Genomic DNA, 55,988 nt, shown 5'->3' with positions numbered 1-55,988 from the left:
GGCCGAGCAGCATGCCCGGCCTTCTTGTATTGTCGGCGATAAGCCTCTTTATTTCGCAACGAGATGTTGTTGACCCGGCCTCCAGTTGATCGGGCACAGACCGCCGGATTGCAAAGCTTGCAATACGCGAAGCGTTTCGTCTACGCTGCGGCCCACATCGTTATGGTTAACAACCTGATACTTGACTTCGCCTTGCGGATCGATAATGAACAGACCGCGGAGAGCTACGCCTTCTTCTTCGATCAGTACGCCGTAGTCGCTGGCGACTTTCTTCGTAAGATCGGCGGCAAGCGGGAAATTCAATTGGCCAAGGCCATTGTCGTTAACCGGTGTGTTAATCCAAGCGCGGTGGCTGTGCTTGCTGTCCACACTAACGCCAAGAACTTCCGTATTCAACTCCTTGAACTGATCCGCCGCCAGACTGAGCGCCGTTATTTCCGTTGGGCACACAAACGTGAAGTCGAGCGGGTAAAAGAATAGAACGAGCCATTTTCCTTTATAGTCCGCCAAAGATGCTTTCCCAAAGTCTTTGCCGTCTCCCGTCGCCGTTTCCATCGTAAAATCGGGGGCCGGACGTCCTACCAAACGATCTGCCATAATCAGTATCCTCCTCGTCTATCCACTCATTTTCTCTGTCTGTCGCTATCTGTGACTTTCATTGATAAATGTTATCATTAGACGATAATGAAGTCAATATAAAAACTTCTACTTTATAATAATAATTACAATTAAGCGCGTTTCATAGCAGCAATGATCAGATCGCCCATTGCCGTCGTGCCAATCGCCTTGCTCTTGTCAACGGCGATGTCGCCTGTGCGATGACCGGCGTCAAGCACGTTCTTAACAGCGTCTTCGATCACTTGCGCCGCTTCGTGGTAGCCGAACGTCAAACGGAACATAAGCGCCACGGAAAGGATTGTAGCGATTGGATTCGCGATGCCTTGTCCAGCAATGTCAGGTGCAGAGCCGTGAACCGGCTCGTACAAGCCGAAGCTGCCTTCGCCCAGCGATGCGGAGGAAAGCATGCCGATCGAACCGGTCAGCATAGCTGCTTCGTCGCTCAGGATGTCGCCGAACATATTCTCGGTTACGATAACGTCGAAGCTGGAAGGACGGCGAAGCAATTGCATTGCGCAGTTGTCGACCAATACATGCTCCAATTCAACTTCTGGATACTCAGGAGCAATCCGGTTAACGACTTCACGCCACAGGCGGGATGTTTCCAACACGTTTGCTTTATCGACCGATGCCAGACGCTTGCTGCGCGTCATCGCGATATCGAACGCTTGGCGCACGATGCGCTCTACTTCTTGCTCGTTATACGCGCAAGTATCTACCGCTTCTTGACCGTTCGCGGTTTCGCGGCGGAACTTCTCGCCGAAGTAGATGCCGCCCGTCAATTCGCGCACGACGATCAGATCGGTGCCTTCCAGCACTTCAGGCTTCAACGTGGAAGCTTCTTTCAAGCAATCAAATACCGTCGCAGGACGAATGTTCGAGAACAGACCCAGCGCTTTGCGGATTCCGAGCAAGCCAGTCTCCGGACGAAGCTCCTTCGAATTGTTGTCCCATTTCGGACCGCCTACGGCGCCGAGCAGTACTGCGTCAGCCTTTTGACAAAGCTCAAGCGTTTCTTGCGGCAGCGGCGTGCCTTTCTCGTCAATGGCGATACCGCCAAACAGGCCGCTCTCCGTTTCGAATTGATAGCCGAACAGCTCTTCCGTTTTCTTCAATACTTTAAGCGCCTCGCCAACTACTTCCGGACCGATGCCGTCGCCAGCGACAACGGCAATTTTTTTCACTTCAGCCATAATCGTTCGTACACTCCCTATTCAATCGTAATTAGTCAATTCGCAATCTATTCTCATTTGTACCATATTTCATTCTAGAAGACAAAGATATAAAATCTATCATCTCTATAGGTAATGCTTATAACGTTTATTGCAGCTTACAACCGCAACCATACTAACCCGTCATCAGCTTCACATAAAACGTGCGGGTACGCGGTCCGTCGAATTCGCAGAAATAAATGCCTTGCCACGTGCCAAGCAGCAGCTTTCCTCCGCTAATGACAATTGTCTGGCTTGTGCCGGTCGTCATCGCTTTCAAGTGGGAAGCCGTATTGCCTTCCTCATGGCGATATTTCGGGTGCTCCCACGGGTAGACCTCGTCCAGCCTCATCAGCACGTCGCGAACGACGTCGGGATCGGCGTTCTCCTGAACGGTAATGCCGGCAGTCGTATGCGGACAATAGACGACAGCCAGTCCGTCTATTATGCCCGATTGGGCTGAGGCGGCAGCTACTCGCCTCGTGATGTCGATCATTTGATCCCGACCGGACGTTTGCAGCGTTTCCTTTATCAGCATCGTCAATCGTTTCCTTTCTTTAAGGCAGGATAGAAAAAAAGAAAGCCCCGGACAGCTTCCTCCGCGGCTGCGACGGGCGTTATTCGCTCCGGCGCGCGACGGACGGACAGGCCTTCCGGGCTTTCTATGAAAACTAATAAGTATTAAATTAAGCTCATTTTGTCGCGGCGGCCCGGCGTTTTCCGTTTCTCGATCAAACGGTTGACCGCATCAACGTAAGCGCGAGCGCTCGCTTCCAAAATATCGGTGCTAAGGCCGCGGCCTTGCACGGACACTTCGTCCTGCTTCAGCACGACATGAACCTCGCCAAGCGCATCCTTCCACTTGGACACCGATTTCACTGAGTAGTCTTCCAGTTCGACGGACTCGCCCGTCACTTTATCAATCGCATTGTAGATCGCGTCTACCGAACCGTTGCCGGACGCGGTCTCCAGTTGGACGCCGCCCTCCGCCTTGCGAATACGCACGGTTGCGCTAGGTGTCGATTCGTTGTCGTAGTTGACTTGAATCGTCTCGAGCGCGAACACTTCCGGCGAATCGACGAGCTTCTCTTCCAGCATCGCACGAATATCTTCGTCCGTTACGTTCTTCTTGCGATCGGCCAAATCCTTGAACTTGGCAAAAGCCGCATTAACCGCTTCATCATCGATCTCATAACCGAGATCGATCAGCTTCTCGCGGAACGCGTGGCGGCCCGAATGCTTGCCGAGGACTAGCTTCGACTCGCGAAGACCGATCGTATCTGGCGAAATAATCTCGTAGGTTGTCTTTTCTTTCAGCATGCCGTCCTGATGAATGCCGGACTCATGCGCGAAGGCGTTAGCGCCGACGATTGCTTTGTTGCCCGGTACCGGCATGCCGGTCAGCTTGCTGACCAGACGGCTCGTTTTCGCGATTTCTTTCAAATTGAGCGTCGTTTTCGCGCCGAAATAATCGGAACGCGTCTCCAGCGCGAGCGCCACCTCTTCGAGCGCCGTATTGCCGGCCCGCTCGCCGATGCCGTTAATCGTGCCTTCGATTTGATCCGCTCCGTTCAAAATGGCGGAAAGCGCATTCGCCGTCGCCATGCCGAGATCGTTATGGCAATGAGCGCTTAATTGAATTGTTTCGATATTCGGTACGTTTTCTTTCAGCGTCTTGAAGATGTTGCCGAATTCAAGCGGATTCAAATAACCAACCGTGTCTGGAATGTTGACGACCGTCGCGCCGGCGCGAATCGCCATATCTGTCACTTCGCACAGGAAGTCGAGTTCCGTACGGCCAGCGTCTTCCGGAGAAAACTCGACCTTGCTGAAATATTGCTTCGCGTAACGGATTGCACGCTCCGCCGTCTCCAGCACCTGCTCCTTCTCCATCCGCAGCTTATGCTTGCGGTGGATCGGACTAGTCGCCAGGAAAAGGTGAATGCAAGGGTCTTGCGCGCCTATCAGCGCTTCGCGAACGGCGTCGATATCTTGCTCGCGAGAGCGTGACAAACCGATAACAGTGGCGTTTTTGACGGCACGCGCTACCGCGTTGACTGCCGCAAGGTCGCCGGGAGATGCCGCAGGAAAGCCGGCCTCCATACGGTCCACTCCAAGCTTCTCGAGCTGAAGGGCGATTTCAACCTTTTCCTTCGTATTCAGGTTTACGCCTGGAGATTGCTCCCCATCGCGCAACGTTGTATCGAAAATATATATTTTCCGCATATATGCTCGCACCTCCGGGAACAGAATGATCCCGGACCGCGCGAAGCGGTTGGCCGGATACGGCTCTCGTATCCGGTCACGCTCCGGCGAACCGGGATAACATCGTTCATTTGCAGTCTATTTGGTTCAAGCCGGCATTATAACCGGCGCCGTCATTATTTCTTGATCCAGTGCATCAGTTCGCGAAGCTGTTTGCCTGTTTGCTCGATTGGATGAGCGGCTTCGTTGCGGCGAGTAGCCGTCAGCATTGCGCGGTTCGATTGGTTTTCCAAGATGAAGTCGCGAGCGAAGCGACCCGATTGGATGTCTTCCAGAACGCGTTTCATTTCTTTTTTCGTTTCTTCTGTAACGATGCGTGGGCCCGTTACATAGTCGCCGTACTCAGCTGTGTTGGAGATGGAATCGCGCATTGTAGCAAGTCCGCCTTCATACATCAGGTCGACGATCAGCTTGAGCTCGTGCAAGCACTCGAAGTAAGCCATTTCAGGAGCGTAGCCTGCTTCAACCAGCGTTTCGAAGCCAGCTTTAACCAGCGCGGAAGCGCCGCCGCAAAGTACAGCTTGCTCGCCGAACAAGTCGGTTTCTGTCTCTTCTTTGAAAGAAGTTTCGATAACGCCTGCACGCGTACAGCCGATACCTTTTGCATAAGCAAGACCGATTGCTTTCGCGTTGCCGGAAGCGTCTTGCTCGATTGCGATCAGACCAGGAACGCCGAAGCCTTCTTGGTAAGTACGACGCACCATGTGGCCTGGCGATTTAGGAGCTACCAGGAATACGTCAGTATCTGCGTTAGGCACGATTTGGCCGTAGTGAATGTTGAAGCCGTGCGAGAACATCAGGGACGCGCCTTTTTTCAGGTTTGGTTTGATTTCTTCGTTGTAAACGCGAGCTTGCGTTTCGTCAGGCAGCAAAATTTGAACCACGTCAGCAACTTTAGTCGCTTCCGCTACAGTCAGAACTTCGAAGCCGTCTTTTTTAGCAACGTCTGCGGATTTGCCTGGACGAAGGCCGATAACTACTTTCAGGCCGCTGTCGCGAAGGTTTTGCGCTTGCGCGTGTCCTTGGCTGCCGTAACCGATAACTGCGATTGTTTTACCTTGCAGTACGCTGAGGTCAGCGTCTTTTTCATAGTACAATGTAACTGCCATGTGAATAATTGCCTCCTTTAATTTAACCCTTTTGAACGGGTGTTTAAGCAGAGAATGCCTTGCATACGGCGTTTCTCCCCTTAAACTCCCGTTCAAACGGGATTTTATACGGTAAATTGTTCTAACACTTCATTAACGCATTAACGCGCATTGCCGCGGTTAAGCGCCGTTACGCCTGTACGGGAAATCTCTTTGATGCCGTACGGCTTCATCAGCTCAATCATCGCGTCGATTTTTTCCGTATCGCCGACAACTTGTACCATCAGCGAATGCGTGCCGATGTCGACAACAGCGGCGCGGAACGTCTCGACGACGCCGAGAATTTCCGGACGCGAGGAAGGCTCGGCGCTGACTTTAATCAGCGCAAGCTCCCTCGAGACCATCGGGTTGGAGCTCAAATCGATGACCTTGATTACATCGATAAGCTTGTACAGCTGTTTCGTAATTTGCTCGAGCGTATGGTCATCGCCAGTCGTGACGATAACCATACGGGACAAGCCCGACTCCTCGCTGGAGCCAACCGTAATGCTTTCAATATTGAAGCCGCGGCGTCCGAACAAGCCGGATACGCGCTGCAGAACGCCGGGCTGGTCGTTAACGATTACTGCGATCGTATGCTTTTTCATTCCGCATCCCCCATGATCATTTCGTCGATCGTGCTTCCTTGCGCTACCATTGGATAAACGTTCTCTTCCTTGGCAACGACGAATTCCACGACCGCAGGACCCGGATGACGAAGCGCTTCTTCCCATGCGGCGCGCGCTTCTTCTTTATTAGATGCACGGAAACCTCTTACGCCGTAAGCTTCGGCCAGCTTCACGAAGTCCGGGCTGCCAGCCAAATCGATATGGCTGTACCGGTTGTCGTAAATCAGCTCCTGCCATTGACGCACCATGCCGAGTACTTGGTTGTTAATAATCGCAACCTTGACCGGAATGTTGTTGATCGCGCAAATCGCAAGCTCCTGCGCACACATTTGCATGCCGCCGTCGCCGTTGATCGATACGACAACGCGGTCCGGATTGGCCATTTGCGCGCCGATAGCGGAAGGGAAGCCGAAGCCCATTGTGCCAAGGCCGCCGGACGTTACCCAAGAACGCGGTTTGTTGAAATTGTAATACTGAGCGGCCCACATTTGATGCTGGCCAACGTCGGTCGTCACAATCGCATCGCCGTTCGTCGTGTCGTGAATCATTTCCACAACCCACTGCGGCTTCAGCACTGTGTCCGAATCTTTGTAGCTGAACGGATATTGAAGCTTGGAAGCTTGCACCTTCGCACGCCAGTCGTCCGCTTTGTCAGCCCGTTTCGCAAGCTGGTTCGCTTGCTGAAGCACCGTCTTCACGTCGCCAACGATCGGAATGTCGGTCGGCACGTTTTTGCCGATTTCGGCCGGATCGATGTCGATATGAACGATCTTCGCATGCGGCGCAAAGCCGGAAAGCTTGCCCGTTACGCGGTCATCGAAGCGAGCGCCGATGTTGATCAGCAAGTCCGCGCTTTGAATCGATTTGTTCGCCGTATACGTACCGTGCATGCCCGGCATGCCGATCCACAGATCGTTGCCGCTTGGGAATCCGCCCAGACCGAGCAGAGTCGTCGTAATCGGAATTTCCGTCTTCGTCACGAACTCGAGCAATTCTTCATGGGCGCCGGAATAAACAACGCCGCCGCCTGCCAGAATGAGCGGACGCTCTGCTTGCTCGATCGCTTTGATCAGCTTGTCGACCTGCAGCTTGTTCGGCGAAACCGTCGGATTGTAGCCGCGGATGCTCACTTCCGTTACCGGCTTGAACAACGTCTTGTTCGCGGATACGTCTTTCGGGATGTCAATCAAAACCGGCCCTTTGCGGCCTGTATTGGCAATATGGAACGCTTCGTGAATGATGCGCGGCAAATCCTCTACGTCGCGTACCAGGTAGCTATGCTTCGTGATCGGCATCGTAATGCCGGTAATATCCGCTTCTTGGAACGCGTCGCTGCCGATCAGGCTCGATATAACGTTGCCTGTAATCACGACCATCGGCACCGAATCCATATAAGCAGTTGCAATGCCTGTTACAAGGTTAGTCGCGCCCGGACCCGATGTCGCGATACATACGCCAACCTTGCCGCTCGCCCTTGCATAGCCGTCGGCCGCATGAATGGCCCCCTGCTCGTGGCGGGTCAGGACGTGGTTGAAATCGGAAAAACCGTGCATAGCGTCATAAATGTAGAGCACCGCTCCGCCCGGATAACCGAATACGCATTCCACGCCTTCCAGCACCAAACTGCGAAGCAATATTTCTGAGCCCGTAATGACTTCAGGCTGACTCAACTTTTCGATTAATTCTTGCTTTGACTTCAATGTTGCACCTTGCGTGACCATTGGTCATCCCCCTCCAAAAGCGGAAACTGCTCGCAGTTTCGCAGATTGCTTTCCCAATGCGCCGCTCCATAAGCTATTCTTTCGCTTATCGGGCTTAGCTTGGTAAATAAAAAAACCTTCCGTCTCTCGGCTTCGCTTCAAACGAAGACTCGAGGGACGAAAGGTTGATCTTCCGTGGTACCACCCAAATTCGTTACACATCTCGCGATGCATAACCTCCAGAGGTATGAACGCGTGCGCACAAAACGTTCACTACCTTCGGCACAATAACGCGTGCCCTGCGATTTTCCCTAATAGGCGAAAGCTTTTCAGGAAAACAGCTCCGAGGTGAGCTCGTAGAAAAGGGATTCTGGCGACGGTTGCAGCAATTCCGTCCGCTCTCTGTACAAAAGGGCCCTTAGCACTTCGTCCTCATCATAGCCGATACGATATAAAATAAGATTGTTTTCATTATATTCCGTCAGTTAGCGTACGTCAAGAACAAACCGCGGAACGTTCGATATTTATTTGCAGACATGGGCGCACATCTGCACTTCTGTTCATATAGTAGCATAGCCCAGTTGCGGCAATCTCATGCAGCCTAGAAAGGAAACCGCCATGATTAGAGCCCGCCATCCCAGAACTGACGATGCGGAAATTTTCAATCTGATTCGCAAGGAATTAATTCCGCTCTCGCACACTGCTCATCCGCTCGACGCCAGGCTTGTCCGCGAGCTGCCGATTCGTTTTCGGACCGGACGAACCTACGTTGCCGCCCCCGGCAAAACAGAAAAACCCTACGGCTTCGTTCGCTTCGAAATTATGGAACCTGTGCTTTTTATCGATATGCTTGTCGTCCGTGCCGACCAGCGCAACCGGGATTGGGGCAAAAAGCTGATGGCCAGCAGCGAAGCTTGCGGCTTAGCCCATCGCTGTAAGGCAGCCAAGCTGTACGTAGACGACGTAAACGGCAAAGCCATGCGATTCTACTCCCGCTTGGGCTATAAGCCTGTTCGCTACTACTCCGACCTCCGCTGCTATGAAATGGTTAAACCGCTTGCCCCTCCACCTACGTCCGCTCAATAGCGATTAATAGTATTGATTATATCCTTGGCTCGGATAACCGCCCTGATAACCACCGTAGTTCGAATAGCCGCCCGGATAGCCGTTAGAGTAGCCGCCGTCATAGCTGTTCACATACCCGCCGCCATAACCGCCTCCATAGCCTCCACCATAACTTCCACCGTAGCCGCCTCCGTAACCGCAGCCTCCACCGCAATTTCCTCCGCAGCCGCAGCCGCCTCCGCCGCCTCCCCAGGCGCCAATCGTGCCGATGGCAAGCAAATCGAACAGAATTAACGGTAAAAGAAAAAAGCCTTTGGTTTTGGCTGTTTTGCCTCTTTTCTTTTTAGTCGGCGGAGCGATAACCAGTCGGTTGTTCTGTATCCGAACGAGCTTGCCCGTTACGACTGAGCCGTCTTTCCGAATCGCATAAATGTTGCGGCCGATCAGCTTGCGCGCTTTTTCTTTGGAAACATGACTCATGCCAGATCCCCTCCTTCCCCGTAGTACATTGTATTCACGGGACGAAGGTCCGCTTGTTCGTTTGTCCGTTAGGCTGGTAAAGCGGGATGAATGTTCCCTCTCAGCAGGAAGCAAACCCTCCACTTAACTAGTGAGGGGGAAGCGCTGCGGGTCAGAGGGTTCTTCCGATCGCCATTAAAGCCTGATTCCTTTATTAGATAGAGGTTTCCGGTAGGAATCATGCTTTAAAAGCGACCACTGCCGTTTCTCCAGAATCCCTCTGACCCTCCGCTGCTCTCTTCTTTCCGTCAAGAACTGCTTTTGATGTAGAACCGAAAAATCAAATACATTTCGCCAGGAACTCGCAAATTCGATAATTCGCCTACAATTAGCACGCCTAACCAAAAAAAGAGGCTGTCCGAATATCGGACAGCCTCTCCTATATCAAACGCTCAATCCTAAGCGTTGATTTTCGCTTTAGCTACGCCAGCCAGCGAGTTGAACGAGTTGATATCGTTAACAGCCAGGTCAGCCAGCATTTTGCGGTTTACTTCTACGCCAGCCAGTTTCAAGCCGTACATAAATTTGTTGTACGACAGGCCGTTTTGGCGAGCAGCCGCGTTGATACGAACGATCCACAGTCTGCGGAAATCGCGTTTTTTGTTGCGACGGTCGCGGTAAGCGTACATCAACGATTTGCCTACTTGCTCCTTCGCTGTTTTAAACAGACGATGTTTCGAACCGAAATAACCTTTAGCTAGCTTTAAAATTCTTTTACGACGACGAGTGCGGACAAAACCGCCTTTAACTCTTGCCATGAGTGGAAACCTCCCGTAGGTTGTATTTTTCTATAATGGTCGTGCGTTACTATTTCAGGTTTGCAAGGCCTTGCTGAATGCGGCGAACGTCGCCTGCAGCCATCAGCGGCTGGCCAGCCAGAACGCGTTTTTGACGTCCCGATTTGTGGGAAAGCAAGTGATTGCGGTACGCTTTGTAGCGTTTCACTTTACCCGTACCAGTAATTTTGAAGCGGTCTTTCAGACTGCTGTGCGTTTTCATCTTAGGCATGTCGTTTATCCTCCCTTTATTTAGCTGTTGCTTTTTGGTGCCAAAATCATAATCATGCTCCGGCCTTCCAGCTTCGGCGCACGCTCAACATTGCATATTTCGGCAACCTCTTGCGATAGACGGTCCAAAATCTTTTGGCCGATCGACGCATGGGCGATTTCACGGCCGCGGAAGCGGACGGAAGCCTTTACTTTATCGCCTTCGTTCAAGAACTTCACAACGTTGCGGAATTTCGTCTGGTAGTCATGCTCGTCGATGTTGGCCCGGAACCATACTTCTTTCAGGTCAACGATCTTTTGATTCTTGCGAGCTTCCTTCTCTTTCTTCTGCTGCTCGTAACGGAATTTGCCGTAGTCCATAATCCGGCATACCGGCGGTTTAGCCGTCGGAGCAACGTTGACGAGATCGAGATTCAAATCGATTGCCATTTGAAGCGCGTCACGAATCGGCTTAATGCCGATTTGCTCGCCTTCTGCGCCAACCAGTCGTACTTCTCTTGCCCGAATCTCATCGTTGATTTGATGTTCTCTGCTAATAACGTTCCACCTCCAAATTCGTATACTTGCACATTCGCCATTGCAATAAAAAAATGCGGGTTCGCGTGAACCCGCATTCCATAACCGTCAGTCATGCTAACCGTTGCCGGCGCAATGCCGACGCATAAGTAGCTCAATCGATTATCGCGAACCAGTCAGCATGGCCGAAAGGTGAGAAGCGGGTGCTTCTTCTTGTGCGTCATATGTTGTTTCATTACTGTTACCGACATACTATAGCATAGCCGATTGAGCACTGTCAAGCGTTTTACAGCGAATTTAAAGCTGTTTGCTCTGCACTTCCTCGAGACGGATAACTCTTGTATGCTTCGTGTGGCTCCACTTCTTGTTGTTCTGCGTGAAAAACGCGTGAACGGTAATCGGCCACCACGACAGCGTGAACAGCAGGAAGGTCGGAATACGCAAGTAGAGCTTCCAGTCCACCTTGGCAAGCGCCATGGACACCGGAATTTGCATAAACACGTACAGCATGTACGGGATGCTCAGCCACAGCGGCAGCATGTTGTAAACCGACGTTACGCGAACGCCGCCCGACAATACGATATCGCCCCAAATAATCGCCGTAATAAAGAAGCCAGCCAAATAATTGTAAGCGTTGAAGACATACAGTGCAGCATCGATTTTCGTCCAGCTGCGTTCCTTAATGCCCTGCCAAAGCAGCGGCAGCATATATTTGCGTGTGACGTCGAAATGACCCTGCATCCAGCGAAGACGCTGGCGTGCGGACGCCTGGAATGTGATCGGCTTCTCGTCGAACACTTTCGCTTCGAAGTTAAATTTCGGATAGATGCCGCGTTTGATACAACGAACGGTAAATTCCAAATCCTCAACAAGGCTTGTTGCGCCCCAGCCCATTTCCTTCAGCAGCTTCGCATCGAAGCACATGCCCGTGCCGCCCAAAAAGTTGGCGAGCTTCAAGTTCGTGCGAGGCAGCTGCCACAACCGGTTGCAGAACCAGTAGTTAATGGCGTTGGCCGAGCTGACCCAGGAATCGTTCGGATTTTTCGTATCCAGATAGCCTTGGATAACTTGATGTCCGTTGCACAAATCGTTGTTCATGTATTGCAGGAAGTCGGTAGCTACCAGGTTGTCGGCGTCGAAGATTGCGACTCCGTCGTAATGCTTCGGCATTTTCCACAGCTCTTTCAGCATCCACTCAACCGCGTAGCCTTTACCCCTTTGATTCGGGTTTACCCGTTCGCAGGCGTATACGCCGTCATAGCTGTTGACGATTTTGACCGTGCCGTCGGTGCAGTTGTCGCAAATGACGAAGATGTCATACAGCTCGCGAGGATATTTCATTTTCAGCAAATTCTCGATCAGCGCTCCGACGACCTGTTCTTCGTTGTGCGCGGCGATCAGCAAAGCGAATTTCTTTTGCGGCGGATGCGACAGATCCTCTTTTTTACGATGCCAGCCGAAAAACGTCAGAAACAACTGATACAAGCCCAGCATCGCAAAAGCGATTTGAAACACAAACATAATCGTATTAAACATTCGGTACTGCCCCCTTGAGACCCCGTTTTAATTACCCGTTCTAGCCAATGGTCCCGGCTTTGTTGCCGATGTCCCCTGCGACGGGTTTTTTATTATTTATCTCTCTTGTTTGGCTTGCAGTGCTTCTCTCTCTATGTAAGCATTCTGCGACCTTTACTGATTTTCCACACAAACCCCAACTTTGTCAAAACCGTAATTTACCGCAATTCGGCGCAATCCAGCCGGAAAAACGCTTGCACGGCATTCGAATGACTTCGTTCCCTCCTTTTGCGACGTATCGCCCTTATTTTCATCCATTTTCTAATTTTTTAGCACTTCAGACCTTCAATACGGATAAAGCCGCGAAAAGTTGCCTACCGAACGGCATTTTCAGAAAAGCCCCAATGTTCCATAACAGCTTTGCCATTCACGGCATATGTAAAACGGACGACGGTTATTTTTTGTTGCAACATTGGAATTTCTTAATGATTCCAGCCAAAGCTAAATCGAGTCGTTAACGGCAAAAAAACAGCGATTGGAAACCATTTATTCAATCTTCAAATAAGAGATTGTGATTTTTTAAACACAGGGGGGCGAATTTCGTTTATAATGTTTGCGAATCGGGCTCCGGCCCGAAGCAGGTTGAGGAGGAAATCGATGAGACGAATGTTTGGATGGCTGCGAACCCGGGAGCAACAACTCATCATGTGGGTCAATCGTCGCAGGGGGCACAGAAAATTCCATCGTTGGGTCGGCAAATGGCTGTCCGTAGTCACTCATATGGGCGGAGCTACCTTCACTGTACTAAGCTCGCTGCTCTTTGCGCTTCTCGCTCCGGCGCCTTGGAACATGACCGGCTGGCATTGCTTTACGGCCGTCGTGCTAAGTCATTTACCCGTATTTATCGTGAAAAAAAAATTCAAGCGGCTTCGTCCGTACCAGGCGCTGGAAGGCGTCCAGATTGGAAGAAAGCCGCTTGTCGATTCTTCGTTCCCATCCGGTCATACGACCGCGATATTCGCTTGGCTTATCCCGATTGTCATGGCCAGCGGCTCATGGTTCGTCGTCGTGCTGCCTATCGCGATTGTGATCGGAGTATCGGTCGGATGGTCCCGAATGTATCTCGGACTGCACTACCCGTCCGATGTTGCCGTCGGCGCCTTGATCGGGACGCTGACCGCCGTTCTGGTCGAACTCAATTGGGTTACGACCGCTTAACTTAACCGCTTATTCGTCTTCTGAAGAAGCCGCCGCCGCGATTTCCGCCTCGGCGGCTTCTTTCTTGGCGTTCTCCTTCTTGTTCTCGCGATATTCGCGAAGCGCTGCTTCCCCGATAACAGCCTCAAGCCGGTAAATCGGTTGGCCTTTCCCCATAAACTTCATTTCATATTCGGTGAACACCAGATCCTCGCGAGCCCCGTTCTTATGCAGATCCAGCGATATATTTCGAAGCTGCAACTCCGTCTCTGCGAAGCTGTTTAACGAAAATTCGAACAAGGAATTGGAATCGGTCTTAAAGTGAATCTCTCCGCGTTCGTTCAGCAGCTGGCGATATTTTTCCAAAAATCGCGGATGCGTCAGCCGGCGGCGGGCATGCTTGGACTTCGGCCACGGATCGCTGAAGTTGAGATGAATCCGCGTCAGCTCGCCCGGCTCGAACATCGTCTCGATCTGCTCGATGTTGGCGCGCAGCAGCGCTAGATTTGGCGGCGAGTCGACGCCTTTCTCCTGCCAAACGTCGCGTGCCTTGTCGCTCGCTCTCCGAATAAGCTCGTCGTACATATCGACGCCAATAAAATTAATATCGGGATAACGGGCGCTCATATGGCTGATGAATCTTCCTTTTCCCATCCCGAGCTCGACATAGATCGGGTTGTCGTTGCCGAAAAACTCCCGCCACTTTCCTTTAAGCGGAGCAGCATCAAGCACAACCAGTTCCGGCTGAGATTGAATACTCTCCAGAATGCCCTTTCTTCCTCTTAAACGCATGGATATAATCCTCCTACAATCGATAAACTGTTCTTATTGTGCCCAAGAACGGTCCGCTTGTAAAGGACAGGAGAAAAAAAAGCTGCCGTCCATTCGGTTCGAGAGAACCTGCGGACGACAGCTCTTGTCAATTTTTTCGGACAATTATCTGAGTGCACTATAGTCGAGCGGTGAGCTGGACTTATCGATTTCGTAAGTTCCTTCAAGAACTTCGTTCAGCTTTTTCCTTGCCGACACTTCGACATGATGGTTGTTATGGAACCGGATGCCGCTTAGCGCCATCGCTTCTTTTACCGTTAACTCAACCGTTACTTTCTCGTCGCCATGTGGAATCTTTGTCGTTTGACTCATTTTAATCACCTCATCGATTTATTAAACAGTATTTCCAGTTAATCGACGTTCTATGACAATCGGCACGAATAGGGAATGTAAGGTTTTTTCATTGATTTGTCGCACTTTTAATATAACAGATCATGTCAGGTATTTCAAGCCCAATTTTTATGAATCCGTTTTCTTTTTCCAATAGAAAATGACCTATTGACGGAAGCAATCCGGCATGGCATTTGCAGACGATTTTCGTTAAAATAGAAGGGATGCTTAAACCGCTAAGCGTAGCGGCTGCCGGTCTTGATCGGCGGCAGCGAAATCGCTAACGCTTCTATATCGAACAAAGAAGGAGAACAGCATGCAAGCTTTGCAATTGACGCCCGGACAGCCGCAGCTGTGGGGCGATAAACGATTTCATACATGGAACTATGAGATGCGCGAGCAATTCGGAGAAAAGGTGTTCAAGGTCATGCTCGACGCCGGATTCACCTGCCCGAACCGCGACGGCACGATCGCCAAGGGCGGCTGCACGTTCTGCAGCGCGCGCGGATCGGGCGATTTCGCGGGCCGGAGAAGAGATGATTTGGTCACGCAATTCAATACGATTCGGGACCGCCAGCATTTGAAGTGGCCGGAAGCGAAATATATCGGCTATTTTCAGGCGTACACCAATACGTACGCGCCTGTCGAGGAGCTGCGCGAATATTACGAAGTTATTTTGCAACAGCCCGGCGTGGTCGGCCTTTCCATCGCCACGAGGCCGGACTGCTTGCCGGACGATGTCGTGGATTATTTGGCGGAGTTGAATGAGCGCACCTACTTGTGGGTGGAGATGGGATTGCAGACGGTTCACGAATCAACCTCCGAGCTCATCAACCGGGCGCATGATACGGCTTGCTACCTGGACGCCGTTCGCCGCCTTCGCGAGCGCGGCATCCGGGTATGCGCGCATATTATTTACGGTCTGCCGCAGGAGACCCATGAAATGATGCTCGAAACCGGGCGCGCCGTCGCCGCGATGGACGTGCAAGGGATCAAAATCCACCTGCTTCATCTCATGCGCAAGACGCCTATGGTGAAGCAGTACGAGGCCGGTCTGCTTCAGTTTTTGGAAATGGACGAATATGTGAAGCTGATCGTCGATTCGCTCGAATTTCTGCCGCCGGACATGATTGTCCACCGTTTGACCGGCGACGCGCCCCGCGATTTGTTGATCGGGCCGACCTGGAGCTTGAAGAAATGGGAAGTGCTGAATGCGATCGACGACGAGCTGAAGCGCCGCAACACTTGGCAGGGCAAGCTGTGGGGTGCAAGCTAGCATGGGGTTTCTATCCGTTCTGAGCATGGCGCACAAGTGGATTGCCGAGCGAACGCTGCCCGGCGATACCGTGATCGACGCGACGGCCGGAACCGGCGTTGACACGCTAGCGCTGGCCCGGCTGGTCGGTGCGAAGGGCTGCGTCTATGCCTTTGACATTCAGCAGGACGCGCTTGACCGGACGCGAGATAGGCTAAGTACGGCGGAAGACGCAGAGCGGCTCGGAGAAGTCCGGCTGCTGCTGTCCAGCCACGACCGGATGGCCGAGGCGATCCCTCCTGGCGCGTTGGGCCGGGCGGCAGCCGTTATGTTCAATCTCGGCTATTTGCCGGGCGGCGATCCATCCGTCATAACAAAGCCGGCTACAACGATTGCCGCTTTGGAATCGGCGCTTGCCCTGCTTCGTCCGGGAGGCATCCTCACCTGCGTCCTGTATCCTGGGCATGCGGGCGGCGACGGGGAAGCGCTGGAGGTTGAACGCTGGGCGGCCGCGCTTCCCGGAAAGCTCGGCTCCGCCGTTCTTTACCGCCAGCCTCAGCGGCCAGCCGCCCCATACTTAATTGCGGTGGAAAGAAGCAAAAGAAGAGATGAACGCGCATCCACCTAGCGCCGAGCGCTCAGCAAGTACTACAAATAACATACGTATAGGAGAGAACACGATGACAGCCATTAAACCTTATCCGTTACAATTCAAACCAGAAATGAAAGAAAGAATTTGGGGAGGCCGCGCACTGGAGCAATTCGGACTGGAGCTGCCGGAGGGCTCGATCGGCGAAGGCTGGATGATCGGCGATCACCCGAACGGTACGACAAAAGTTGTGAACGGCGAGCTTGCCGGTCTTGGACTCGACGGCATTCGCGAGCAATTCGGCCGGGAATGGTTCGGCACGAAAGGCTTCTCCGAGAAGAACGGCCGCTTCCCGCTGCTGATCAAATTGCTCGATTGCAACGACGATCTGTCGGTGCAGGTGCATCCGACCGACGACTACGAAGGATTGCCTGCCGGCGAGCTCGGCAAAACGGAAATGTGGTACATCCTCGACGCGAAGCCTGGCGCAAAAATCATTTACGGCCTGAAGAACGACGTCGACCGCGCAGCGATGGAAGCTGCCATTGCAGAAGGACGCATTACGGATACACTGCAAGAAGTGTCGGTTCAAGCTGGCGACGCATTCTACATTCCTGCCGGTACGGTGCACGCCCTGTGCGCAGGCGTTCTCGTTGCCGAAATTCAACAAAACTCCGATACGACTTACCGTCTGTACGATTACGACCGTCCGGGCCTCGACGGCCAACTGCGCGAGCTGCACATCGAAGACTCGCTCAACGTTATTGCCTATGACGGCGCTGGCGCGACTAGAATGAAGACGGACGGCATCGAAGACGGCCAATGGCTGAATATCGCCTCCTCGCCATACTTCATCGTCGAGAAAGGCATCGTTCGTTCTGCTGCCGATTATACTACGTCGCCGGAAAGCTTCATTATTCTCGTTATCGCTGAAGGCAGCGGCACGCTCTCTTGGGCAGACGGCGAACTGAGCGTCAAAGCCGGCGAATGCTTCCTCCTGCCTGCAAGCCTCGGCGGTTATACGTTGAATGGCGACATGACCGTACTGCGCAGCGTCGTACCGGCCTAATTGCATAAACCCGCATCCTGCGGATCGATTGCCATAAGCTTAGGCTAGCAACCCTGGATGACGATAGCTTGAAAATGAAAGAGCCGAGAATGCCCTGAACTGCTGTTCCGCAACCTATTGTTAGAACTAAGCTAACAATATTAGGTTGCAGTTCAGCCCGTAGGGTTTCTCGGCTCTTTCTATCTTTTGTCACGTTCTTGTGCAACTCTGTCCACTCTTCGGCCTTCTTGCCGCTACCGCACTCAAGCTTGTCTTAACACTCATTCCCATTTGTTTTCGCTTATCCATCCTTTCCTGACGCTATTCAGCATATGTGGTCGTTCTTCCACATCTACCTTCTACGCAACAATTGCCAGCATACTTCTTAACCTTAACTTTCAACAAGCCAACGCCCGGTTCTTCAACTAACTAAACTAGCGTAATAGCAACGAGAACCGATTCGAATAAATACCTCCGTACTCCCACAAGATATCGCGCGAATCTTCACACCACCCATCCAACGTTACGGTCCAACTGCTCCATCAGCTTCTCACTCATCGCCAACTGTTACAGGTCTACCCGTGAGCTAACGAGAAATAACTGCATAAATGCAGCTATTTCTCGCCGTTCTACCCATTCAGAACCAAATAACTGCATTTATGCAGTTATTTGGTTCTGAATCAGCGAATAGTAGCTTTACAGGGCAAAATAACTGCTTTTTTGCAGTTATGGCCTCAAACAAAGAGGACAAGCCTAAAATAACTGCATTTTCGCAGTTATTTAGGCTTGTCCTCCATTACGCAAGGATCATATCAACCGAAAGGCATTCCGTATTACGCACGGATCATATCAATCAGAAGGCATTCCATATAGCGCTCAAGACGGTCGATCCGCGTACAGATTGGCGAGCGGCCCCCGCCATCGCAGCGCTTAAATGCCGGCAGCAAGTTCAGCTTCGCCGATGGACAAAACATATGGCACAGCCTGCGTTTTCACATTCGCACTCTCATGCCCGTGGCCTTTCGTACGGCTGCTATCTAAGGCGTAAGCGACGACAAGCAGCGACTGTCTGTCTCTGCGGATTTCGCCCGACTCCAAGTACGTATGCAAGTCGAATGGGATCGTCTCAATTACAGCGTGCTTGTGCAGCTCTTTCTCCGACAATCCCAGCGCAGCGAAATCGGCGGACACCTCCTCTGGACGTTCAGCGATACGGCGCATCCAGCCGCTCCAAACCGCTTTATCCATCGTGAAATCCCACCATGTCTTCCTTGGCTTATACTTATGGTTCAAGAAGTAGTCGTACTTCATCAGACCGAGTACGATGTCAAGCTCAAGCTTCTCGCGTCCCGGCGAGTTCTCATCCTCGCGATAGGCGTTAAGGAACGCCCACAGCCGCGAAAACAGATCCTCCAGCTGGTGACCGATCTTCTGCCAACCCCGCGATTCCCAATAGTCGCCAAACGATTGGAAGAAAGCAAATGGCGACGGGAAAACATGATCCACCAAGTGAAGCAAGGTACGATCCATACGATGATCATTCCAATACTTCTCTAGTACATCTTCCACCCGTTTAATCCTTACGATATCGGCGAAAGGCATCAGGTCGTTGCCGAGCATTTCGTAAGGGGAATGATCCATGTAAATGTAACCCCATTTTTCAGCATCGCGCCGCAAACCGGTTCCGCGCAGCATCTTCAGGAAGCCGAGCTGCAGTTCCTCCGGCCGAAGCGCGAAAACATCGTTGAACGTGCCGCTGAACGTCTCGTAATTTTCGAGCGGCAGTCCGGCGATCAAGTCCAAATGCTGATCGATTTTGCCCGACTCTTTCACCTTCGTTACGGTACGCACCAGCTTCGTCCAATTCTGACGGCGCTGAACCGCCAGATTGGTCTCGTCGTTGGTCGACTGCACGCCGATCTCGAACCGGAAAACGCCCGGAGGCGCATGCTCCGCCAAATAATCGAGTACCTCAGGACGCATAATGTCGGCCGTAATCTCGAATTGAAAGACGCAGCCCCTATGATTTTCAATCAAAAACTTAAACATTTCGAGCGCATAGTCGCGCTTGATATTAAACGTCCGATCGACGAATTTGATCAGCTTCGCTCCGTTATCGATCAAGTATAAAATATCGGACTTGGTCCGTTCGATATCGAAATAGCGAACGCCCACCTCGATGCTGGACAAGCAGAATTGGCAGCTGAACGGGCAGCCGCGGCTTGTTTCAAAATAAACGACTCGGCTCCCGAGCGTCGGCAAATCTTCTTCAAATCGGTACGGCGAAGGCAGCGTCGCCAGATCCAGCTTCGGACGGCCCGGGTTAACGAGCGTCTCGAGATGGTCAGTGCGATGTTTGCGATACGCAAGACCGAATACCATATGAAATTTGCCGGCGCCCGACAGCTCGGTCAGCAAATGATGGAACGTTTCTTCGCCTTCGCCGACGACGATAAAATCGACTTCCGGAATGCGCTCCATCCAATATTCGGTGTCGTAGCTCACTTCCGGTCCGCCAAGCACGATTTTCAGCTGCGGATTAATTTTGCGAAGCATACTGATGACCGTAATCGTCTCTTCGATATTCCAGATATAGCAAGAGAAACCGACGACGTCAGGCTGGCGGTTAAAAATATCGGATACGATGTTCATCGCCGGGTCTTTGATCGTATACTCAGCGATATCAATATCAAAGTCCGCTTCGCTGTACGCTTTCAAGCATCTCAGCGCAAGCGACGTGTGTATATATTTCGCGTTCAGCGTCGTTAACAAAACCTTCATGGTTCGCCTACCTCTTTCTATGGTCGAGCAAGATGAGTACTATTGTACCGAAAACAACGGCTGCCGTAAATATTTGCCTCGCTGCGCCTCTCAACGGACAACCGAAAACGATTGGCGCCGCAAATAAAAAAGCTCCGTCCCAGCCGAAACGGCCGAACGGAGCTTACTAATAACGATAATGAGTGCTGCTTCTTCAATTAATAAGGCAGAATAAATCCAAATCTATTCTCTAACTTTTATAAAAAGCTGGTCCTTTAACTGCATATCGATGATCGGGAATCTCACTTTCCAGCGTCCGTTTCCAAGGTCGGTTACTTCCCCATCCTCAAAGCCGCGAGGCTTGAACGTGTAATCGCGATCGAAATAAATCAGCATTTGAATATTCTCGCCCGGCAGCATGCGGCGCAATTCATTGCCGATATTGAGCGCCCAGCTTCTAAGATCACCGGAAATCGAGTTGCCATAGGAAAGATATACTTTAGGGTCGATATTGGCGCTAAAGACATACCAGCCCTCTCCGTCGCGCTTGACGTTCCACGAATCGAACGTGACGCGCCCTTGGTCGGTTGAGAGCGACGAGAACTGCTTTGTCATCAAGGCTGTGATGTTCTCCGTCGTTTCACCGACCAGCGTAGCAGGCAAGGACGGCTCAAGGAACTTCACTTTTTCCGGCTTATCCGGAAGCATGCCGTACATAAGAGCCGCATGGCTGACCGAGACGGCAAAGTTCAGGTCGGCCTGCGAATTGTAGCCCGACGTCGTGATGCCGATAAGTTCGCCGTATTCGTTGAAAAGCGCTCCTCCGGAGCTGCCGTGATCGATCGGCGCGCTTGTCTGGTAGAAGGAAACCCCGTCCTCGTATGTAATATTGCTGATCAAGCCCTCGGACACCGTGTTTTGAATGGCAAGCGGACTTCCTATAGCTACCACCTTGTCGCCCTTGCGGGTTCCGTAACCGTATCCGAGGCTAACCTTGTCGAGATCCATCGGCTCTTTTGTCTGGATGATCGCAAGATCCGCTTTCTTATTGATGCCCGCGATACCTTCGATCTCATATTCGTCGCCATAAATCGAACTTGCGGAAGCTTCGATTGCGTCTTCAATGACGTGATAGTTCGTCAAGATCCAACGATCGCCGATTACAATGCCGCTGCCAAATGCTTTATTGGTGGCCAGCAGCACGATGCTTTCATCGTATTTAGCAACAATTTGCTGAGGAGTCATCAGCTTGCGCTTGGCCGCTTCTTCCTTCTCGATTTTCTCATACAGCTTCTCTAAGCGATAACCGGGGGATACGATTCGCACCGCGTTGGCCGCGTTGTCCCATTTCACTTCAGCGCCGAGCGATTCCGCAATAAATCGGGCCGGTACAAAGGTCGTGCCTCCGCGTACGACAGCCGCTTCTTCCATCTTCACCGCTTTGCCGTCCACGATCGCTTGTTTTTTACCGACGGTCAACGTAACGACAGTGCCGTTCGAGCGCCCGATAATCGTCTCTGTCTTCGCTTCCCAAGTAACGGAAGCCTTAAGCGCGTCGAATATCGGTCTCATCGGCACGAAGGTAACTCCGTTTTCCGAGAATGGCGCCGTCGAAAGCGATAACTTTTTATCGTCAACGTACACGGCAATTTGCTTGCTCTTTGCTGCCGTAGACGAGGTCTGCGAAACCGAGCTAGTTGGCGCGGCAAATGCCGTATCCGCTTGGGCGAGCGGCGATAAAAGCAGGCCTGCGGCCAAAATCGGACAAAGCAGCAATTTTACTCCTATTTTTTTCACTGTAGTAGTTCCTCCACTTTTTCACTTAATTACCAGTAAAGAATTGCATGTTATTTTAATGTAACACTCCTTCGGGCTGTTTGTCTATGAAAAGCCGTTTTCATAGATTCGCTGCAAACTCCCCAGCATGCAGCCCGTTTGGATAGAAGGAAAGAGGAAATCATGGTATAGTGAAAAGCAGTGATTCCGCCGTGTCCAAAGCCCGGCGATAATAAGGAGGAGCAAGCGAATTTATGTTAACGATAACCGGCTTCAGCGTAGAATATATTAAAGATCCTTTCGGCATCCTGCCCGGCAAACGGTACGAGTTCCTAGTCGACATCGAAATCGACGAAGAGGACGAGCTTTATTCCGAGAAAGGGATTTACATCAGAGCGTTATACAGCGTGGAAGAAAGCGGCGGACGAGTCGTCAAGCACGAGCTGATCGAGAAGGAAACCGAACGCCGGCTCGACTTCGAGCTGGAGGACGAGGAAGAAAGCGAGCTTGCTGCTTTTTGCGAGGAGCATTACGGCGAAGCAGAGAAATAAGCATTTTCCAGAAAATTTAAAAAGACATGCACGGCATTGTACATTGCCTGCATGTCTTTTTTACATAGGACGTTCTACAAAGGAATCCGGTAAGCGGAGTGCTCTTCGATAATATGCTCCCCTTGATTGAACACCCACCTGAACAAGAAACGATCCCCTTTGTAGCCGGTTCGGCTGCGAATATCGGGCATGATGAACGTTTCGAAATGTTCGCGGATCGCTCTCTCGATGTCAGACAGCCGCTCCAGATTGGCAACTTGCTTTTCCTTCGCCTCTTCCTCGGTTTCCGACGTCTGCCTATAGTAGGCGATGCCGATTTCCTCGTCCGTCATCAACTGCGGAAGCGGGGTTCCCGAACCGCGAAAAACCTCAATTACTGTATCGTTCCAATCCTTCATCAAATTCATTGTAATTTCCGTCATTAAAGCTTCATTCCTTTCTACCAATTGGAACCGCCGGAGGAGTTGCCGCCTTTGTTCGAGTCCCCACCATTGCTCGAGCCCCAAGAGCTTCCCCCAGAGGAGTTACTGCCTCCTGAGCCCCAGTTGGAGCCACCGGAGGATTGCTGCTGCCTCGCCATAGCCTCCCGGCGCTCTTCCTCCTCGGCCGCCCGGTAATCCCTGTTCATTTGCTCTACAATTTTATGAAGACCGGCCATTTCGCTGATCGCTTGCGCGTACATGCCGGCGGCGATCATCTGCTGCGTATGCTGGCTGAGCGAGCCGAAGTTATTGTCGTAATGGTGGCGGTTAATTCTCGAACCGGCACGGCGATACACCTTGTCGTACATTGCCTGCGCTTCCCGCATTCGCCGCTCGGCGTCTCTTTTCTCCTCCAGCTTGCGGTTCACTTGGCTTTGCAGCGACAGCACATCGCCCTCGAAATGCCGCAACTCCGCTTCCAGTTCGTCTAGCCAAAAAGGAGGCGTCCGCAACCAAGCGGTAAGCTTATTATACGATTCTTCGATCACCGTGGAAGATTGCCGCCAGCCGTCGTTCCAAGGCAGTGATTCCCGCTTCGCTAGCAATATCGTTCGTTCAAACTGCTTCTGCAGCTCGTCAGTCTGCCGTTTGATCCGATTCAGTCTATCGTCCAGCTCCTGGAACAGCCGTCCGCAATCGGCTATCGTCTCATCGGCGGAACGGCTTTCGGCCATAAGGACATCAAGCAGTTCCCGAGCACGGTCATATTGCTGCTCCTCGTCGCCGCTTAACCGCTTCAACTCTGGCAACGACATCTCCGCTTTGCGAATATTTCGCCCCATCCTCTCGTAGCTCTCGAACGTTTGCTGCCAGTGACCTGGCGCATATTGACTGCGTATGCGGCCCCAATGCCCTTCCAGCGAAACAGCGTTTTGAACATACGAAACCTGCTTAGAATCCAAGTAGCCGATATCCTTGCCGTTCAACTGCTTCAGCTCAGCCTGCCGGTTTGCCACAGCAATCGCTTCGCCCAACAAACGGTCGGCTTCGGCAGCCAGAGAGGCTACTTCGTCCAAAAAGCCCGCTTGGAGCTTCGAATAAAGCTCCTCTATCGCAGCCCGCGCTTCTTCAATTAACGCATAAGGATTTAGACGCGCGACCGCTTTGCCGATCTGATGCTCTGCGGTAATCCGCACAATCTGTTCTCTGCAATCAGCTGCAACAGCCGGCATCGACCGGTATTTATCCAAATAGCCGGCGATGGCAGCAATTTGCCCGTTCAGCTTCTCGCTATCCTGCCATGCCTTTGAAGCGGTCGCATTGCCTGCGATCGGATCGAATACCTCCTGCTTGTCGGCCTCCTCCAACTTACTACCGAGCCTCTCCAGCTCTTGGTAGACAGCCGTAAAAGGAAAAGACGTCGCAGCTTTCGCTTCCTCAATTCGCTTGCGCATTTCCGGAAGCAAAAGATGAAGCTCATCGGTTGTCTTCCTCACGTTGACATCGGCTTCCACGATGAGGTTGATTTCCACGCGCAATTCCGAAAGCCGTCCTTGCGCCGCATCCAGCTCGTTCTTCAGCGATTTGGCCGCCGCATTCAGCTTGCCGTATAAAAGTGGAGAAATTCGCATCATTTCTGCGCCACTTCGCAGCTGATTGACGGATACTAGCAGAGCGTCAAGTTCCCGATCCAGCGACGTGACGAGTCGTTCCGTCTCTCCCATGACAAGGCCGACGAAGGGCTTCAGTTCGCCTGACGCCCGTTCCACCTCTACCATTAGCACGCCGATGCGCGTTTTTTGGTTCGACAGACGCCGCGTCAGTATCGCCGATACAATCGCCGCGGCTAAAATAGCGGCGGCTGCAGCGATTACCGCCAACCACGTAAGGATCTCGCGTAACGGAATCGTAACAGCCGGCGGTGTCGAACCGACTTGACCGTCCGTTCCCGACATACCTCCGGCACCTGATCCGTTCTTTCCCGGAACTTCTCCTTGACCGGGGGCGTGTTCAGCTGTTGGCGCTTTTCCTGCCGAAGGAGCAGATGGCTGATCGGGCTGTTTAACCGGCGGCTCCTCAGGCAATTTCAAGCCGTTCACTGCTTTCATCAGCGAAAGAGCCGCGCCTGCGAAATCGCCTTGCTTCGCAGAAGGAATAAAGTGTCGATTGACAAGCTCGTTCAGCTTTGATTCTCCAACGTTGCCATTGCCGTCATAATCGTCGGGCAGCTCATCGATTGCTGACTGTAGCGCCGGATTGTGAAAATTCATTTCGATTCGGCGCTCGCTTTTAGCCAGAACAAGGAGGACGTCGCTGTCCGCCATTTCCCACGCCTTGTGGACACGTGTGGCGAACACAGCGGAGTCCTCGCCGTTCAAACTGTTCACCGACAGTAAATAAAATTGAAATTGGCCGGCCTGTGCGGCTTTTTCAAGCTCCGCCAGCTTGTCGTCGTCTATCATTTTCGCGCCGTCCTGTATGAAGCCTTTTCCTTTGTCAGGTACGGCTGCGGCAAAAACGGCATGCGCGTTCGTCCATACCAGCAGTGCCAGCGCAATTGTCAGAACGCCTAACCACCTTTTCAACCTCAAACGCTTTCCCTCCCAATCGAGCGGACAATTATCGCTATTTACGTTAGTTTACGACAGGATTCGGCCTCGAGCAAATAAAAAGAGCGGGGCGTTAACGCCACCATAATGAATTCCGTTCGTGCATATATATGAATCGATACTTCTAAAATGCAAAGGATGATTGCACATGCTGGACCGAAACAAAATCCGTACAGCGCTGGATCAGCTTGCGGACGAACTGCTGCTGCGGCAATCGCCGGACGGCGCATGGCGGCTCTGCTTCGACTCGGGCACGATGTCCGACTGCTATTATATCGTGACGCAGCGGCTTTTCGGCCATGCCGACGAGACGCTAATCCGCCGAATAACGGACCGAATCCTTTCCCGCCAATATGCAAACGGCGCATGGAAGGTTTATCCAGATGAACAGGACGGCAATCTGGACGCCACTGTCGAAGCATACTATGCGCTTCTATGCTCCGGTTATTACCAGCCGAATCATCCGAGGCTTGCGAGCGCGAGAAACTTTATACTCGAAAAAGGCGGCCTCGCAGCCGTACAATCGATGCTGACGCAAGCACTGCTCGCCGCCACCAGCCAAGCGGAGTGGCCGAAATCGCTGCGCATTCCGCTGGAAGCCTTTTTCTCCGATCCGCCGCCGCTCGACATCTTCTCGTTGTCGGGCCATGCCCGCGTTCATCTGGTGCCCGTGCTGATCATGGCGAACGAATCGTTCTCCGCCTCCTTTCCCGGCATGCCCGATCTTTCCAACCTATATGCGGATGAAAGCAGCGGAAAAAGCTTTCAAAGCGACTCAACATGGATCGCCGCGCTGCTCGGTTTAATCGAGATGCTCGGCGTGGCCGCCCTGCTTCCTTCCGGCGGGGACGCGGCAAAGCGGCGGGCGCTGCAGTTTTTGTTCGACCGCATGGAGCCGAACGGGACGCTGCTTACCTACTCGACCGCGACGATGCTGATGATGCTGGCTTTGCTGTCGCAAAACTATTCGCCTTCTTCTCCCGTTATCACGAACATGTCCGCCGGCATTCGCTCGCTGCTTTGCCACGGCCAGCCGCATATTCAAGTGGCTTCCTCTGAAGTTTGGGATACGGCTTTGCTGGCCTCCGCGATGCGCTCCTCCGGCCTGCAGCCGAATACCGCTCCGCTTGAACGGGCCGGCGCCTATTTGCAGGCTAGGCAGCAGTGGAGGCGCGGCGACTGGGCGCGGCGCGCACCGAACGCGGAGCCGGGCGGATGGGGCTTCTCAGACGTCAATACGTTATATCCGGACGTTGACGACAGCGCAGCTGCGCTTCGGGCGATACGTCCGTATGCCGACCGCTCCTCTTCACAGCAAGAGGATTGGCAGCGTGGCTTGAGCTGGGTGCTCGCGATGCGCAATAAAGACGGAGGATGGCCCGCTTTCGAGCGGGAGGGCGATCCGCTGCCGATCCAGTTTTTCGCCTTTGAAGGAGCAAAGGATATCGCGCTCGATCCGTCGACACCCGATTTGACCGGCCGAACACTGCTTTTTCTGGTGCAAGAGCTCGGCGTATCGGTCAACAACAGCTGGATTGAGCGAACGGTGCAGTGGCTCCTTTCACAGCAGCGGCCCGACGGCAGCTGGTACGGAAGATGGGGCATCTGCTACGTTCACGGAACGGGGGCTGTCGTGCAAGCGCTGCTTGCCGCAGGCGTCGCCGATGATCATCCAGCGATTCGCAAAGCAGTCAAATGGCTCACTCGCATCCAGAATGAAGACGGGGGATGGGGTGAATCCTGCCTAAGTGATAAGAAAAGAGTCTATATTCCGCTTGGCGTGAGCACGATTTCGCAAACGGCTTGGGCGCTCGACGCCTTGACCGCCGCGCTGCCCAAACCGACAAAGGAACTGGAGAAAGGCGTGCAAGCGCTGCTTTCGCTGCTAGAGCGGGGAGCGCGGGATCCGGCCTATACGTATCCGACCGGCTCCGGTCTGCCGGGGAGCGTCTACATCCATTACGCCAGCAATAATTACACCTGGCCCATGTTTACGCTGTCTTCTATTCTAGCCAAATACAGCTAGGGCGTGTCTGAAACCCGTTCAGTGGCACCTTTCACCGCCTTTCCGCCCCTGCTTCGTTCTGTTTGCTTGACGTACCCCCGGTACGCCTTCACAAACGCGCCTTGCATGGAACGAAAATTCGGCAAAACTTGCTGTCCTCAGAGTTATCAGACACGCCTTAGTCGAACGAGGTACGGCGGTTAACCGATTTGCTGCAAAAAAAAAAGCCATAGCCGTAAAGGCTATGACCATTTTTGCTGAAATTCGGCAACCGCCGCGTAATGGGTTGTATATGACTGCGTCAAGCCTCGATAGATCGGCACCAGCTCCCGGTACATATCCGCGCTGCGACCATCGGGCTGATGGATATGCGAAGCCCCGACCATGCCCGACACCGCGTTAATAGAATCGATCTCTCCAAGAGCGTATAGACCGAGAATGACAGCGCCGAGGCAGGAGCTCTCCACGCTCTCCGGCACATGAAGCTCGCAATCGAAAATATCGGCCATCATTTGCCGCCACAGCTCGGACTTCGCGAATCCGCCCGTCGCATGCACTCGCTTCGGTTTGCCGATGGTTTCCTCCAGCGCTCCGAGCACTTCGTGCAAATTGAAAATAACGCCCTCCAGCGCCGCCCGCACCATATGCGCTTTCTGATGGCGAAGATTTAGCCCGAAATACGAGCCTCTGGCGTTGGCGTCCCATAACGGCGCCCGTTCTCCCGAAAGATAGGGGTGAAACAGCAGGCCGTCGGAGCCCGGATTCACTTGCCCTGCCAGCGCCGTCAGCCGTTCGTAAGCATCCTCCCCGCCCTTCGCAGCCTCTGCTTGCTCCAATTCGCCGAGCTGGTCGCGCACCCACCGGAATATCATGCCGCCGTTATTGACCGCGCCTCCAACCACCCACAACTCGTCAGTCAGCGCATAGCAGAATGTGCGCTCCAAGCGATCCGTCGCCGGGCGATCCGTTACCGCCCGTACGGCGCCGCTTGTGCCAATCGTCACGGCGACGACGCCCGGCTCAATGGCGTTCACACCCAGGTTGGACAACACGCCGTCACTGGCTCCGACGACAAAAGGCGTCGCAGGAAGCAGCTTCATCCGATTGGCGTAGGATTCCTTCATGCCCGTTAAGGCAAAGGTTGTCGGAACCGGCTTCGACAGCCTGTCGGGCGTTACGCCAGCGAAGCGCAGCGCTTCTTCATCCCAATCGAGCCGCTCCAAATTGAACATGCCGGTAGCCGAGGCGATCGAGTAATCGATCACGTATTCGCCGAACAGCTTGAAAAATATATATTCTTTAATCGAAATAAACTTAAAAGCGCTTGCAAACAACGCCGAATGATCATTACGCAGCCACACCAACTTCGAAAGCGGCGACATCGGATGCACCGGCGTGCCCGTTCTTCTATAAATGGCGTGTCCATTCCATTCGTGCTTGATCGTTTGCGTCCATGCGGCACTGCGATTGTCCGCCCAAGTGATGGACGGCGTCAATAAACCGCCGTTCCGGTCGATAGCGATGACGCTGTGCATAGCCGAACTGAAAGAGACGCAAGCGATTTCTTCCGGAGACGCGCCGCTCTCCTCTACGACACGGCTAATGGTCTCTATAACCGCCTCAGCGATTTCATCGGGGTCCTGAACAGCGGCCGAGGGCTCCGGCGAGTGCAGCGGATAGCCGATTCCATGCGTTGCCACGATGCTACCTGTCTTGGTATAAAGCACAGACTTCGTGCTTGTCGTTCCGATATCGACGCCAATTACATATTTCGTTCCCGTTTTCAAAGCGAATTCTTCCCCCTAAGCCAGCTCTAGTCTGCATTGCCGAAGTTGCTTTCGTTTGTAATCCCTTTCATCCTCTTTACGATACATGGGTTTCGTTTATTGTGCAAATCGTTATCGTATTGTTGTATACTTCGGACAGATAGCAATGAAAGAGAGGAATTCAACAATGCCACAGCTATTATTCAGAGGAGTTGAGCCGCAACGGCTCGCGGAGGTCAGCGAAGAGCTTGTCCGCGAACTGGCGGACATCTGTGAATGCGGAACCGACAATTTCACAATTGACTGCATCATGACCGCAGCGGTTTACGGCGGAACAGTTGGCGGGGGCTCCTTCCCTTTCGCCGAGATCGGCTGGTTCGAGCGGGGAACGGCAACGAGAAACCAATTCGCCGAAGCGGTGACCCGCAAGCTGAGGGAAGCTGGCGTTAATGAGTTGGAAATCGCTTTTCGCGTTTATCGCGAAGACAGCTATTATATCGACGGCAAGTCTTGCGAATAGCTGACACGTCAAGCAGAAAAACGCCGTGTGAAACGGAGCGGCAAAAAAAGCTCGGCATTGCAGACCGTCTATGGCGGTCCGATGCCGAGCTTTTCATTAAGGCGAAGCTGATAATGATGCTCCGTTATTATTTTTATTGTTTGCCAGCCAGTGCTATCCCTTTTAACAAATCAGACCGCTTTATCGTTCGACTTCGCTTTACAGGCTTTGCAAATGCCTTGGAAATCGAGACGATGATCGGTAACCGTAAAACCGAACTCCGCTTGCACGCGATTCTCGAGCGGCAGCAGCCAGTCCTCTTTAATTTCCTCAACCGTTCCGCACTTCGTGCAGATTAAATGATGGTGATGGTGGGCTTGGTCGTTGCTGCGCAAATCAAAGCGGGCGGCCCCGTCGCCGAAATTAACTTTTTCGACGATATGAAGCTCACTGAGAAGCTCCAGCGTCCGGTAAACAGTAGCCAATCCGATCTCGGGATACTTCGGCTTTATGAGCAAAAAAACGTCTTCCGCGCTTAAATGATCTTTTTCATTTTCCAGAAGCACGCGAACTGTGGCTTCCCTTTGAGAGGTAAGCTTGAAGCCTTTGGTCTTCAGCTTCCGATTGATAGTTTCGAGCTGCTCATTCATATTCAAAGCAATCACCTGTCTTCCTGTCCTACTTGTTTATAATGATTATAATCTAGTTACGATTATAATCGAAAAATCTCAACAGGTAAACAGTTTTCATTGACGTTCTTCATAAAGCCCTTTCCATACCCGATTTTTGTTATAATGGCGAAGGCAGTATCATCTAGCAGAAGGAGGAGCCGGAATGAAATGTCCGTTATGCGGAGAACAAAACGGCTGCGGAATGACAAGCGGGGAAGCTCCCAAGCAATGCTGGTGTGTAGAGGAACGATTTCCGGAGTGGCTGATCGAATCGGTGCCGCAGGAGCAGAAAGGAAAAAGCTGTATTTGCCAGTCTTGTCTCGCTAAAGCACAGGCTCGGATTATCGAATAAAAGGCAGCCTTCCTACGCATTGGAGGGCTGCCTTTTCGCTTTATCCGGCAGTTTGATAAAAACGGCCAGCAGCGCTGATATGATGGAAAGTCCGGCGAACAAGTAAAAAAGCAAAGCGTCCTGCTTGACGATCAGGGATGCGATTGGAGGACCAAGTGCAACGCCGATAAACCTGGCGCTGCTATAAAGCGACGTAATCGTACCGCGCTCTTTTTTCTCAATGCCTTCGGTAATGAGAGCATCCAGGCTGGGAAGCGCGAAACCGATGCCTGCGCCGCTTGCGAACATAAGCGTCAGCAGAAAGACAATGCCATTCGTATTCACAAGACCGCAAATGAGCATCGCAGCCGCCGTTAGAACCGCACCGCCTCCGGCAAGCAGTTTCATGCGAGTCTTGTTCTCCCCGACGATTTTCCCCGCGGCATAAGAGGCCAAGCAAATCGCCATTAATGGAATGGCCAGCAGAACCCCTTTCCAGATGCCGTCGATACCGTAATCGTCTTCTAAAACCGACGATAAATAATAAAGAAAGCCGAACATAATAAACATGATGAAGCAGCCGATCGCAAAAATCGCATACAGCCATCGGCCTTCCTGTTTCAATATTTTCTTTACGTTTCGAATAAACGTTTTTACAGTCATCTGCTTGCTGTCCGACTCTTTGGACTTCTTTTTCGGAGCATGCACAAAAAAGCCGACGGCAGCGATCGACAGCAGACAAATAACCGGAATTATCGCAAGCGGAAGAAACCAAACGACTAGAGCAAGCGCCGAACCTAGAATAGGGCTAACGACCTTTCCGAAGGTGTTAGACGTCTCGATCATACCCAACCCGCTGCTGACCTCCTCCTCGCTGTCGAACATGTCGCCCACCAACGGCAGCACGATTGGAAATGCGCCCGCTGCTCCAATGCCTTGAATAAACCGTCCAACGAGAATAAGCGCATAGGCGTGCTGTTCCAACAGCCAAGCGGACAGTCCGGAGACCAATCCGCCTACCGCGGCAAGCGAAAGGCCTATTATTATAATTAGCTTACGGCCAAACCGATCCGATAAGTAGCCGGCAACGGGAATACAGAGAATCGATATCGCGGCATATACCGTAATAATAAGGCTGGATTGCATAGCCGATATTTTCAGTTCTTTCCTCATAAGCGGAAGAACCGGTATCAGCATCGAGTTGGCAAGCGTCATAATTAACGGAATGGATGCCAAAGCAGCCAAATCCAACTTTTTCTTGTCCTTCAAGAAGGCTCACCTTTTCTCCGCTTTGTTTGACCCATCGTATAATCTCTACAATTAGCCTGCAAAGCATCCTTGAAGTCTTCTGTAAAAAAAAGGATGGACGAAGCCGTCCCCGTTTTCCGGTTCACAGCCCGCCCACCAGCTCTACATTCGCAAAAGTTTCTCCCAGTTTCGCCTTGTCACCAAAAATACCGCTGATCTGATTAAATCCCGCTTTAGTCCAAAATCGAAGCTCCGACCAATTTTGTAGCGACACGTTCACCCGCAGCTCTTGATACTCCATCCTGCGGGCAAGGGACAGCAGCTGTTCGATTGCTTGCCGTCCTAAGCCTTGCCGCTCGCTATCCCAGTCGAGACATAAAAAAGTAATATACATCGAACTCGGCATTGGATATCCATGGTAGATGCTAATAAAACCGATTAGAGGGTCAGCGGCCTTATGCCGAATGGTCTGAATGCGAAAGCGAACCTGAAGGCCATCGGCAGGTAAAATGCCGTTATGAAAGCTATTGTGCACATAGCTCGGATCACAGTGACCTCCCTCCAGTTCGCGCCCGGCAAAGTTTGCCGAGTAAAGCTGCTGTGCCTCGTTAATATCCGATTCATTCATATCTTCGATCGTAAGATCCGAGGTCGTCCATTTGGACGGAATAAGTTTAATCATCGCCAACATTCCCCTTTGTCGCGCGTATCAAGCGGATTACCGAACAGCGGCGCTGCAAATTTACGCTTTGCCGCGTCCGATGCTGTCATTTCCCGGGAAAAGCATGCCCGCTCGTTTCTGTTTTCCGGCGTCCTAGCGGATATAAATAAAAGAACAGCAAGGCCAACAGCAGCGCCGCGATCGGTATGACACTTAGCATCGAACGAAATCCCCATACCGCTTCGGCGGTCTGTACCGGCGTATCCTTCACATAATTCGTCCATTCCAAAATCGCGCCGGACACAATCGCCTGCAGTGAAACCCCGAAGCGAACGATAAAACCGTTCATGCCGAAGTACATCCCTTCGCGTCGCTGGTTCGTCCGTTTCTCATCCTCGTCGATAACCTCAGAGAGTACGATCTCCAGCAGCACCATCAAACCGGCTAATCCGATGCCGACCAATCCAGCTGTCACGGCGGCAGCCCCAACGCTTGTAACGAACAGAAACGGCGCCATGGCCACCATATAACAGCATATAGCCGCCAATATCGTTTGCCTTGGACCCCAGCGCTGCACCAATCTTCCCCACAGATAGACGCAAGGTATGGCGACCACAAAGATAGAACCAAGCAAAATGGTGCTGCTTAGATCATCAGAGGAGCCGAGCACATATTTGGCATAGAAAGGAATCATTGCAGGCAGCATTGCGAACGTGAATTGAACAAGAAAACTGCCGATAACAAAATAAACAAACGCTTTATTTTTGAAGGTATAGGAAACCGCCTCTTTAAACTTAAAGGTCGCCTCCGGCGCCGTTCCCCGCTCCTTGCTTCCTTTTAACATGACGATAAAGAACAGTAAAGCTATGGCTCCGAAAATCGCGCCCATTGGCCCCCAACCTAAGCTTCCGTATACGACCGGAGGGAGCGCTACCCCGATGATCATGCCGATAATGCCAAACATTTGCCGCCAAGAGGCCACCGACGCCCGTTCCTTAATCGTGGTGAACAATTCTGGGAACAAAGCTGAATAATTAAGCACGACCATGACGAACAAAATATCGTAAGCAAGAACGATGCCGAGAAAATACCAAAACAACGTCATCCCTTCGCCAACCGGAATCCAAATAGCGGTAAACAACGCGACAAGCGGCACCATGCCGAACATCATGTAAGGCACTCTTCTGCCCCAGCGTGTTTTCGTCCGGTCGGATACATACCCGAACAGCGGGTTCAGAAGCGCATTAACGACTCCATGAATGACCATTGCGAGACTGATCAAATACGGCCTTACGCCAAGCACGTCGACATAATAGAACAAAACAAATGCAGCAAAAGCTTGCGCGATCAAATTGACGGACAAATTACCCGAACTGTACGCCAATTTTTGCTTCAGACTGGCTTCCGGCTTTTCCGGCATCATCAACTTCACTCTCCCAAAAGGACGGCTGATAAATATCTATTCCATCTTACTTGAATATGCTTGAATATTCTAGCAAAATTGTAAATCCTCCTTTGTATGAGAAAGCCGTTCAGTACCTATCCGATTCACAAACTCAAAGTCAGCCGACCGGCTTCACCATCCGCATGTAAAGATGGCCGCTTAGCGTAAGCTCTCCGTCTTCGCTATAGCCTTGTTTCGAATACAGCGCATGCGCCCGGTCATTATATTGCTCCACGATTAGCGAGACGAGCGAGTAGCCTTCTTGCAGCGCCTTAGCCTCGAACGCAGCCATCAGCTTTTTGGCGATACCCTGTCCTTGATATCTTCCGTCCACAGCGATCGAATCCAAATAAAATTCGCCCGGTCTCGTTTCCGGCGTAATGGTATGCTCTCTGCCCGTTTCTTTTTTAATACGATCTATAAAAGGAGCGTCTAGACTCTCCACCTTGTCTCCACCGTAGCAAAGCAGCATGCCTGCTGCAACCCCGTCGCTTTCGAATACAATCATGTTGCGATAGCTGATCCGATTATTTTCCTGCACATAAAATTCCTTCAGTATGTTCATCGCCTCAGCCTCGTCTTCTACGCCCGCCAGCGAGCAGGCAATCGAACCGATGGCATCGTGCAGCAAAGGCATAACTTGCTCGATATCTTCTTTTAAAGCCGGTCTTATCATATCTGTATCCCTCCGTTAATCTGGCTGTTATGCTATTTTATCGCATTGCGGTCTCTTCTATAAAGAGGAATTCGCCTTCATCCTCGATCCCTTTGAACAGCAGCTCAAAACCGACATCAGTGCTTGACTATAAGTGAGGGAAGCGCTGCGAGTCAGAGGGTTCTTCCGATCGCCATTAAAGCCTGATTCCTTTATTATATTGAAGTTTGCGGTAGGAATCTTGCTTTAAAAGCGACCACTGCCGTTTCTCCAGAATCCCTCTGCCCCTTCGCTACTCTCTTCTTTCCGTCAAGAACTGATTGATGCAGCACCCAAAAATCAACATTAATATTTAATATAGCCAAATAAAAAATCGAGATCAAACATTATTCGATCTCGATTTATGAAGTTCTTATTTTGGGGGACAAGTCTCGCTAGCAATCTTGTAATATAATGGTATACTCGTCATATTCAGTACATAATAGAAAGGTGAAAACCATGATCTACTATTTTGATGCTATGGAGCAATTTACAGATGGCTTGTGTGATCAATATATCGACAGACTCCCGCTTGAAAGGCAGCAGAAAGTCCGTCGATATAAACGCCTTATTGATCAGAAATTAAGCATCATTTCTTACTTAATTCTGCAACATGGTTTGCGCAGAGAATATGGCATAGACGAGCAGGTACACTTCGGATATAAGGATAATCATAAACCTTATTTACTTGATTACCCGCACATTCATTTTAATATTAGTCATTGTGAATGTTGTGTTGCGGTAGCGATCTCCTGCAGCGAAATCGGTATTGATGTTCAAAACATGATGGACTACGATGATAAACTTGCTTCTTACGTCTGCAGCAAACAAGAAATGGAACAATTAACGATAGCTGACGATCCAGGTATTCTGTTTATTAAGTACTGGACACTTAAAGAAAGCTATCTCAAGATGAAAGGTACTGGTGTCACGGATCATATGAGCAATTATGATTTTTCTGAAGCATCAACTCCAGGTTTCGAACAATTTAACCTCAGATTTCATATCCTCCATCATCCGCAATACATCATGAGCACCTGTTCAGTCGAACATCATCTGATAATGCAGCCGCTGAGGCTTATGGACTTCACCTCATGAAGTATTGGAGTTACCGAACCGACGTTATAGGACTCATCGGTTCAGGCTCCTCCTTTGTCAGTTCTCTAAGTCAAAAGCGATATTTCAGAAGGCTTCTGTTCTAAGATGGATTCAAGCTGTAATTAATAAATGCACTTACTATCGCGCAGCAGCCAAACAAGATAAACCAGCCTGCCCATCGATTTCGCTGTCTTTTCTGCCTGCTGGTCACAATTCCAACAATCCCGGCCAATAAGACGAGTACAGCTACGCTGGTTCCAACAATCCATCCTGGTTCCATACAGTTAACCTCCTCACGGTATCATCTATCCTTTTTGAATAGTGAAGGAGCCGCCTCTTACTTCAGCTTCAAAGCTGCTTCCTCCATCTTTATAAACGAGTACGTCTTGAGTTTTCTCCAGTGGAAAATCGCTCTTATACGGACCTGACACCTTCTTGAAACGAAGGGTAAAACCATCATTCTCTGGAATCGATATGACAACTGGTCCTGCTGTTGATACTGAACGAATTCGTGTCAGCATCGTTGATGATCTAACCATAAGACCTCGTCCTGACGTATGTGCGTCAAGTTCTGTGTAACTGCCATACAGATCGATCTTAGAGGAGATAGCGCGAATATACAGCGTATGACAGGTTATAGACTCACCCCTCACGGGACTTCCTACTGTATGAAGCTCTAGTTCTTCGATCGTACCTGACAGCTGCACGCTGCCTGATGTTGTGTTGCATTTACAGCGATCTGCATTCAGATTCACTATCTCAAGATGTCCTCCTGATGAAATCAGCGACAAGGATTTCAACTGAGCTTTAGGAAGATATACCTCCAAGACTGTATTGCTAAAATGAAGACCTAGCTTAAATGCTCTCTTACGCCCGTCTACAATAGACAGTCTCCCGCCTATAACTTCAACATGGAAGAGTTTTGCCTCCGATAATTTCCCATTTGTCAGTTGAATAATTCGAATCTCGTTGCTTTCACTAGGCAGAATTCGAACATGACCCGTCAACCAGTCAACGGAGACATCTGTTATCGTTTCTGTGATTCGTTGTTGCTTTTGAATAGATAACTTGTGATTTGCATGCACATCCATACACTCCTAGCATTTCCTTTTGAATATTCATCCTTATTCAATCTCCATGCGGTTCACAGTATTCATGAGATTGAGAATAATCATTACACCAATTGCGACGATAATCAGTAAGATCAACATTAATATAGTATCGTTGCCAAAGCTTCCGATAACGGCATTACCAAACAATGCACACAGAATAAAGGAAGCTACAATTGTCGTCGGTATCGACTTCTGAATGAAGCCAATACGCATGGCGATCAAACTTATTCCATTTACACAAATGGATAATACGATAATGATCTTCAACATGGAGAATAATAAATCTAGCGTAAGGGAGTCGTTTACGATCGGTGAGATGGATTCTGTAAGCCAAAATAGTAGAAAAGGAGGTATGTTACATAGAATCATAGCTGTTGTCGTAAAACCCATCACAATAGCCAATTTTGAGAGCAGCCATTCCTTGCGATTAATGGGATATGAGAATAGAAGCAGTAATTTTTTCCCCGAATACTCTTCGATCACAAACCTGGCGTACATAACGGCTGATAGAATAGAAAACATAATCATGCTAATAATGGCCGTGAACAAAAAGATATTCGGGTATTTTTGAAAATCAACTTCATTCTCCACTTTTGCTACATAAGAAATAAAGTAGATGAATCCAACTAGAACCATACATATGATTAGACTTGCACTCATATAGGCACGCATGCGATTTCTTCTAATTTCCAACTTCATCAGCTTAAGCAAGTTCATGACCTCCGCTCATCATTCCGAAGAAATACGCCTCCAAACCGCTCGGATATTGTTGCTTAATCTCTTCAAGCTTCATCTCACGAACGACCCTGCCTTGTGCAATTATGCCGACTGTATCAGCGATATGCTCAATCTCCGATAAAATGTGGCTCGATAGAAGAATCGTCATCCCTTCCTGATGAGTCAGGTTCAACAGTAACTCTCTTATGTCACGGATCCCCATCGGATCGAGTCCATTAAGCGGTTCATCCAAGATTAATAATTCGGGCTGATGAATTAAGGCTCTTGCGATCGCGAGGCGCTGACGCATACCAAGTGAGAATTTCGAGACTGGCTGATCACCAGTATTTACGAGCCCTACCTTCTCGAGAACCTCTGTAATATTTACATCTTTCATGCCCATATAAGCCAGGTGCAATGTCATATTCTCTTCTGCCGAGACCTGTTCAAAAAATACAGGAACCTCGATTAAGCTGCCGACACGACGAAGTACTTCATCTCTGTTCACCGTAACATCCATCCCCAAGACGGTTGCCTTCCCTGCTGTCGGATGCAATAGTCCGGTCAAGATCTTCATAACCGTAGTCTTCCCTGCGCCATTGCCGCCTAGAAACCCATAGATTGTTCCCTTATTGACCGTCATTGTGCAGCCCCGAATGACCTCGACGCCGGAAAATGTCTTGACTAGCCCTTCCGTCTTGACAGCAATGTCACTGTTCATCCTGTGCATAGCCTCCGATATCAGAATGGCGCTCAACAATCTTCTGAATTAACTGATCGCTGACAATGTCCGCACCCAACTGACGCATCATCTGCTGCAGAAATTGGAGGCGACTCGTTGTTTCTGCCAGCTTGCGACCAAACAGCAACGGGTTGATCCATATATTCACGAGCAGCATAAATACTTCAGCGCATTCAATCGGATACTCCGTTGTAATCGATCCATCCTCTCTGCCATCCATCATAATCTGTGCAATAATAGGAGCGTCGTTCTTTACGCCTTCTTTGATGCCCATCACAACAAACTGTGGATTTTTAAGCTGAGTACTCAATACACCGTCGATCGAATGCGCATCTTGATCTGCCACAATATTCTCCAAGATACTAGCAAGCTTCTCACGCGCACTTGGTGCTTGTGTGTTGCGAATTAAATTCTCAAGCATCTGTGCGGCATAGCTAAACTGTTGTTCCATTACCGCATCCAATATATCCTCTTTTGATTTGAAATGATGATAGATGGCTCCCTTAGACATTCCCAATTCATCAATAATGTCTTGAATACTCGTTTTCTCAAAACCCCTTTCCGTAAATAATTTTGCTGAAACCGATAGGATAAGCCCAAGCGTTTGTTCTGGATATTTATTTCTAGCCATTCGAATGCTCCTTTAAGATACCAACCGTTGGTATGTATAATAATGGATAAAGTTTCCTTTGTCAACGTACAGCTAACAATTACTTTTTTTGGATATTGTAAACGCTTGGCAGCACTATACTTTCTGATCTCACAACATTCGGATTCGCTCACTCATGGCAGTTATCCTATTTTCTCGCATTGCGGTCTCTTCTATCATGCTATAATCTAGAGCAGGTGATTAAGAAATGAAGAGAACTGAAACGAATAATGGACAACGGGCGAATGCCGTCCCGTATGCTTATTTCAAAAGACCATACGGCATCACAAACAAAAATATAGCTCCCGCCCCGGCTGCCGACGTCAGAACGAGCGTCCACTTAATCCCTGATGGAGATGCGGACGCCTACTATTTTCGGGCGCTGGAGTCCCGGGGCATACGCTTGAACGAAAAACAAATCGCTGCCGTCCGCCACGGGGACGGCCCATTGCTGACACTTGCGGGAGCCGGCTCGGGCAAAACATCCGTCCTAGTCTGCAGGGCCGGATACTTAATGGCTGTCAGGGGGATCTCTCCGCGACATATGCTGCTCATGACCTTTTCTAAAAAAGCGGCGGAAGAAATGCGCGAGCGAATCGGCGAACTGCCAGGCATCGCCCCCGATACAGCCGGACAAATCGAAGCGCGTACCTTCCATTCGTTCTGCTTGCTGCTGTTAAGAAGAAACGGCTATAAGCATGCGATATTAGGTGAAAGCGGACGAAAGCAGCTCTTTTTCAAAAAACTGCTCAGACAGCGCAATTTACATGATTCGTACCAGCCGGAAACGCTCATCACCGTACTTTCCGCCTATAAAATGGAATTGATTGAGCTCAAGGACATGCCCGATTCAACCGAAGAAGAGCGGGACATGAAGCAATTGTTCGAAAGCTACGAGGCCTGGAAGCGGGACGAGCATTTATTGGACTACGACGATATGCTGCTGGAAGCTTACCGCTTGCTTCGCAGTGACGAGACGCTGCTGGGCCAGCTGCGCGGCCGCTTCCGGTACATCATGATCGACGAGTTCCAGGACACCAACCACGTTCAGCACGAGCTGGTCAAGCTGCTCGCCGAACCTCGGCTTAATCTGATGGCGGTCGGCGACGACGATCAAACGATTTACTCATTCAACGGCGCCCGGAATGATTATATTTTAAAATTTGAAAGCCATTTTGCAGGAGCCCGCAGCGTCGTTCTGGACGTCAACTACCGATCCGGTTCGGGTATCGTCGGTCTCGGCAACGCCATTATACGCCATAACAAACAAAGAAGGAACAAACGACTGCAAACCGCTAAGCCTCACGGCACTCCTCCCGTTTTCGCCCGCCCTGGCAATACGGACGATGAAGCGGAGCTAATCGTAAACACCATCGTCGACAAGCAAAAGAGAGGCGTTCGGCAATTTGGCGACATGGCGATTCTGTTCCGCACAGCAAGCAGCAGCCGCGCCGTGTTCGAACAGCTGGTGCTGCGGCAAGTGCCATTCATCGATTACGGCAATGGCGATTCACTTTACGAGCAGCGCATTATTAAACCGATTATCGCGCATTTGCGGCTTTCGATTGATCGCCGCAATTTCGATGCGATGGAAGCGATGCTGGCAACACTGTACGTGAAGCCGGAGGAAGCGATGGCTTTCATATGGAACGAGGAAAAGAAGCAAGCGAAGAAGTGGCCGCTTATTCATCTGACGCGGTTTCCAAGCATTAAGGAATTTCATCGAGAAAAAATAAAAGAGCGAATCAAGCTGATTCGCTCCCTGCAGACAATGCGGCCGGAGGCGGCGATTCGCCTGCTTCGCAGCCAATTTTACGATCAATATCTCGATACCGCAGGCCATTCGGCGGCGTTAACCGAGCATAAAGACGCCTTGAAGGAAATGCTCGACGAATTGGAAAGCGCAGCGAAAAGGTTCGAGAAGGTTGACGTCTTTATCAATTTTATCGACGAAATCGCCCGTAAATACGAAGAGATGGGGAAGCTTAAGCTGGACGAACGCAATGCCGACGCCGTCAGCTTTATGACGATCCATAAGTCGAAGGGGCTGGAGTTTCCCGTCGTTTTCGTTTGCGGCGTTTCGGAAGGCATATTGCCGCATAGCTCGGCGCTTGCCGCCGACAAGAACAGCGACCGTTCTGCTATTCAATCGGGCGACAACAAAAGCGAGGCAGCGATTGAAGAAGAGAGACGCCTCGCTTACGTCGCTGTGACGAGGGCACAGGAGGAGCTGTATATTAGCTCGCCTTCCTACTACAGGGGAAAGCAAGCCGCCGTATCGCCGTTTCTACTGTCGGCTTATGAATAGCTCGTCAATCCTTTTCCAAGCTATCCGATGACGATTGGCCGGTCCAAACTTTGCTTGCCTGCTTCAAGGCGTCGCTTTCGCGCGCCAGACTAAGGGTCAACTCGCCGTTCTTCCACTCCCAAGCGAGCGGGAGAGCGTTGAGCTTGACGAAAACCTGATCGTGAAACCCGAACAGGCGGCAGTCTCTTGTATAAAAGCTTTCACAAATGAGTGCAACAGGCTCGACCTCCGGAAAAGAGAAGCGATAAATCTTGTCCTCTTGCTCCATATAATTAAGGAGCGGTTTGGCCCGCAAATACAATTCGCCGTCCAGTGTCAGCAGCGGGTAGCGTTCTCCGTCTATAGGATTAATTTGCAAGTCCTGGGAGAAGACACGAGGCTTCGGCGAGCTGGAGACAACGATGCTGAACTGGTCTTCGGTGTAGACCGTACCCAATTGCCGGCGATGCATTGATCGCAGCACCTCGACAATTTCAGCGAGCGAGATCATCAAGAAGCCCGCAACAAGCAGTCCCGCACCTATTCCTAGATGAGCGAACAGAAATACGACCCCTGCCAATAGCAGCAGAAAACCGAACAAACGCTGAATGGTAAAAATCATCGGATAAACTCTCCTTTATGATCATAAAAAAAGGGACTAGCCTCGCTGCTAGTCCCTTTCTTCATGATGTTATTCGGCTGGAGCGACAAATGTACGCTGTGCAAACTCCGCATCCAGCATGTAGAAGGCGTTGCTGTCTTTTTCGATACGCTTCAGCTTTTGAATAATGCCGTCGAACAACGCTTCTTCCTCAACCTGCTCGTCAATGAACCATTTCAGGAAGTACATCGTCGCGTGCTCGCGATCGTTCAGCGCCAAATCCGCCAGATCGTAGAAACGCTTCGTGTTTTGCTGCTCATGTGCGTAGCCGTGCTCGAACGCATCAAGCATCGAATCATATTCGTTCTTCGGATCGCCCATGCCGGTTACGATAGCGCGGCGGTTACGGTCGTTCAGGAACTTGTATATTTTCATTGCATGAAATCGTTCTTCTTCGGCTTGGATAATAAAGAAGTTTGCGAATCCATCCAAGCTCTCTCCCGAGCAGTATGCTGCCATTGCCAGATACACTTGCGCCGAATAGAATTCGAAATTCATTTGCTCGTTTAACGCTTCAGCTAATTTATCATTCATCGCATATGCACCTCAGCTTTCTAGATTTATCCTTATTCTAACACAAACGAAAGGGACGGCAAAAGCCGTCCCTTGGAAAAATGTCGATTTTCGCAAGTAAATGCGTCTAACCGATCATTCGCTTCAATTGCTTATACAATTTGTCTGCCGAAGAAGCGCTAACCGTATCCGATTTGATCATGACAAAGCACTCGTGCTTGCACGTGCGGCAGTTGCCCAAGCAATCCTTCTTCTTCATCTTGATATCCGGAAACTTCGCTTTCATCGCTTTGTAGACCGGCTTTGTGCCGTTGTTTTTCATATTGCGCGAGCAATATTTGATCTTCTTCATCCTGTCACCCCGATGCCGCAACGGTGTAATTTGATCTCATATGTTTGATGATAATGATTATCATTCATATTGTCAATAGCGGGACGAAGAGATCGGTTTATTTTTTCAACAATTCCAGTCCTTTTTGAAGCTGGGCATCCTCGCGTTTCAGCTTTTCGCTCAACTGCTCCAGTATGCGATAAGCGGTGCGGTCGTTGAACCGGCCAGTTACAGGAAGTCCCTCGTCTCGTTGGAATTGGCTAAGCGCTTGCTCCGTTTCCGTTTCGAACAGTCCCTCACGGCCTGTCGGACTGTAGCCGAGTTCCCTGAGCATCGCCTGCAGCGTTTTTACATCCTCGCCATAGCTTCCGTTCTTCAGCTCGCTTCCGAGCGGCAGCGGTCTTAAGCTCGCAAAGGCAGGCATCGCTACGATTTCATCCGGCGTAACGCCCGCCTTATGAATCCAAGTGCCGCCAGGCGTCTTCCACTGGGCTTCAGTCAGACTCAGCACAGAGCCGTCTTTAAACTGCTGGAATGCTTGAACGACGCCTTTGCCGTACGTTTTCTCGCCGATCACGACTGCGCCGGCCGATTCTTTGAGTGCAGCGGTCAGCACCTCTGCTGCGCTGGCGGACTGTCCATTGACGAGCACCGCAATCAGAACCGTCCATGGCTTTTCTTGCTTCGATTTGTACGTGATGATCTTTTTCTCGTCCTTGTAGACAACTTGAAGAACCACTTTGCCGTCGGGTACGAGCAGATTAGCAATTTCAATCGTCGGCTGCAGCAATCCGCCGGGATTGGAACGAAGATCAAGCAGCAGCTTCGTCATGCCCTGCTCCTTCAGCTTGGCGATTTCGTCCTTAAACTCATCGGCCGTCGTCTGAACGAAGCGGGTAATCGTGAGGTGAGCGACGCCGTCTTCGAGCATTTCCGAAGAGACGCTGTGGAGCGCGATCGTCTCCCGCTTCAACTTGATTTCGACCGGTTCGGTATGCTCGCCCCGCCGCAGCGTCAGCTTCACTTCCGTTCCGGTGTCACCGCGCAGCAGCGCAATTAAATCCTGAAACGTTTTCCCTGCAACCGGCTGGTCGTTAATAGCAACAATAACGTCTTCCGGCTTAATTCCGCCTCTCTCGGCTGGAGCGCCCTTCGTCAAACCGGAGACGACAAATTTGCCATCCTCCTCGCGCACTTCCGCACCGATACCGGAGAACTCGCCTTCGTAGCCTTGTGTATAAGCGTTGCCAAGCTCTTTTACCAAGTACTTCGAATAAGGATCGCCTAGCGACGAAACCATCCCAGTAGCAGCTCCGTTAATCAAATCCTCGGGCTTCGTCTCATTCAAGTAGTCATCCAATATCGTCTCGTACGAAACGGTAAAATTGCGAAAGGAAGGCTCTCGGAGCATCGGATATTTATTGCCCATCCAAAGCAAGCCTAATCCGAATCCGGCCGCAAGCAGCAGTACGCCGCCTAGCGCCGCCAAAGCCAACGCTCGCTGTTTAGCGGCAGCGCTTGTAAAATATTTCACTTCAGTCACTCCTCGACTTCTATATGTCTTGCATTGAAATAGAAGCGCATCGTAAGGCGAAGACAATGCTTCGTCGGGCGATGCCCGTCCATCGTACAAAGGATGAATCCGGCAAGCACAGGCTCCCCTTTATCCTGCTCTTCTATTCCAGATGCCAAACGTCGCCTCAGCTACTTTAGCCGAAGCGGACATTTTCACGCTCTAGCAGCTCATAATCGAGGGGGATGGGACGGGAGGAGACGTCCTAGAGAACGACTCTGCTCCGCGTACGTGCAGACTGCAGGCATGCTTCCAGCACCGCCATTCCGGCTTGCGGATCATACTCGCCGACAACGGGAGCCGCCTCGCCGCGTACAACTTTGACGAAACGATCAGCTTGCAGCGTATACGTATTCAGCTTGGCTGCCGCTTCAACTCGTTTCTCGCCATTTCGGTAGACGATGTATTGGTCTTCTTCACCTGGCGCAAACGCATTCGGCAGCTCGATACGTCCTTGCGAGCCTACAATCTCCAGCTGGTTTCGCGATTCAGCCCACATGCCGCAATCGAACCGCAGCGCCACTCCGTCAGAAAACTCAGCCAAGCCGGAGGACATCATATCGACTCCGTCATGGGTTTCGGCAAAGAAAGAATGGACCGTGACTGCTTCAGGCTCTTTGCCAAGCAGCAATCTTGCCGCGCTAAGCGGGTAGCAGCCAACATCATAGATAGCGCCTCCGCCCCATTCGGATTGGAAGCGTACGTTAGCAAGATTTTCAGGCGCGTTGAAGGTGAACGCACCCGAAATGCCGCGTATATCGCCAATCTCGCCAGCCGCGATCAGCGCGCGAATTTGATCGTAACGCGGATGATGACGGTACATAAAGGCTTCTGCCAGCACAACGCCCTCCTCGCGACATACGTCGATCATTTCTTTTGCCTCGGCGGCCGTCAGCGCAATCGGCTTTTCACACAGCACATGTTTGCCCGCTTTGGCCGCTTTAATGGTCCATTCTTTATGCAAATGATTAGGCAGCGGTATGTATACGGCGTCGATCTCCTTGTCGGCAAGCAACGCCTCGTAAGAACCGTAAGCTTTGGTTATTCCCAACTTCTTCGCCGCTTCCTCCGCTTTGTCGATGCCCCGGCTCGCAATCGCCGTCACTTCGCCAAGCTCCGACTGCTGAATGCCCGGAATCACTTTCTGTACCGCAATATTGGCGCTGCCGATAATTCCCCATTTGAATTTCATTTTCCATCCCCCGCTCAAGTGGCATAGTAGAAACCTATCCCATTATAACCTATTCGACCGGATCCCTTGTACCCCGACTTTATTTTCGGGTACAATCAGTCTAGCTTTGCAAAGAGAGAAGTAACGGAGAGGAGCTTGAACGGCTTTATGTATAAGTTAATCGCTATCGATGTCGACGACACGCTCTTGAACGATGAACTAGTCGTTACAGAAGGAACGAAGCTGGCGCTGGCGGAGGCCATCCAAAACGGAGTTACCGTGACGCTCGCCACCGGTCGGATGTACGCTTCGGCCCGTAAAATTGCCGAACAGATCGAATTGAACGTCCCGATCATTACGTATCAAGGATCGCTGGTCAAGACACTGCTGGACGGACAAGTGCTGTACGAGCGCTACGTGCCCGTTCCCGTCGTTAAACAATTGTACGCCTTTGCTGAAGAGCGCGGCCTGCACTTGCAGTTCTATGTAGATGATGTGCTTTATGTAAAAGAAGACAACGAGCGAGCTAGAAATTATTCCGCTCTGTCCAAAATCCCGTTCGTCGTCGCCGACGATATGGAATCGCTGCTTGAGCGTCCCAATACGAAGCTGCTTATTATTGACGAACCGGCCGTCCTCGACCGGATGATCGAGGAGCTGAAGCCGATCGTCGGTGGCAGCGTTCATATGACCAAATCTAAGGCTCATTATTTGGAGTTCACGCATATCGAAGGAACGAAGGGCCACGCGCTGCGCTTCATGGCCGAGCATCTCGGCCTTGGCATCGAGCAGACCATCGCGATCGGCGACGCCTGGAACGACCGTGAAATGATCGAAACCGCCGGACTCGGCGTTGCGATGGGCAACGCGCTGCCCGCTTTGAAAGAATTGGCCAATTATGTGACGCTGAGCAATAACGAAGAAGGCGTGAAGCATGTCATCGATAAGTTTGTGCTCGCTCCATTGAAAGGCTAAGTGTAAAGTTAAAGTCGCTTAGTCGCGTCCTTGTGGAGCGTCTATGCTAACCAGCCTGAGGGTGAGCGGTTTCGTTCACCCTCGGGCTGGTTTTTTTCGTTTGAACGCGCTGACGCAGCAGATACGGTACACAGATGGGATCGAAAGGACTTGGGAGGGGCTCGCCTGCGCTCGCTTTTCCTAGCCGTGTGTTCTCATTTCCCCGCTGTAAGGCTCCAAAGCGTCTTACAGATCATTTCGCGCTCGCTTTTCCTCGATGTAAGGCTCCAAGTCGCCTTACAGACCCTATCAAGCTCACTTTTTCCCGCTGTAAGGCTCCAAAGCGTCTTACAGATCCTTTCGCGCTCGCTTTTCCCCGCTGTAAGGCTCCAAAGCGTCTTACAGATCCTTTCGCGCTCGCTTTTTTTCGCTGTAAGGCTCCAAGTCGCCTTACAGACCCTATCGCGCTCGCTTTTCCTCGCTGTAAGGCTCCAAAGCGTCTTACAGCGCCTATCGCGCTCGCTTTTTTTCGCTGTAAGGCTCCGAAGCGCCTTACAGACCCTATCAAGCTCACTTTTTCCCGCTGTAAGGCTCCAAAGCGTCTTACAGATCCTTTCGCGCTCGCTTTCCCCCGCTGTAAGGCTCCAAGTCGCCTTACAGATCCTTTCGCGCTCGCTTTTTTTCGCTGTAAGGCTCCGAAGCGCCTTACAGACCCTGTCGCGCTCGGTTTCCTCGTTGTAAGGCTCCAAAACGCCTGTCGCGCTCACTTCTTCCCGCTGTAAGACGAAAAACCGTCTTACAGACCCTTCCACGCTCACTTTTTCCCGCTGTAAGACGAAAAACCGTCTTACAGACCCTTCCACGCTCACTTCTTCCCGCTGTAAGACGAAAAACCGTCTTACAGCACCTTCCACGCTCACTTTTTCCCGCTGTAAGACGGAAAACCGTCTTACAGCACCTTCCACGCTCACTTTTTCCCGCTGTAAGACGGAAAACCGTCTTACAGACCCTTCCACGCTCACTTTTTCCCGCTGTAAGACGGAAAACCGTCTTACAGCACCTTCCGCGCTCGATTTTTCCCGATGTAAGACGGGAAACCGCCTTACAGCGCCTGCGAAGCCTCACAGACTTTACAAATGCACTTTACCGGCCCGTTTACTCCAACTGGCTCGCATTCGACTAATACAAAAACGAACCGCAGGTCCGTCTGCCAACAGTTCGGCACAAAAAAACGAACCGCGGATCCGTCTGCCGAGTTCAGTACAAAAACGAACCGCCGGTCCATCGCCGACTGTTCGGCACAAAATGGACCGGCGATTCGCCGTGTAACCTTCATTTATAAATCGGCCAGTACCTGATACCAGATGCCACGCTTCGAGTACAGCTGCTCCCTGACGCTGTCCCATCCGCCCAAATATTCGATATCGAACAGTTCGGACGGCTGCGCGTAACGAGCTTCCGTTTCCTTCGCCACCTGCTCGTCAACCGCCCTGAACCCGTACTCGGCAAAGACGCGCTGCGCTTTCTCGCTTTGCAGGAAGGCGACGAACGCCTCGGCCGCATCCCGCGTACCATGCTTGTCGACTATGCGATCGACGACAGCAGCAGGATTCTCAATCAATATTGTTTGCTCCGGCACGACGATATCATACCGGACGCCTTGCTTAATGCGTGCAAGCAGCTCATTCTCATACGTGACAATGACATCTCCGACGCCGTATTCAAAGGCGGCCATTGAAGCTCGTCCGCTCTTGTCGAGCGACTCCACGTTCGCGTGCACCGCTTTTAGAAATCTTTTCGCAAACTCTGGATCCTTCGTTCCCGTCTCCGCCTCCGAAAGCTTCAAACCCGCCCCGTAGATCGCGTTAATGTCCCACTGGGCGCCTCCGGACGTTTTCGGATTCGGATAAAGCACCTTAACGCCCTTCTTCGTCAAATCTTCCCAGCCGGTGATTCCAAGCGGGTTTCCAGCTCTCGTCCCGAGTACAACGATCGACCTCGTAATTAGTCCGTTATGGGCACTCGATTTCCAATCATGCGTAATAAAACCGGCCTTGGCGATTTTGTCGATATCGCCTTCCATCGCGAGTATGGCGACATCAGCCTCAAAGCCGCCAGCGATCGCCCGGGCCTGCGTGCCTGAAGCCTCGTACGATTGCTGAAAATTCAGCTTTTGTCCGGTTTTCTCCAGCCATTCTTGGCGGAAAACCGGCAGCAGCTCCTCTAAAGCATCCTTCACGACCGTATAAGCGCCGATCACAAGCGTCAAATCGCCTTCTGAAGAGGAAGACTCCGCGGGCGGCTGACCGTTGTTTGTCGACGCCGTCTTGCCGCAGCCCGCCGCCGTCGTCAGCGCGAGGACGGCAAGCAACAGCACAAACAACCGCCGAGTTATAATACGTTTGATTATCATGTCTGCTTACCACTCGTTTCATCATTTTAAATGGTAGGAACGCGTAAGGGAAAATGGCGTTAAATATGAACAGGCATCGGATCGGTTTTCAACCGGTTCTCCTCAATCCAACTATTGTGATCGTTAAACAGATAAGCCCGGTGGACAAGCACGCTTACCGGCTCAGTCGGACGAAGCACTTCCTGCTCCAGCGATCGGTAGGTGATAAGCTTCGTGGAATGACCGATTGTCAATTCGACCAGCCATTCGCTGCCTCTAAAATGAACGTCCTTCACGATGCCGTCCAGCGCTGCCGAAGCAAGCTTGATCTCACCTGGGCGGCCGATTTCGATATACTCGGGACGAATCAGCGCTTTCGTTCCTGGCTGGGCGGCTGCCGCCTCGAAGCCCTTAAGCGCCGACAAGTCCTCGACGATCGTCGATTCGCCGATAAAGCTGGCGACAAACGGCGTCTCCGGATTTTTGTAAATATCCCACGGAGTGCCCTTCTGTTCGAGCTTGCCTTTGCCGATAATCATAATTTCGTCAGCGACCTCAATCGCCTCGTCTTGGTCATGCGTGACGAAAATCGACGTTATGCCAACCCGCTCGATCATTTCCTTCAGCCAAGTGCGCAGCTCGGTGCGGATTTTCGCATCGATCGCCGCAAACGGCTCGTCAAGCAGCAGCAGCTGCGGCTCCGGAGCAAGCGCTCTAGCGAACGCAACCCGCTGTCTTTGTCCGCCCGATAGTTGGTGAACATAACGGTTCTCGAAGCCTTTCAAGCCAGTCAGCTCAACGAGCGACATGACGCGTTCGCGGATTTGCTCCTTCGACTGCTTCTTCACTTTCAGTCCAAAAGCGATGTTATCATAGACAGTCATATGCTTGAATAAAGCGTAGTTTTGAAATACGAAACCGATTCCCCGCTCCTGCGGCGGCAGATCGTTGACCCGCTTGCCATGGAATAAAATATCGCCCGACGTCGGCGTTTCAAGACCCGCCAGCATGCGAAGAATGGACGTTTTGCCCCCGCCGCTCGGTCCGAGAAGCCCGATCAGATGGCCCTTCTCGATCTCGAAGCTGACATCCTGCACGGCATGAAAATCGCCAAAGCTTTTACTCAAGTTACGAACTTCAATATGCATCGCTAATGCACTTCCTTTCGTTTTTTGGCCCATTCCATGAGCAGCAGCAGTCCGACCGAGAAAACGGCAAGGACGAGCGCGACCCCGTTGGCCGCCGTCACGTTAAAGTTCTCGACATCTTGATAAACAAGCGTCGTCGCCGTCTGCGTTTTGTTCATGATGTTGCCAGATACGACAAGCACGGCGCCGAATTCGCCCAGCGAACGAGCCACCGTCAAGACTACGCCGTAAATAACCCCCCAGCGGATCGACGGCCAGGTTACTTTCCAGAAGGTATACCAGGAATAAGCTCCGAGCGTCGACGCCGCCTCCTCCTGCTGAGAACCGATCTCCTGCAGTACCGGCAGCACTTCCCGTACCATTAGCGGAAAAGTAACAAACAACGTCGCGAGCACCATGCCTGGAAGCGCGTAGACGACCTTAAAGCCTGTGCCTTCCAACAAAGCGCCAATGACCGTATTCGGACCGAGCAGCAGGACGATCATTAATCCCCCGATTACCGGAGAGACGGCAAACGGCAAGTCGACCAGGCTGTTCAGCAGCCTTTTTACCCTCGGTCCGATCCACTCCGCTCTGACCAGATACAGCGCAAGCATGACGCCGAACAGCGTGTTGATTGCAGTGACGATAACGACAATAAGTGCAGTCATACCGAGCGCATGGATGGCCTGAGGACGAATAAGCGCTTCCTTGAAGCCGCTCCAGCCGTCAGACCAGGCGCCGGTCACAATTTCGATTAACGGAATAATAAGAAGCAGTAAAAATACGATATAAACAACGCCGATCCATAGCCTTCTTATCGTCATTTGCGGGCCCTCCTCGACTGAACGAGATTGACCGTCCACAAAATGATGAAACTAAACGTGAGCAGAAGCACCGATACGGCAGCCGCTCCTTGCGGATTATCGCTTTCGATTTCTCCGAAAATGTAGACGGAAGCGATCAGCGTCTTGCCGGGGATATTGCCAGCTACGAGCACGACTGCGCCGAATTCGGCCAAAGCGCGAGAGAATGCGAGCATCCCGCCGCTAACGACGCCTGGAAGCATCGACGGCAAGATTACGCTGAAAAATGTTCTGCTCTTCGACGCTCCCATCGTGTACGCCGCTTCCTCTTCCGACTTATCAAGCTCCTCCAGCAGCGGCTGGACAGCACGAATGACGAAAGGAAAAGTGACAAACATCATCGCGATAACGATAGCCGGCTCGTGAAAGACGATCTCGAACCCGAGCTTCCCGGCAAGCTCTCCAATAAAGCTTCCCGGTCCGAGCAGCAGCAAAATCATAAGCCCGGTAACGGCCGTCGGCAATGCGAACGGGAGATCAACCAGACTGTTTAGAAAACTTCTGCCCGGAAAACGATAACGGATGAGCACCCAGCCGATCAGCGTACCTAGCAGCACGTTGATTACCGTTGCAATGGCAGCAAGCTTGATCGTGAGCAGCACGGCCTTCCATGCGAGCGGTTCAACCAAACTTTCTTTCAGCGGTTCCCAGCCTAGCGAAAAGGATTGCGAATAAATACCTAGAATCGGCAGTACAATCAATACAACGAAATAGAGCATGACTGTGCTGCGGAAGCCGAAGCTCCACAACTTGCTGCGAAACATGACGTTCACTCTGTCTTAACCTCCAGTCCGCCGGCTCGAGCCGTAGGAAGATGCAATAAACAAAAGAATTCCTATTATTCAACTTGGTATTATAAATTTAGCAGACTTTAATTGGTTTCGTCAATCCTTAATTAACATTTATTTCTCTTTCTCCGCTTTTATCCAGACATAAAAAAGGACGAAGCAGAGTCTCTCTGCTTCGTCCAATCGAACGATTTCTACTACCGTTCGCCATCAATACAATAAATGTCCTCGCCGATCGTAATTTCCGCCTGTCCTTGCGTCAAATCTACGATCCAGGCGATAAACGCCTCCGCTTCCGGCGTCTCCGGCAAGCACTTGACGACGACGCGATCGGCAAACTCAGTGCCGCCGACGCGGGTGCCGCGCCCATGCAGCTCGTTCTCGAGCTTCCCGTACCACGTATAGTCGACGGCGACAAACACCTCGCGGTGCAGCACCTTCGTAATCTCTTCAGCCGCTTCGATGCCGGCAACCGCCCCGTCGGTATAAGCACGGACCAAACCGCCGGCGCCAAGCATGATGCCGCCGAAATAGCGGGTCACGACGACCGCGACGTTTTTAAGCCCCTTGTTCTTAATGACCTCTAGAATCGGTTTGCCGGCCGTGCCGCTAGGCTCCCCGTCGTCGGAAGCCTTCTGGAATTGATCCCGCTCCCCGACCATATATGCCGAGCAGTTGTGGGTAGCCGTTCGGTGCATTCGCTTAATCTCGTCGATAAAAGCGACCGCTTCCTCTTCGGTTTCAACCGGCTTCGCATAGCCGATGAAGCGGGATTTTTTAATGACGACCTCGTCCTCTCCCGGACCCCGGACCGTCGAATAACGCTGCAAATTCATAAGCTTTCCGCTCCCGTTACCTTTATAGAGGTTGTTCAAAAAGTCCACTTTTGATCACGAAGTCTAGTCTACCAAGAGGTCTACTCGACAGCGAATCTTGCATTCAGCCGGAACTTCCGGTACTCACGTAGCTCTCACTACGCTCCGCTCCTCATTCCATAGCTTCATCCAACCTTCTTGGTGATGAAAACCGGTCTTTTTGAACTCGCACTTATAGAAGAACCGGACGAGCCGGATTACAGACGAGCTTCCAGCTCTGCTTTTTCTTTCTCGAAGCCGGGTTTGCCGAGCAGCGCGAACATGTTGCGCTTGTACGCTTCTACGCCCGGTTGGTCGAATGGATTGACGCCCAGCAGGTAGCCGCTGACGCCGCACGCTTTCTCGAAGAAATAGACCAGGTAGCCGAATGTGTACGGCGAGAAATCAGCGATATTGACAACAAAGTTCGGCACTTGGCCGTCTGTATGCGCAAGCAGCGTACCTTCGAATGCTTTTTTATTGACAAAGTCCATCGTCTTGCCTGTCAGGAAGTTCAGACCGTCCAGATCAGCATCGTCGTGGCCAATCGTTACGTGTTCAGATACGTTTTCCACTTGAATAACGGTCTCAAAAATGTTCCGGTTGCCCTCTTGGATAAATTGGCCCATCGAGTGCAGGTCAGTCGAGAAGTCGACCGAAGCCGGGTAGATACCTTTATAGTCTTTGCCTTCGCTCTCGCCAAACAGCTGTTTCCACCATTCGGATACAAAGTGTAAGTTAGGCTCGTAGTTGACCAAAATCTCTGTCGTTTTGCCTTTGCGATACAGTGCGTTGCGGGCAGCGGCATATTGATAAGCTTCATTCTCAGCCAGGTTCGGGTTGCTGTATTCTTTAGATGCGTCGGCAGCGCCTTGCATCATCGCGTCGATGTCGATACCGGCAGCCGCGATCGGCAGCAAGCCTACAGCCGTCAGCACGGAATAGCGTCCGCCAACATCATCCGGAATAACGAACGATTCGTAGCCTTCCTCTGTCGAAAGCTTTTTGAGTGCGCCTTTAGCTTGGTCTGTTGTGGCATAAATCCGCTTGCGAGCTTCTTCTTTGCCGTATTGACGCTCCAGCGCCTCGCGGAAAACACGGAAAGCGATAGCTGGTTCCGTCGTCGTGCCCGATTTGGAAATCACGTTGATCGACCATTCGCGGCCTTCGATCAGCTTCAGCAAATGCGTGACATAAGTCGAGCTGATGTTGTTGCCGGCAAAGAGCACTTGCGGCGTTTTGCGCTGTTCTTTCGTCTGCAGATTGTAGAACGAGTTCGACAGCATTTCGATAGCCGCGCGCGCGCCCAGGTACGAACCGCCGATACCGATAACGATCAGCACTTCTGAATCGGATTTAATTTTATCCGCCGCTTTTTTAATGCGGGCGAATTCTTCTTTATCGTAGTTAGTCGGAAGATCGATCCAGCCCAGATAGTCCGAACCGGCGCCTGTGCCTTCGTGCAGCTGGTTGTGAGCGAGACGGACTTGCTCGGTCAGATTATCAATTTCGTTTTGTCCAAGGAAAGCAAGCGCCTTGCTATAATCGAATTTTACGGTTTTGCTCATGGAATAAAGCCTCCCTGAAAATGGTTTGCAGTAACTTTATTAACTCAAAGTTTAGGATATCGGATTTACCAAGTAAAAACAAGCTTGCAGCCCATGAAATCGCTATGAAGAAAGTTTATAATGGGTATAGAAGAAACCGATGGACGAGCCGGCCGCGCCGGCCCCGTCCGGGAACTTACGGCAAAGCTGGCAGGAGGAAATGGAAATGGGCAATCGTATTGGGTTTATTGGACTAGGCGTGATGGGACTAGGAATGGCGGCTAATTTGCTGCAAAAGGGCTACCAAGTGACGGTATACAATCGTACGCCTGGGAAAACGGGAGAACTGCTTGCGCTAGGAGCAACTGAAGCGGCAACAATTGCAGATGCCGTGCGGGAAGCGGACGTGGTCGTTACAATGATCAGCAACGACGATGCGGTGCGATCTGTTTATTTCGGTGAAAACGGCGTATTATCCGCCGTGCAGACGGGTGCGGTCGTAATCGACAGCAGCACAATTTCGCCAGCGTTGGCGAAAGAGCTTGCGGCGGCAACCGAACGTTTGGGAGCAAGCTTTCTCGATGCGCCGGTAACCGGCAGCAAGCCTGCCGCGGACCAAGGCACGCTCGTCTTTATGGTCGGCGGGTCCGCCGAGACGCTGCAGAAAGCAGAGCCTGTGCTTAACACGATGGGCAGCAAAATTTTGCCGATGGGACCAAACGGCAGCGGAGCGACGGCCAAACTTGCCCACAACACCATTGTCGGCATCAACATCGTCGGTCTTGCGGAAGGCATGGCGATTGCCGCGAGTGGCGGGCTCGACGGACAGGCGTTTCTGGAGCTCGTTCGTGCAGGCTCCGCTGGCAGCAAGCAAGCCGAGTTGAAGGGCGAGAAACTGCTGACCGGCAATTTCGACGTGCAGTTCTCCTTAGCGCTGATGCTGAAGGACTTGCGTCTTTCCTCCGTCCTCTCCGACAGCCTGAAGGTGCCAACACCGATGCTGGAAGCGGCAAAAAGCCAGTTCCAGATCGGAGACTCCATGGGGCTAGGCGAGCTCGATATGTCCGTCGTCGGACGGGCTTACGAGCAATGGATCGGACGCAAGCTTGGAAAAACCGAATAGGGCTCAAGATTGGAACGAAAACCTTCAAGGTTGACGGTTCGGGAACGATGACCTTCAAGGTTTTCGGTTCGAAAGCGTTGAGCGGATGCAAAAAAAGCGGTGCAGGGATACACATACTCCCTTCACCGCTTTTTCAATTGAACGCCCGCTTTCGGAGGGCCTTTTCCAAGCCGCCGTTCTGCAACAGCGGGATCGAGTGTTGCCTTCGCCTTCGCCTTCGCTTTAGCTTTATGCGTAGTACGGCGAAATCATTAAGTAGACGACAACGCCAGTGAAGCTGACGTACAACCAGATCGGCATTGTCCATCTCGCAATGCGGCGATGCTTCTCCACCTGCATCGAAAGGCCGCGCGCAACCGACAATAGCGCAAGCGGAACGACCACGATCGCCAGCACGATATGTGTGATTAGGACGAAGAAATAAATACTTTTCAGGATGCCGTCTCCCCCGTACTTCGTTGACTCGGTCAAATAATGATAGGTTACATAGCAAACCAGAAACAGCGTCGTCGAAGTAAAGGCAGCGGCGATAAACCGCTTATGCATCTTCACGTTTTTCTTTATAATCGCGGTCAATGCGACCAGCAGAAATATAAACGTAAAGCTGTTAAAAACGGCGTTCAG

General features: G+C 51.4%; 57 protein-coding genes (1 of these 57 running past the window's edge). 14 read left to right on the top strand and 43 right to left on the bottom strand.

Going from position 1 to position 55,988, the window contains the following annotated elements; genetic code table 11:
* Positions 1–48: 48 nt before the first annotated feature.
* From ACFVTB_RS12835 to ilvB, 7 genes are all read right to left on the bottom strand, one after another.
* Positions 49–597, bottom strand: a complete 549-nt coding sequence (locus tag ACFVTB_RS12835; protein WP_387749163.1) for a peroxiredoxin — start codon at positions 595–597, stop codon at positions 49–51.
* A gap of 131 nt (positions 598–728) precedes the next feature.
* Positions 729–1,811: a 3-isopropylmalate dehydrogenase gene (gene leuB / locus ACFVTB_RS12830; protein WP_387749161.1), complete on the bottom strand. Its 1,083-nt coding sequence runs from the start codon at positions 1,809–1,811 to the stop codon at positions 729–731.
* A gap of 154 nt (positions 1,812–1,965) precedes the next feature.
* Complete coding sequence (locus tag ACFVTB_RS12825) at positions 1,966–2,367, bottom strand: secondary thiamine-phosphate synthase enzyme YjbQ (protein WP_387749158.1); 402 nt, start codon at positions 2,365–2,367, stop codon at positions 1,966–1,968.
* A 143-nt stretch (positions 2,368–2,510) separates the two neighbouring features.
* The gene (locus ACFVTB_RS12820; protein ID WP_387749155.1) at positions 2,511–4,055 is read right to left on the bottom strand and encodes a 2-isopropylmalate synthase; all 1,545 of its coding nucleotides are present in this window, start codon (positions 4,053–4,055) and stop codon (positions 2,511–2,513) included.
* 155 nt (positions 4,056–4,210) lie between these two features.
* Complete coding sequence (ilvC, locus tag ACFVTB_RS12815) at positions 4,211–5,203, bottom strand: ketol-acid reductoisomerase (RefSeq protein ID WP_387749152.1); 993 nt, start codon at positions 5,201–5,203, stop codon at positions 4,211–4,213.
* A 140-nt stretch (positions 5,204–5,343) separates the two neighbouring features.
* On the bottom strand, positions 5,344–5,829 hold the full coding sequence (ilvN, locus tag ACFVTB_RS12810; protein WP_387749151.1) for an acetolactate synthase small subunit: 486 nt from the start codon (positions 5,827–5,829) through the stop codon (positions 5,344–5,346).
* On the bottom strand, positions 5,826–7,571 hold the full coding sequence (gene ilvB, locus ACFVTB_RS12805) for a biosynthetic-type acetolactate synthase large subunit (protein WP_387749148.1): 1,746 nt from the start codon (positions 7,569–7,571) through the stop codon (positions 5,826–5,828). Before ilvB ends, ilvN begins: the two co-directional genes overlap by 4 nt.
* Before the next feature lie 597 nt (positions 7,572–8,168).
* Between ilvB and ACFVTB_RS12800 the strand changes: the two genes are divergently transcribed.
* Positions 8,169–8,636: a GNAT family N-acetyltransferase gene (locus ACFVTB_RS12800; RefSeq protein ID WP_387749146.1), complete on the top strand. Its 468-nt coding sequence runs from the start codon at positions 8,169–8,171 to the stop codon at positions 8,634–8,636.
* 3 nt (positions 8,637–8,639) lie between these two features.
* Here the strand turns inward: ACFVTB_RS12800 and ACFVTB_RS12795 are convergent, their stop codons facing one another.
* The 6 genes from ACFVTB_RS12795 to ACFVTB_RS12770 all read right to left on the bottom strand — a co-directional run bounded on the left by ACFVTB_RS12795 (position 8,640) and on the right by ACFVTB_RS12770 (position 12,193).
* The gene (locus tag ACFVTB_RS12795) at positions 8,640–9,095 is read right to left on the bottom strand and encodes a hypothetical protein (RefSeq protein ID WP_387749143.1); all 456 of its coding nucleotides are present in this window, start codon (positions 9,093–9,095) and stop codon (positions 8,640–8,642) included.
* A 437-nt stretch (positions 9,096–9,532) separates the two neighbouring features.
* Positions 9,533–9,892 carry a 50S ribosomal protein L20 gene (rplT, locus tag ACFVTB_RS12790; protein WP_387749140.1) on the bottom strand — a complete coding sequence of 120 codons (360 nt, stop codon included), beginning with the start codon at positions 9,890–9,892 and terminating at the stop codon, positions 9,533–9,535.
* A 49-nt stretch (positions 9,893–9,941) separates the two neighbouring features.
* Entirely contained in the window at positions 9,942–10,142 is a 201-nt protein-coding gene (gene rpmI, locus ACFVTB_RS12785; protein WP_015842912.1) for a 50S ribosomal protein L35, read from the bottom strand.
* A 20-nt stretch (positions 10,143–10,162) separates the two neighbouring features.
* The gene (gene infC, locus ACFVTB_RS12780; RefSeq protein WP_387749397.1) at positions 10,163–10,660 is read right to left on the bottom strand and encodes a translation initiation factor IF-3; all 498 of its coding nucleotides are present in this window, start codon (positions 10,658–10,660) and stop codon (positions 10,163–10,165) included.
* Positions 10,555–10,815 (bottom strand): hypothetical protein, encoded by a 261-nt coding sequence (locus ACFVTB_RS12775; protein WP_387749137.1) that lies wholly within the window; start codon positions 10,813–10,815, stop codon positions 10,555–10,557. Before ACFVTB_RS12775 ends, infC begins: the two co-directional genes overlap by 106 nt.
* 139 nt (positions 10,816–10,954) lie before the next feature.
* The gene (locus ACFVTB_RS12770) at positions 10,955–12,193 is read right to left on the bottom strand and encodes a glycosyltransferase family 2 protein (protein ID WP_387749134.1); all 1,239 of its coding nucleotides are present in this window, start codon (positions 12,191–12,193) and stop codon (positions 10,955–10,957) included.
* Positions 12,194–12,261: 68 nt separating this feature from the next.
* On the opposite strand from ACFVTB_RS12770, the gene ACFVTB_RS12765 reads away from it, so the two are divergent.
* Complete coding sequence (locus tag ACFVTB_RS12765) at positions 12,262–12,690, top strand: hypothetical protein (RefSeq protein ID WP_387749131.1); 429 nt, start codon at positions 12,262–12,264, stop codon at positions 12,688–12,690.
* A gap of 139 nt (positions 12,691–12,829) precedes the next feature.
* A complete protein-coding gene (locus ACFVTB_RS12760; protein ID WP_387749128.1) occupies positions 12,830–13,390 on the top strand; it encodes a phosphatase PAP2 family protein in 561 nt (186 codons plus the stop codon).
* Between the two features lie 9 nt (positions 13,391–13,399).
* On the opposite strand, the gene trmB is transcribed toward ACFVTB_RS12760, so the two are convergent.
* Positions 13,400–14,161 (bottom strand): tRNA (guanosine(46)-N7)-methyltransferase TrmB, encoded by a 762-nt coding sequence (gene trmB / locus ACFVTB_RS12755; protein ID WP_387749125.1) that lies wholly within the window; start codon positions 14,159–14,161, stop codon positions 13,400–13,402.
* 144 nt (positions 14,162–14,305) lie between these two features.
* Entirely contained in the window at positions 14,306–14,512 is a 207-nt protein-coding gene (locus ACFVTB_RS12750) for a hypothetical protein (RefSeq protein WP_387749123.1), read from the bottom strand.
* A 334-nt stretch (positions 14,513–14,846) separates the two neighbouring features.
* Between ACFVTB_RS12750 and mnmL the strand changes: the two genes are divergently transcribed.
* The 3 genes from mnmL to ACFVTB_RS12735 are packed head-to-tail and all read left to right on the top strand — an operon-like array spanning position 14,847 to position 17,443.
* Positions 14,847–15,806 (top strand): tRNA modification radical SAM protein MnmL/YtqA, encoded by a 960-nt coding sequence (mnmL, locus tag ACFVTB_RS12745; RefSeq protein ID WP_387749120.1) that lies wholly within the window; start codon positions 14,847–14,849, stop codon positions 15,804–15,806.
* 1 nt (position 15,807) lies between these two features.
* Entirely contained in the window at positions 15,808–16,413 is a 606-nt protein-coding gene (gene mnmM / locus ACFVTB_RS12740) for a tRNA 5-(aminomethyl)-2-thiouridylate-methyltransferase MnmM (protein WP_387749118.1), read from the top strand.
* A 52-nt stretch (positions 16,414–16,465) separates the two neighbouring features.
* On the top strand, positions 16,466–17,443 hold the full coding sequence (locus tag ACFVTB_RS12735) for a type I phosphomannose isomerase catalytic subunit (protein WP_387749115.1): 978 nt from the start codon (positions 16,466–16,468) through the stop codon (positions 17,441–17,443).
* A 909-nt stretch (positions 17,444–18,352) separates the two neighbouring features.
* On the opposite strand, the gene ACFVTB_RS12730 is transcribed toward ACFVTB_RS12735, so the two are convergent.
* A complete protein-coding gene (locus ACFVTB_RS12730) occupies positions 18,353–20,203 on the bottom strand; it encodes a B12-binding domain-containing radical SAM protein (protein WP_387749112.1) in 1,851 nt (616 codons plus the stop codon).
* Positions 20,204–20,425: 222 nt separating this feature from the next.
* Positions 20,426–21,979: a stalk domain-containing protein gene (locus ACFVTB_RS12725; RefSeq protein WP_387749109.1), complete on the bottom strand. Its 1,554-nt coding sequence runs from the start codon at positions 21,977–21,979 to the stop codon at positions 20,426–20,428.
* 233 nt (positions 21,980–22,212) lie between these two features.
* Between ACFVTB_RS12725 and ACFVTB_RS12720 the strand changes: the two genes are divergently transcribed.
* Positions 22,213–22,509 (top strand): DUF6509 family protein, encoded by a 297-nt coding sequence (locus tag ACFVTB_RS12720; protein WP_387749106.1) that lies wholly within the window; start codon positions 22,213–22,215, stop codon positions 22,507–22,509.
* A 74-nt stretch (positions 22,510–22,583) separates the two neighbouring features.
* Here the strand turns inward: ACFVTB_RS12720 and ACFVTB_RS12715 are convergent, their stop codons facing one another.
* Both ACFVTB_RS12715 and ACFVTB_RS12710 read right to left on the bottom strand, forming a co-directional pair.
* On the bottom strand, positions 22,584–22,931 hold the full coding sequence (locus ACFVTB_RS12715) for a hypothetical protein (protein WP_387749103.1): 348 nt from the start codon (positions 22,929–22,931) through the stop codon (positions 22,584–22,586).
* A 17-nt stretch (positions 22,932–22,948) separates the two neighbouring features.
* Positions 22,949–25,522: a TPM domain-containing protein gene (locus ACFVTB_RS12710; RefSeq protein WP_387749101.1), complete on the bottom strand. Its 2,574-nt coding sequence runs from the start codon at positions 25,520–25,522 to the stop codon at positions 22,949–22,951.
* Positions 25,523–25,688: 166 nt separating this feature from the next.
* Here ACFVTB_RS12710 and ACFVTB_RS12705 point away from each other — a divergent pair, with 166 nt between their 5' ends.
* Positions 25,689–27,566, top strand: a complete 1,878-nt coding sequence (locus ACFVTB_RS12705; protein ID WP_387749098.1) for a prenyltransferase/squalene oxidase repeat-containing protein — start codon at positions 25,689–25,691, stop codon at positions 27,564–27,566.
* 221 nt (positions 27,567–27,787) lie between these two features.
* Here ACFVTB_RS12705 and gntK read toward each other — a convergent pair whose 3' ends face one another.
* Positions 27,788–29,332 carry a gluconokinase gene (gene gntK / locus ACFVTB_RS12700; RefSeq protein WP_387749095.1) on the bottom strand — a complete coding sequence of 515 codons (1,545 nt, stop codon included), beginning with the start codon at positions 29,330–29,332 and terminating at the stop codon, positions 27,788–27,790.
* Positions 29,333–29,498: 166 nt separating this feature from the next.
* On the opposite strand from gntK, the gene ACFVTB_RS12695 reads away from it, so the two are divergent.
* Positions 29,499–29,831 (top strand): DUF1904 family protein, encoded by a 333-nt coding sequence (locus ACFVTB_RS12695; protein ID WP_387749092.1) that lies wholly within the window; start codon positions 29,499–29,501, stop codon positions 29,829–29,831.
* A gap of 170 nt (positions 29,832–30,001) precedes the next feature.
* Here the strand turns inward: ACFVTB_RS12695 and fur are convergent, their stop codons facing one another.
* Positions 30,002–30,460, bottom strand: a complete 459-nt coding sequence (gene fur / locus ACFVTB_RS12690) for a ferric iron uptake transcriptional regulator (protein WP_387749089.1) — start codon at positions 30,458–30,460, stop codon at positions 30,002–30,004.
* A 184-nt stretch (positions 30,461–30,644) separates the two neighbouring features.
* On the opposite strand from fur, the gene ACFVTB_RS12685 reads away from it, so the two are divergent.
* Positions 30,645–30,833, top strand: coding sequence for a cysteine-rich CWC family protein (locus tag ACFVTB_RS12685; protein WP_387749087.1), 189 nt, complete (start codon positions 30,645–30,647; stop codon positions 30,831–30,833).
* A gap of 12 nt (positions 30,834–30,845) precedes the next feature.
* Here ACFVTB_RS12685 and ACFVTB_RS12680 read toward each other — a convergent pair whose 3' ends face one another.
* From ACFVTB_RS12680 to ACFVTB_RS12665, 4 genes are all read right to left on the bottom strand, one after another.
* Positions 30,846–32,081, bottom strand: coding sequence for an MFS transporter (locus ACFVTB_RS12680; RefSeq protein WP_387749085.1), 1,236 nt, complete (start codon positions 32,079–32,081; stop codon positions 30,846–30,848).
* Between the two features lie 121 nt (positions 32,082–32,202).
* A complete protein-coding gene (locus ACFVTB_RS12675; protein ID WP_387749082.1) occupies positions 32,203–32,742 on the bottom strand; it encodes a GNAT family N-acetyltransferase in 540 nt (179 codons plus the stop codon).
* An 85-nt stretch (positions 32,743–32,827) separates the two neighbouring features.
* Complete coding sequence (locus ACFVTB_RS12670) at positions 32,828–34,144, bottom strand: MFS transporter (protein ID WP_387749079.1); 1,317 nt, start codon at positions 34,142–34,144, stop codon at positions 32,828–32,830.
* 139 nt (positions 34,145–34,283) lie between these two features.
* A complete protein-coding gene (locus ACFVTB_RS12665) occupies positions 34,284–34,841 on the bottom strand; it encodes a GNAT family N-acetyltransferase (protein WP_387749076.1) in 558 nt (185 codons plus the stop codon).
* A 477-nt stretch (positions 34,842–35,318) separates the two neighbouring features.
* Between ACFVTB_RS12665 and ACFVTB_RS12660 the strand changes: the two genes are divergently transcribed.
* Entirely contained in the window at positions 35,319–35,957 is a 639-nt protein-coding gene (locus ACFVTB_RS12660) for a 4'-phosphopantetheinyl transferase family protein (RefSeq protein WP_387749073.1), read from the top strand.
* 100 nt (positions 35,958–36,057) lie between these two features.
* Here ACFVTB_RS12660 and ACFVTB_RS12655 read toward each other — a convergent pair whose 3' ends face one another.
* Genes ACFVTB_RS12655 through ACFVTB_RS12635 form a run of 5 tightly spaced genes read right to left on the bottom strand, consistent with a single transcriptional unit; the run spans position 36,058 to position 39,159 of the window.
* Complete coding sequence (locus ACFVTB_RS12655; protein WP_387749070.1) at positions 36,058–36,237, bottom strand: DUF308 domain-containing protein; 180 nt, start codon at positions 36,235–36,237, stop codon at positions 36,058–36,060.
* Between the two features lie 25 nt (positions 36,238–36,262).
* The gene (locus tag ACFVTB_RS12650) at positions 36,263–37,048 is read right to left on the bottom strand and encodes a DUF4097 family beta strand repeat-containing protein (protein ID WP_387749068.1); all 786 of its coding nucleotides are present in this window, start codon (positions 37,046–37,048) and stop codon (positions 36,263–36,265) included.
* 33 nt (positions 37,049–37,081) lie between these two features.
* Positions 37,082–37,786: an ABC transporter permease gene (locus ACFVTB_RS12645; protein ID WP_387749065.1), complete on the bottom strand. Its 705-nt coding sequence runs from the start codon at positions 37,784–37,786 to the stop codon at positions 37,082–37,084.
* Positions 37,773–38,507: an ABC transporter ATP-binding protein gene (locus tag ACFVTB_RS12640; RefSeq protein ID WP_387749062.1), complete on the bottom strand. Its 735-nt coding sequence runs from the start codon at positions 38,505–38,507 to the stop codon at positions 37,773–37,775. Before ACFVTB_RS12640 ends, ACFVTB_RS12645 begins: the two co-directional genes overlap by 14 nt.
* Positions 38,497–39,159, bottom strand: coding sequence for a TetR/AcrR family transcriptional regulator (locus ACFVTB_RS12635; protein ID WP_387749060.1), 663 nt, complete (start codon positions 39,157–39,159; stop codon positions 38,497–38,499). Before ACFVTB_RS12635 ends, ACFVTB_RS12640 begins: the two co-directional genes overlap by 11 nt.
* A gap of 226 nt (positions 39,160–39,385) precedes the next feature.
* On the opposite strand from ACFVTB_RS12635, the gene ACFVTB_RS12630 reads away from it, so the two are divergent.
* The gene (locus ACFVTB_RS12630) at positions 39,386–41,485 is read left to right on the top strand and encodes an ATP-dependent helicase (protein ID WP_387749057.1); all 2,100 of its coding nucleotides are present in this window, start codon (positions 39,386–39,388) and stop codon (positions 41,483–41,485) included.
* Between the two features lie 4 nt (positions 41,486–41,489).
* Here the strand turns inward: ACFVTB_RS12630 and ACFVTB_RS12625 are convergent, their stop codons facing one another.
* From ACFVTB_RS12625 to ACFVTB_RS12605, 5 genes are all read right to left on the bottom strand, one after another.
* Positions 41,490–42,086, bottom strand: a complete 597-nt coding sequence (locus ACFVTB_RS12625; protein ID WP_387749054.1) for a hypothetical protein — start codon at positions 42,084–42,086, stop codon at positions 41,490–41,492.
* 69 nt (positions 42,087–42,155) lie between these two features.
* Positions 42,156–42,659 carry a ferritin gene (locus ACFVTB_RS12620; protein ID WP_387749052.1) on the bottom strand — a complete coding sequence of 168 codons (504 nt, stop codon included), beginning with the start codon at positions 42,657–42,659 and terminating at the stop codon, positions 42,156–42,158.
* 106 nt (positions 42,660–42,765) lie between these two features.
* On the bottom strand, positions 42,766–42,990 hold the full coding sequence (locus ACFVTB_RS12615) for a DUF1450 domain-containing protein (RefSeq protein WP_387749049.1): 225 nt from the start codon (positions 42,988–42,990) through the stop codon (positions 42,766–42,768).
* Positions 42,991–43,087: 97 nt separating this feature from the next.
* Complete coding sequence (locus ACFVTB_RS12610) at positions 43,088–44,503, bottom strand: S41 family peptidase (protein WP_387749047.1); 1,416 nt, start codon at positions 44,501–44,503, stop codon at positions 43,088–43,090.
* A 244-nt stretch (positions 44,504–44,747) separates the two neighbouring features.
* A complete protein-coding gene (locus ACFVTB_RS12605; RefSeq protein ID WP_387749044.1) occupies positions 44,748–45,734 on the bottom strand; it encodes a Gfo/Idh/MocA family protein in 987 nt (328 codons plus the stop codon).
* A 147-nt stretch (positions 45,735–45,881) separates the two neighbouring features.
* Here ACFVTB_RS12605 and ACFVTB_RS12600 point away from each other — a divergent pair, with 147 nt between their 5' ends.
* Complete coding sequence (locus ACFVTB_RS12600; RefSeq protein WP_387749042.1) at positions 45,882–46,688, top strand: Cof-type HAD-IIB family hydrolase; 807 nt, start codon at positions 45,882–45,884, stop codon at positions 46,686–46,688.
* Between the two features lie 194 nt (positions 46,689–46,882).
* Here the strand turns inward: ACFVTB_RS12600 and ACFVTB_RS12595 are convergent, their stop codons facing one another.
* From ACFVTB_RS12595 to ACFVTB_RS12565, 7 genes are all read right to left on the bottom strand, one after another.
* On the bottom strand, positions 46,883–47,638 hold the full coding sequence (locus ACFVTB_RS12595; RefSeq protein WP_387749039.1) for a hypothetical protein: 756 nt from the start codon (positions 47,636–47,638) through the stop codon (positions 46,883–46,885).
* Between the two features lie 365 nt (positions 47,639–48,003).
* Positions 48,004–49,080, bottom strand: a complete 1,077-nt coding sequence (locus tag ACFVTB_RS12590) for a sulfate ABC transporter substrate-binding protein (protein ID WP_387749036.1) — start codon at positions 49,078–49,080, stop codon at positions 48,004–48,006.
* Between the two features lie 59 nt (positions 49,081–49,139).
* Positions 49,140–50,207, bottom strand: a complete 1,068-nt coding sequence (locus tag ACFVTB_RS12585; protein ID WP_387749033.1) for a sulfate/molybdate ABC transporter ATP-binding protein — start codon at positions 50,205–50,207, stop codon at positions 49,140–49,142.
* 2 nt (positions 50,208–50,209) lie between these two features.
* Complete coding sequence (locus ACFVTB_RS12580; protein ID WP_387749395.1) at positions 50,210–51,007, bottom strand: sulfate ABC transporter permease subunit; 798 nt, start codon at positions 51,005–51,007, stop codon at positions 50,210–50,212.
* Positions 51,008–51,009: 2 nt separating this feature from the next.
* Entirely contained in the window at positions 51,010–51,816 is an 807-nt protein-coding gene (cysT, locus tag ACFVTB_RS12575) for a sulfate ABC transporter permease subunit CysT (RefSeq protein WP_387749392.1), read from the bottom strand.
* 221 nt (positions 51,817–52,037) lie between these two features.
* A complete protein-coding gene (locus ACFVTB_RS12570; protein WP_387749030.1) occupies positions 52,038–52,676 on the bottom strand; it encodes a YigZ family protein in 639 nt (212 codons plus the stop codon).
* A 236-nt stretch (positions 52,677–52,912) separates the two neighbouring features.
* Entirely contained in the window at positions 52,913–54,262 is a 1,350-nt protein-coding gene (locus tag ACFVTB_RS12565; protein WP_387749027.1) for a glucose-6-phosphate isomerase, read from the bottom strand.
* 205 nt (positions 54,263–54,467) lie between these two features.
* Here ACFVTB_RS12565 and ACFVTB_RS12560 point away from each other — a divergent pair, with 205 nt between their 5' ends.
* Positions 54,468–55,364: an NAD(P)-dependent oxidoreductase gene (locus ACFVTB_RS12560; RefSeq protein ID WP_387749024.1), complete on the top strand. Its 897-nt coding sequence runs from the start codon at positions 54,468–54,470 to the stop codon at positions 55,362–55,364.
* A 228-nt stretch (positions 55,365–55,592) separates the two neighbouring features.
* Here ACFVTB_RS12560 and ACFVTB_RS12555 read toward each other — a convergent pair whose 3' ends face one another.
* Positions 55,593–55,988, bottom strand: partial view of a DUF420 domain-containing protein gene (locus ACFVTB_RS12555; protein ID WP_387749022.1) — the 3' portion only. It continues 129 nt past the right edge of the window; only the last 396 of its 525 coding nucleotides appear in the window; its start codon lies off the right edge, out of view; the stop codon is at positions 55,593–55,595.

The sequence above is a fragment of the Paenibacillus sp. NPDC058071 genome (assembly GCF_042885235.1).
Lineage (GTDB): Bacteria > Bacillota > Bacilli > Paenibacillales > Paenibacillaceae > Pristimantibacillus.
Note: the sequence above shows the minus strand (reverse complement) of the source record. Positions and strands in the feature narration are given on the sequence as shown.

Excerpts from the sequence above, each read along its gene's own strand:
- ACFVTB_RS12835 (WP_387749163.1), bottom strand. The coding sequence starts at position 597 with ATGGCAGATCGTTTGGTAGGACGTCCGGCCCCCGATTTTACGATGGAA.
- leuB (WP_387749161.1), bottom strand. The coding sequence starts at position 1,811 with ATGGCTGAAGTGAAAAAAATTGCCGTTGTCGCTGGCGACGGCATCGGT.
- ACFVTB_RS12825 (WP_387749158.1), bottom strand. The coding sequence starts at position 2,367 with ATGCTGATAAAGGAAACGCTGCAAACGTCCGGTCGGGATCAAATGATC.
- ACFVTB_RS12820 (WP_387749155.1), bottom strand. The coding sequence starts at position 4,055 with ATGCGGAAAATATATATTTTCGATACAACGTTGCGCGATGGGGAGCAA.
- ilvC (WP_387749152.1), bottom strand. The coding sequence starts at position 5,203 with ATGGCAGTTACATTGTACTATGAAAAAGACGCTGACCTCAGCGTACTG.
- ilvN (WP_387749151.1), bottom strand. The coding sequence starts at position 5,829 with ATGAAAAAGCATACGATCGCAGTAATCGTTAACGACCAGCCCGGCGTT.
- ilvB (WP_387749148.1), bottom strand. The coding sequence starts at position 7,571 with ATGGTCACGCAAGGTGCAACATTGAAGTCAAAGCAAGAATTAATCGAA.
- ACFVTB_RS12800 (WP_387749146.1), top strand. The coding sequence starts at position 8,169 with ATGATTAGAGCCCGCCATCCCAGAACTGACGATGCGGAAATTTTCAAT.
- ACFVTB_RS12795 (WP_387749143.1), bottom strand. The coding sequence starts at position 9,095 with ATGAGTCATGTTTCCAAAGAAAAAGCGCGCAAGCTGATCGGCCGCAAC.
- rplT (WP_387749140.1), bottom strand. The coding sequence starts at position 9,892 with ATGGCAAGAGTTAAAGGCGGTTTTGTCCGCACTCGTCGTCGTAAAAGA.
- rpmI (WP_015842912.1), bottom strand. The coding sequence starts at position 10,142 with ATGCCTAAGATGAAAACGCACAGCAGTCTGAAAGACCGCTTCAAAATT.
- ACFVTB_RS12770 (WP_387749134.1), bottom strand. The coding sequence starts at position 12,193 with ATGTTTAATACGATTATGTTTGTGTTTCAAATCGCTTTTGCGATGCTG.
- ACFVTB_RS12765 (WP_387749131.1), top strand. The coding sequence starts at position 12,262 with ATGTCCCCTGCGACGGGTTTTTTATTATTTATCTCTCTTGTTTGGCTT.
- ACFVTB_RS12760 (WP_387749128.1), top strand. The coding sequence starts at position 12,830 with ATGAGACGAATGTTTGGATGGCTGCGAACCCGGGAGCAACAACTCATC.
- trmB (WP_387749125.1), bottom strand. The coding sequence starts at position 14,161 with ATGCGTTTAAGAGGAAGAAAGGGCATTCTGGAGAGTATTCAATCTCAG.
- ACFVTB_RS12750 (WP_387749123.1), bottom strand. The coding sequence starts at position 14,512 with ATGAGTCAAACGACAAAGATTCCACATGGCGACGAGAAAGTAACGGTT.
- mnmL (WP_387749120.1), top strand. The coding sequence starts at position 14,847 with ATGCAAGCTTTGCAATTGACGCCCGGACAGCCGCAGCTGTGGGGCGAT.
- mnmM (WP_387749118.1), top strand. The coding sequence starts at position 15,808 with ATGGGGTTTCTATCCGTTCTGAGCATGGCGCACAAGTGGATTGCCGAG.
- ACFVTB_RS12735 (WP_387749115.1), top strand. The coding sequence starts at position 16,466 with ATGACAGCCATTAAACCTTATCCGTTACAATTCAAACCAGAAATGAAA.
- ACFVTB_RS12730 (WP_387749112.1), bottom strand. The coding sequence starts at position 20,203 with ATGAAGGTTTTGTTAACGACGCTGAACGCGAAATATATACACACGTCG.
- ACFVTB_RS12720 (WP_387749106.1), top strand. The coding sequence starts at position 22,213 with ATGTTAACGATAACCGGCTTCAGCGTAGAATATATTAAAGATCCTTTC.
- ACFVTB_RS12715 (WP_387749103.1), bottom strand. The coding sequence starts at position 22,931 with ATGACGGAAATTACAATGAATTTGATGAAGGATTGGAACGATACAGTA.
- ACFVTB_RS12705 (WP_387749098.1), top strand. The coding sequence starts at position 25,689 with ATGCTGGACCGAAACAAAATCCGTACAGCGCTGGATCAGCTTGCGGAC.
- ACFVTB_RS12695 (WP_387749092.1), top strand. The coding sequence starts at position 29,499 with ATGCCACAGCTATTATTCAGAGGAGTTGAGCCGCAACGGCTCGCGGAG.
- fur (WP_387749089.1), bottom strand. The coding sequence starts at position 30,460 with ATGAATGAGCAGCTCGAAACTATCAATCGGAAGCTGAAGACCAAAGGC.
- ACFVTB_RS12685 (WP_387749087.1), top strand. The coding sequence starts at position 30,645 with ATGAAATGTCCGTTATGCGGAGAACAAAACGGCTGCGGAATGACAAGC.
- ACFVTB_RS12675 (WP_387749082.1), bottom strand. The coding sequence starts at position 32,742 with ATGATTAAACTTATTCCGTCCAAATGGACGACCTCGGATCTTACGATC.
- ACFVTB_RS12670 (WP_387749079.1), bottom strand. The coding sequence starts at position 34,144 with ATGATGCCGGAAAAGCCGGAAGCCAGTCTGAAGCAAAAATTGGCGTAC.
- ACFVTB_RS12665 (WP_387749076.1), bottom strand. The coding sequence starts at position 34,841 with ATGATAAGACCGGCTTTAAAAGAAGATATCGAGCAAGTTATGCCTTTG.
- ACFVTB_RS12660 (WP_387749073.1), top strand. The coding sequence starts at position 35,319 with ATGATCTACTATTTTGATGCTATGGAGCAATTTACAGATGGCTTGTGT.
- ACFVTB_RS12655 (WP_387749070.1), bottom strand. The coding sequence starts at position 36,237 with ATGGAACCAGGATGGATTGTTGGAACCAGCGTAGCTGTACTCGTCTTA.
- ACFVTB_RS12650 (WP_387749068.1), bottom strand. The coding sequence starts at position 37,048 with ATGGATGTGCATGCAAATCACAAGTTATCTATTCAAAAGCAACAACGA.
- ACFVTB_RS12645 (WP_387749065.1), bottom strand. The coding sequence starts at position 37,786 with ATGAACTTGCTTAAGCTGATGAAGTTGGAAATTAGAAGAAATCGCATG.
- ACFVTB_RS12640 (WP_387749062.1), bottom strand. The coding sequence starts at position 38,507 with ATGAACAGTGACATTGCTGTCAAGACGGAAGGGCTAGTCAAGACATTT.
- ACFVTB_RS12635 (WP_387749060.1), bottom strand. The coding sequence starts at position 39,159 with ATGGCTAGAAATAAATATCCAGAACAAACGCTTGGGCTTATCCTATCG.
- ACFVTB_RS12630 (WP_387749057.1), top strand. The coding sequence starts at position 39,386 with ATGAAGAGAACTGAAACGAATAATGGACAACGGGCGAATGCCGTCCCG.
- ACFVTB_RS12625 (WP_387749054.1), bottom strand. The coding sequence starts at position 42,086 with ATGATTTTTACCATTCAGCGTTTGTTCGGTTTTCTGCTGCTATTGGCA.
- ACFVTB_RS12620 (WP_387749052.1), bottom strand. The coding sequence starts at position 42,659 with ATGAATGATAAATTAGCTGAAGCGTTAAACGAGCAAATGAATTTCGAA.
- ACFVTB_RS12615 (WP_387749049.1), bottom strand. The coding sequence starts at position 42,990 with ATGAAGAAGATCAAATATTGCTCGCGCAATATGAAAAACAACGGCACA.
- ACFVTB_RS12605 (WP_387749044.1), bottom strand. The coding sequence starts at position 45,734 with ATGAAATTCAAATGGGGAATTATCGGCAGCGCCAATATTGCGGTACAG.
- ACFVTB_RS12600 (WP_387749042.1), top strand. The coding sequence starts at position 45,882 with ATGTATAAGTTAATCGCTATCGATGTCGACGACACGCTCTTGAACGAT.
- ACFVTB_RS12590 (WP_387749036.1), bottom strand. The coding sequence starts at position 49,080 with ATGATAATCAAACGTATTATAACTCGGCGGTTGTTTGTGCTGTTGCTT.
- ACFVTB_RS12585 (WP_387749033.1), bottom strand. The coding sequence starts at position 50,207 with ATGCATATTGAAGTTCGTAACTTGAGTAAAAGCTTTGGCGATTTTCAT.
- cysT (WP_387749392.1), bottom strand. The coding sequence starts at position 51,816 with ATGTTTCGCAGCAAGTTGTGGAGCTTCGGCTTCCGCAGCACAGTCATG.
- ACFVTB_RS12570 (WP_387749030.1), bottom strand. The coding sequence starts at position 52,676 with ATGAATTTGCAGCGTTATTCGACGGTCCGGGGTCCGGGAGAGGACGAG.
- ACFVTB_RS12565 (WP_387749027.1), bottom strand. The coding sequence starts at position 54,262 with ATGAGCAAAACCGTAAAATTCGATTATAGCAAGGCGCTTGCTTTCCTT.
- ACFVTB_RS12560 (WP_387749024.1), top strand. The coding sequence starts at position 54,468 with ATGGGCAATCGTATTGGGTTTATTGGACTAGGCGTGATGGGACTAGGA.